Origin of the sequence: Stieleria maiorica, from assembly GCF_008035925.1 — a bacterium.
GTDB classification, from domain to species: Bacteria; Planctomycetota; Planctomycetia; order Pirellulales; family Pirellulaceae; genus Stieleria; species Stieleria maiorica.
This window is the reverse complement of record NZ_CP036264.1, coordinates 7,085,726-7,143,396: the sequence shown is the minus strand read 5'-3', so window position 1 is coordinate 7,143,396 and position 57,671 is coordinate 7,085,726. Positions and strand designations below refer to the sequence as shown.

At 60.5% G+C, this 57,671-nt stretch carries 33 protein-coding genes (2 of these 33 running past the window's edge); 16 read left to right on the top strand and 17 right to left on the bottom strand.

What is annotated here, in order from left to right; translation table 11 throughout:
• A protein-coding gene (locus Mal15_RS24295; RefSeq protein ID WP_233902995.1) for a trypsin-like peptidase domain-containing protein crosses the window boundary here: on the bottom strand, positions 1-1,231 show its 5' portion. 125 nt of this gene lie to the left of the window's left edge; 1,231 of the gene's 1,356 nt are visible here — the first part of the coding sequence; the start codon lies at positions 1,229-1,231; its stop codon lies beyond the left edge, outside the window.
• Between the two features lie 73 nt (positions 1,232-1,304).
• Here Mal15_RS24295 and Mal15_RS24290 point away from each other — a divergent pair, with 73 nt between their 5' ends.
• Both Mal15_RS24290 and cdd read left to right on the top strand, forming a co-directional pair.
• The gene (locus Mal15_RS24290; RefSeq protein WP_233902994.1) at positions 1,305-2,618 is read left to right on the top strand and encodes a thymidine phosphorylase; all 1,314 of its coding nucleotides are present in this window, start codon (positions 1,305-1,307) and stop codon (positions 2,616-2,618) included.
• A gap of 58 nt (positions 2,619-2,676) precedes the next feature.
• Complete coding sequence (gene cdd, locus Mal15_RS24285) at positions 2,677-3,090, top strand: cytidine deaminase (RefSeq protein WP_147870128.1); 414 nt, start codon at positions 2,677-2,679, stop codon at positions 3,088-3,090.
• A gap of 135 nt (positions 3,091-3,225) precedes the next feature.
• On the opposite strand, the gene Mal15_RS24280 is transcribed toward cdd, so the two are convergent.
• Positions 3,226-4,386 carry a DegT/DnrJ/EryC1/StrS family aminotransferase gene (locus Mal15_RS24280; protein WP_147870127.1) on the bottom strand — a complete coding sequence of 387 codons (1,161 nt, stop codon included), beginning with the start codon at positions 4,384-4,386 and terminating at the stop codon, positions 3,226-3,228.
• A gap of 258 nt (positions 4,387-4,644) precedes the next feature.
• Between Mal15_RS24280 and Mal15_RS24275 the strand changes: the two genes are divergently transcribed.
• Together Mal15_RS24275 and Mal15_RS24270 are read left to right on the top strand one after the other, a co-directional pair.
• Positions 4,645-5,253, top strand: coding sequence for an RNA polymerase sigma factor (locus Mal15_RS24275; protein WP_233902993.1), 609 nt, complete (start codon positions 4,645-4,647; stop codon positions 5,251-5,253).
• A gap of 67 nt (positions 5,254-5,320) precedes the next feature.
• A complete protein-coding gene (locus tag Mal15_RS24270; protein WP_147870126.1) occupies positions 5,321-8,023 on the top strand; it encodes a VWA domain-containing protein in 2,703 nt (900 codons plus the stop codon).
• 366 nt (positions 8,024-8,389) lie between these two features.
• Here the strand turns inward: Mal15_RS24270 and Mal15_RS24265 are convergent, their stop codons facing one another.
• The 7 genes from Mal15_RS24265 to Mal15_RS24235 form a co-directional block, all read right to left on the bottom strand.
• Positions 8,390-9,706: an anti-sigma factor family protein gene (locus tag Mal15_RS24265; RefSeq protein ID WP_147870125.1), complete on the bottom strand. Its 1,317-nt coding sequence runs from the start codon at positions 9,704-9,706 to the stop codon at positions 8,390-8,392.
• A gap of 606 nt (positions 9,707-10,312) precedes the next feature.
• A complete protein-coding gene (locus Mal15_RS24260; protein WP_147870124.1) occupies positions 10,313-11,149 on the bottom strand; it encodes a class I SAM-dependent methyltransferase in 837 nt (278 codons plus the stop codon).
• Positions 11,150-11,170: 21 nt separating this feature from the next.
• Positions 11,171-12,313 (bottom strand): helix-turn-helix domain-containing protein, encoded by a 1,143-nt coding sequence (locus Mal15_RS24255; RefSeq protein WP_147870123.1) that lies wholly within the window; start codon positions 12,311-12,313, stop codon positions 11,171-11,173.
• Positions 12,314-12,490: 177 nt separating this feature from the next.
• Positions 12,491-13,903, bottom strand: a complete 1,413-nt coding sequence (locus Mal15_RS24250) for an APC family permease (protein WP_147870122.1) — start codon at positions 13,901-13,903, stop codon at positions 12,491-12,493.
• 288 nt (positions 13,904-14,191) lie between these two features.
• Positions 14,192-15,667 carry a DUF1501 domain-containing protein gene (locus Mal15_RS24245; RefSeq protein WP_147870121.1) on the bottom strand — a complete coding sequence of 492 codons (1,476 nt, stop codon included), beginning with the start codon at positions 15,665-15,667 and terminating at the stop codon, positions 14,192-14,194.
• A 9-nt stretch (positions 15,668-15,676) separates the two neighbouring features.
• Entirely contained in the window at positions 15,677-19,249 is a 3,573-nt protein-coding gene (locus tag Mal15_RS24240; protein WP_147870120.1) for a PSD1 and planctomycete cytochrome C domain-containing protein, read from the bottom strand.
• A 154-nt stretch (positions 19,250-19,403) separates the two neighbouring features.
• On the bottom strand, positions 19,404-19,913 hold the full coding sequence (locus tag Mal15_RS24235) for a DUF1499 domain-containing protein (protein ID WP_233902992.1): 510 nt from the start codon (positions 19,911-19,913) through the stop codon (positions 19,404-19,406).
• 64 nt (positions 19,914-19,977) lie between these two features.
• Here Mal15_RS24235 and Mal15_RS24230 point away from each other — a divergent pair, with 64 nt between their 5' ends.
• The gene (locus tag Mal15_RS24230; RefSeq protein WP_147870119.1) at positions 19,978-21,282 is read left to right on the top strand and encodes a replication-associated recombination protein A; all 1,305 of its coding nucleotides are present in this window, start codon (positions 19,978-19,980) and stop codon (positions 21,280-21,282) included.
• 442 nt (positions 21,283-21,724) lie between these two features.
• Entirely contained in the window at positions 21,725-23,134 is a 1,410-nt protein-coding gene (locus Mal15_RS24225; protein ID WP_147870118.1) for an O-antigen ligase family protein, read from the top strand.
• A 112-nt stretch (positions 23,135-23,246) separates the two neighbouring features.
• On the opposite strand, the gene lepA is transcribed toward Mal15_RS24225, so the two are convergent.
• Both lepA and Mal15_RS24215 read right to left on the bottom strand, forming a co-directional pair.
• Positions 23,247-25,046: a translation elongation factor 4 gene (gene lepA, locus Mal15_RS24220; protein ID WP_147870117.1), complete on the bottom strand. Its 1,800-nt coding sequence runs from the start codon at positions 25,044-25,046 to the stop codon at positions 23,247-23,249.
• Positions 25,043-26,104, bottom strand: a complete 1,062-nt coding sequence (locus tag Mal15_RS24215) for an ROK family protein (RefSeq protein WP_147870116.1) — start codon at positions 26,102-26,104, stop codon at positions 25,043-25,045. Before Mal15_RS24215 ends, lepA begins: the two co-directional genes overlap by 4 nt.
• A 308-nt stretch (positions 26,105-26,412) precedes the next feature.
• Between Mal15_RS24215 and Mal15_RS24210 the strand changes: the two genes are divergently transcribed.
• Positions 26,413-27,756: a glycosyltransferase family 4 protein gene (locus Mal15_RS24210; protein WP_233902991.1), complete on the top strand. Its 1,344-nt coding sequence runs from the start codon at positions 26,413-26,415 to the stop codon at positions 27,754-27,756.
• Positions 27,757-27,843: 87 nt separating this feature from the next.
• On the opposite strand, the gene Mal15_RS24205 is transcribed toward Mal15_RS24210, so the two are convergent.
• From Mal15_RS24205 to Mal15_RS24190, 4 genes are all read right to left on the bottom strand, one after another.
• Positions 27,844-28,635 (bottom strand): class I SAM-dependent methyltransferase, encoded by a 792-nt coding sequence (locus Mal15_RS24205; protein WP_147870115.1) that lies wholly within the window; start codon positions 28,633-28,635, stop codon positions 27,844-27,846.
• 103 nt (positions 28,636-28,738) lie between these two features.
• Positions 28,739-29,896: a glycosyltransferase family 4 protein gene (locus Mal15_RS24200; protein WP_147870114.1), complete on the bottom strand. Its 1,158-nt coding sequence runs from the start codon at positions 29,894-29,896 to the stop codon at positions 28,739-28,741.
• Positions 29,897-30,379: 483 nt separating this feature from the next.
• Positions 30,380-31,876: a tetratricopeptide repeat protein gene (locus Mal15_RS24195; RefSeq protein ID WP_147870113.1), complete on the bottom strand. Its 1,497-nt coding sequence runs from the start codon at positions 31,874-31,876 to the stop codon at positions 30,380-30,382.
• A complete protein-coding gene (locus tag Mal15_RS24190; RefSeq protein ID WP_233902990.1) occupies positions 31,873-33,081 on the bottom strand; it encodes a cytochrome c3 family protein in 1,209 nt (402 codons plus the stop codon). The genes Mal15_RS24195 and Mal15_RS24190 overlap by 4 nt, the downstream gene beginning before the upstream one ends.
• A 445-nt stretch (positions 33,082-33,526) precedes the next feature.
• Between Mal15_RS24190 and Mal15_RS24185 the strand changes: the two genes are divergently transcribed.
• The 6 genes from Mal15_RS24185 to Mal15_RS24160 all read left to right on the top strand — a co-directional run bounded on the left by Mal15_RS24185 (position 33,527) and on the right by Mal15_RS24160 (position 45,879).
• Entirely contained in the window at positions 33,527-34,306 is a 780-nt protein-coding gene (locus Mal15_RS24185) for a hypothetical protein (RefSeq protein ID WP_147870112.1), read from the top strand.
• 172 nt (positions 34,307-34,478) lie between these two features.
• On the top strand, positions 34,479-34,664 hold the full coding sequence (locus tag Mal15_RS24180; protein ID WP_147870111.1) for a hypothetical protein: 186 nt from the start codon (positions 34,479-34,481) through the stop codon (positions 34,662-34,664).
• Positions 34,665-35,228: 564 nt separating this feature from the next.
• A complete protein-coding gene (locus Mal15_RS24175; protein ID WP_147870110.1) occupies positions 35,229-36,512 on the top strand; it encodes a DUF1559 domain-containing protein in 1,284 nt (427 codons plus the stop codon).
• A 150-nt stretch (positions 36,513-36,662) separates the two neighbouring features.
• On the top strand, positions 36,663-39,641 hold the full coding sequence (locus tag Mal15_RS24170; protein WP_147870109.1) for an FG-GAP-like repeat-containing protein: 2,979 nt from the start codon (positions 36,663-36,665) through the stop codon (positions 39,639-39,641).
• A 143-nt stretch (positions 39,642-39,784) separates the two neighbouring features.
• Positions 39,785-42,772 (top strand): FG-GAP-like repeat-containing protein, encoded by a 2,988-nt coding sequence (locus tag Mal15_RS24165; RefSeq protein ID WP_167547019.1) that lies wholly within the window; start codon positions 39,785-39,787, stop codon positions 42,770-42,772.
• Positions 42,769-45,879 carry an FG-GAP-like repeat-containing protein gene (locus Mal15_RS24160; RefSeq protein WP_147870107.1) on the top strand — a complete coding sequence of 1,037 codons (3,111 nt, stop codon included), beginning with the start codon at positions 42,769-42,771 and terminating at the stop codon, positions 45,877-45,879. The genes Mal15_RS24165 and Mal15_RS24160 overlap by 4 nt, the downstream gene beginning before the upstream one ends.
• Here Mal15_RS24160 and Mal15_RS24155 read toward each other — a convergent pair whose 3' ends face one another.
• A complete protein-coding gene (locus tag Mal15_RS24155; RefSeq protein WP_167547018.1) occupies positions 45,880-48,900 on the bottom strand; it encodes an FG-GAP-like repeat-containing protein in 3,021 nt (1,006 codons plus the stop codon). It abuts the gene before it with no gap.
• 263 nt (positions 48,901-49,163) lie between these two features.
• Here Mal15_RS24155 and Mal15_RS24150 point away from each other — a divergent pair, with 263 nt between their 5' ends.
• The 3 genes from Mal15_RS24150 (at position 49,164) to Mal15_RS24140 (ending at position 55,485) form a co-directional block, all read left to right on the top strand.
• A complete protein-coding gene (locus tag Mal15_RS24150) occupies positions 49,164-51,125 on the top strand; it encodes a tetratricopeptide repeat protein (protein ID WP_147870105.1) in 1,962 nt (653 codons plus the stop codon).
• A gap of 329 nt (positions 51,126-51,454) precedes the next feature.
• Positions 51,455-51,853, top strand: a complete 399-nt coding sequence (locus Mal15_RS24145) for a BlaI/MecI/CopY family transcriptional regulator (protein WP_147870104.1) — start codon at positions 51,455-51,457, stop codon at positions 51,851-51,853.
• Positions 51,850-55,485 carry a M56 family metallopeptidase gene (locus Mal15_RS24140; RefSeq protein WP_147870103.1) on the top strand — a complete coding sequence of 1,212 codons (3,636 nt, stop codon included), beginning with the start codon at positions 51,850-51,852 and terminating at the stop codon, positions 55,483-55,485. The genes Mal15_RS24145 and Mal15_RS24140 overlap by 4 nt, the downstream gene beginning before the upstream one ends.
• Before the next feature lie 1,367 nt (positions 55,486-56,852).
• On the opposite strand, the gene Mal15_RS24135 is transcribed toward Mal15_RS24140, so the two are convergent.
• Positions 56,853-57,671, bottom strand: partial view of an IS4 family transposase gene (locus Mal15_RS24135; protein WP_147870102.1) — the 3' portion only. The gene runs 534 nt beyond the window's last position; the window shows 819 of its 1,353 coding nt (coding positions 535-1,353); its start codon lies off the right edge, out of view — the gene reads right to left on this strand; the stop codon is at positions 56,853-56,855.

The following is a 57,671-nucleotide window of genomic DNA, read 5'->3' as shown; positions in this document are numbered from 1 at the left end:
GACCGATGGAATCGCGGACCTGTTCGCCGGCAAATTCTACAATCACGTCCTGTGGCTGGATCCCCGCCTGTTCGGCGACGGATCCTTTGATGATCTGATACACCAGGATACCAGAATACGGCTCCAAATTAAATTGTTTTGCGATTCGGGGTTTGAGTTCCACCAGGGTGGTCCCGATGGCCGCACGGCGGACTTTGGCGTGCCGATCCAGTTCGTCGGCGATCCAGCGGGCTTGGTTGATCGGGATCGCGAACCCGACGCCCTGATAAAAACCGCTTCGCGTGGCGATCGCGGTGCTGATCCCGACGACTTTCCCGTCCAGATCGATCAGCGCCCCGCCGGAATTGCCGGGATTGATCGCGGCATCGGTCTGCAGCATGCTGCTGCGGCGAATGCGATCCAAACGGCGGTTCTTTCCGCTGATAATCCCCGCGCTGACGGTCGCTTCCAATTTGAACGGGCTGCCGATCGCCAACACCCAATCCCCGATTTCCAGCTTGTCGCTGTCCCCGATCGCAATCGGGTCCAGTTTTTCGGAAAAATTCACTCGGACCATGGCCACGTCGCTGTCGGGATCCCCGCGGACCACTTCGGCATCGACGCGGGTTTCATCGGGCAATTGCACAACCACCCGCGTCGCCCCGGTAATGACGTGGTTGTTGGTGATGATCAAACCGTCCTCGGAAACGATCACCCCCGATCCCAATCCCGTCAGTTTTTCTTCGGCCGGAGGCGGCGTCGGGATTTCAGCCCGTTCTAACAGCGGCAACTCGTCCTCGGGCGTCTCCGTTTCGTCGGGATCACTGGGTCCGCCCGGACCGCCGTCTTGCCCATAGGCATACAACACGACGACCGAAGGCGTCGCACGCTTGGCGGCCATCCGAAACGCCAACGACAACGCCCGCGGGCCGGCTTGCAAGGCCGCAAGCACTTCGGAACTGACGACTTCGGGATCGGTTTCGGCCGGTTTCCCGTCGCCGCCGGTAGCAGCGTTCTCGGTTTCGGCATCCTGCTCGGCTGCCGTTTGCCCATCGGCGACCTGCTCGCCGCTGGCCTGCTGGGCGGACGTCTGCTGGGAATCCGCTTGTTCAAGCGGCGTCGCATCGAGCGGCTTCGGCTCGGGCTGGGACGGTGCCGCTTTGGATTCGGCGTCGTCCGCCAGACACGCGGTGACCATCATCGTGGTGAGCCCCGAGAAAACCAATGCGATCAAAATTCGGGAAAACAACATCACTCTTCCTAGAGGTCGACAGATACTGAAACACGTGGCACGATCATCGTAGACGCAATCCACTATAGCGACCTTGCACACCACGGTCATCCGCATGCTTTCGGCCAACCTGCTTGCCAAAAAACGAGACGGTGGCGCGCTCCGTGATGAAGAAATCCGTTTTTTGATCGACGGGTTTTGCAACGGCAGCGTGGCCGACTACCAGATGTCCGCGTTTGCCATGGCGGTGTGTTTGCAAGGGATGACGGACCAGGAAACGGCGACACTGACCCGGGCGATGCTCGACAGCGGCGACGTGCTGCCGCGTGACGTGTCGGGCCGAACGCCGCGTGTGGACAAACACAGCACGGGCGGCCTGGGCGACAAGGTCTCGCTGATCCTGGCACCGCTGTTGTCCGCCTGTGACGTTCACGTGCCGATGATCAGCGGTCGCGGCTTGGGGCTCAGCGGCGGCACGCTGGACAAGCTGGAGGCGATCCCCGGGTTCCGCACCGATCTGTCCGAAATCGAATCCGCTGCGGTCTTGCGGCAAACCGGTGCCTTTATCGTCAGTGCGACCGAGCGGATCGCTCCGGCCGACCGCCGACTGTACGCGCTGCGTGATGTGACCGGGACGGTCGAATCGATCCCGTTGATCACCGCCAGCATCCTTAGCAAGAAACTCGCTGCCAGCCTGGACGCCCTGGTGATGGACGTCAAAGTCGGCGGGGCGGCGTTCATGAAGACGCTCGATGACGCAAGGGCACTGGCGGATTCGATCCAGCGGGTCGGCAACGCCGCCGGGCTGCCCACCGCCGTGTTGATCTCCGACATGGACCAACCGCTCGGCAAGGCGGTCGGCAACGCGATCGAAGTCAACGAAGCGGTGGCGGTTTTAAAAGGCGTCCAGCGCTCGGATCTGGCGATCGGTACGGTCCGCGAGCTGACCTTGGAATTGTCCGCGACGCTACTGGTCAACGTCTCGGTCGCGGCAGATCGCCAGGACGCCTTGACGCGACTCAACCAAGCCCTGGACGACGGGTCGGCGATGGAACGTTTCTTGGCGATGGTCGCCGCCCAAGGTGGACGCTGGACGGGGGATTTGAACGTCGCCCCGGGGCACGCGATTGAAGCCGAGCACGATGGCTACGTCCAACATCTTGATTGCCACCGAATCGGTTCGACCGTCGTCTCGCTGGGCGGCGGGCGTCGCAAGCTGGGCGACGTCATCGACCCGGCCGTCGGCATCAGCATTGAGGTGCGAATCGGCGATCGCGTGCAGCGCGGCCAGCGTCTTCTGCAATTGCACTGCCACGACAACCAGCCGACGGAGTATGTTAAACGTCTGCGTGACGCCGTGGTGATCAGCGAGGCCCCCGTCCCGGCGCGGCCGTTGTTGTTTGAATGATCGCTCTTTGGACGTCCTGATTGCATTCCTTGTCGCACTGATTCCTTGTACTGACCTGATGACTGAGTTGAAAACCCGCGAGATCGACCAACTGGTGCGTGCTGCAGCCGAAGCCCGCGATCAAGCATACGCGCCACACAGTCATTTTTATGTCGGTGCGGCGTTGTGGATCCCCGGCGGAGAGATCGTCAGCGGATGCAACGTCGAAAACGCCAGTTATTCGTTGTCGATCTGTGCCGAACGCGTGGCCACGGCCGCGGCGGTTTCGCAAGGCCACCGCGCGTTCCAAGCGATCGCGATCGCCAGCGTCGGCGGGGTCAGCCCCTGTGGCGCCTGCCGCCAATTTCTGTCCGAATTCGCCAGCGACATGCAAGTCATCATGACCGATGTGCTGACCGGGGCGCGTCAGATCCGCAAACTTTCCCAGTTGCTGCCCGACGCGTTTGACGCGTCGAGCTTGCCGGTGACCTAGACGTCTGCAGCAGGGTTTTCGGGTAGCGGAACTCGCCAAGAGATTCGCACTGGCGCGGCGACGCCGCGCCGAAAGACCGAAAGCCTTGGCGGCGACCGCTACCGTCAGGACCCTCGTCCGAAATTCGGATGCCCCCTACGCCGCCGCCTTAGCGCCGGCCTGGTAGAACCCGCTGATGCAGTCGACGACTTGCTCCTGTTCGGCTTCGGTCAACGTCGGGAAAATCGGCAGGTTCAAGATTTCCGCGCTGGCGCGTTCGGTTTCCGGCAACGAGCTGCCGTCAACCTTCAAGTACTCGAAACACTGTTGCTTGTGCATCGGCACCGGATAGTAAATTTCGCTGCCCACGCCACGTTCGGCCAGGTAGGCCCGCAACGCATCGCGTCGCCCGCCGCCGACACGGATGCCGAATTGGTTCCAGACGTGGAACGCATTCGGATCGACGGTCGGCAACACGACTTGATCGGGTCCGACCAAGTCGCGGTCTTGCATCAACCCCATGTAGCGCGATGCGATCTTGCTGCGGGACGTGATGGCATCACCGAGGTGCCGCAACTTGACTCGCAGCACCGCGGCTTGAAAGGTGTCGATGCGACTGTTGATCCCGACCGCTTGATGGTAGTAACGAGGACGCATCCCGTGGCCGGCCAACAATCGCAAGCGGTCCGCCACGTCGGCGTCGCCGCTGGTCAGCATGCCGGCGTCGCCCATCGCGCCCAGGTTTTTCGTCGGATAAAAACTGAAGCACCCCACCAGTCCCCAGCTGCCGGCCGGGCGGGAGTGGTAGGCCGCGCCGATCGCTTGGGCGGCGTCTTCGACGACCGGGATGTCGTGCTCCGCCGCGATCTGACAGATCCGATCGATTTGTGCGCACTGGCCGAACAGGTGAACCGGAATGATCGCCTTGGTGTTTTTCGTGATCGCCTCGGCGACGCACTGGGGGTCCATATTGAAGGTGTCCGGGCAGATGTCGACGAACACGGGTGTCGCCCCCAGACGCGTGATGCAGCTGACCGAGGCGAAGAAGGTGAAACTGGGGACGATCACTTCGTCACCGGCTTTGATGTCCAACGCCATCAGCGATAGCAGCAACGCATCGCTGCCCGATGCACATCCCACCGCGTGATCGACTTGGCTGTACTGGGCGATTTCGGCTTCGAGTTCGTTGACGTCCGGGCCGAACAAAAATCGGCCGCTGTCGACGACCGCGGCGAGTGCTTCAACGAATTCGTCGCGGTGGGGCTTGTTGTCGCGATTGACATCCAGCAAAGGGACGGTGGTGTTTGGGCCAGCCATGGTCGAACCTTCCTTGTTCGTTTCGTTTTTAGGATTTCGCTATCAGGCACAGTCCCCATTGTCCGGTCGGACCACGTCGATCGCGATTGTTTTTTGAGCGGGGAACTCGGCGTTGGGTGATACCCGCGAACAATCCGTCAGGTCAATAGAAAACGGCTTCACAAAAACCTCAGAAAAAAATCGAATTGGTCGCCTAACAAAGTCGGCCCCCGCTCGTGTTGTCCCCTGTACCGCGTCCCTGTTTCGTCCAAGAAAGCCATGTCCGAACCTTCTGCAGCCGAAATGCTGGCCGACGGCCACGATTCAGGGACGATTTTTGACGCCGATGCGGCGGCCAAACCGCCGCCCCCGAACCGACCATCCTGGGCACCGGATGAATTGTCGCAGCTGATCAGCCAGTACGAGGGGCAATTGCTTGCATATGCCCGACGGATGCTCGGCGGCGACTGGCAGGCCGCCCAAGACGTGGTCCAGGAGACGTTTTTACGGCTGTGCCGCGAGGATCGCGAGAAAATCGCCGCTCGCGTCCAGCCCTGGTTGTTCGCCGTTTGCCGAAGCCGAGTGATCGACATGCAACGTACCAAACACGCCCACCCGATCGACGCCGCCGAAATCACGGTCCAAGACCCCCACCCGGACGCCCCCGCGGCCGCCCTGGCCGCCGAACAGGCCGACGCGACCGAGAGCCGGTTGGCGGTGCTGGTCGGTCGGCTTTCGAAGCGTCAACAAGAAGTCCTGCGTTTGCGGATGCAAGCCGGATTGAGCTACCGCGAGATCGCCGAGGTCACGGGGCTGACCGTCAGCAACGTCGGTTTTCATCTGCACGCGGCCGTCCGCTCCCTGAAAGACGCCGTCGCCACCACCTGAAAGTCGCCCACGCCCGACTTCGCCCTGAAATCCATCGCCAGCCAACTCGCCCCCGAGGCAACCTTCCATGTCTGATTCCAACCGACCCAACGATGCCAGCGGCCAACCGTCGCTGTGGGATGACGCCCGGATCACCGCTTATGTGATGGGAGAACTGTCCCCGCAGGACGCCGCTGCGTTCACGGAGGAAATGGCGGCCAATGAGGATCTTCGCGCGGCCGTCGACCAAGCCGGTCGTGTCACCGCCGAGCTGCAGACGCTGTTTGCCGAAGAACCCTCGGGCACCCTGGACGGTGATCGACGCGAACAAATCCTGGCGGCATCGGCGAGCAGTTCCCCGACTGGCGAACAACTCGCTGCCGGGCGTGCCATCCAGCTCCCTCTGTCAGACGACTCCCGATCACCGAAACGCTTGGTGCCTTGGTTATTGGCCGCCGCGGCAGCGGTGTTGCTGGTCGTGGCCATCGTGCCGGCCTTCAAGCAAGCTGAACTCGCCCAGCGTCTCGCCGAGCCAACAGCGTCCGAGCCAACAGCATCCGAGCCGCAGCCGTCGGAGGATTCACCGGTCCGCAAAGGTGACGCGAGCGACGATGACTCCCAGCTGAACGCCATCGCTGCGGCCTCCGACGGAATTCAAGAAGTGGCCGAAATGCAGCGACAACTCGGTCGTGTCAAACGCCAACTGACGGAATCCGATTCGATCGCTCAGGAAGCAGACCGCGGCGAGATGATGACCGAGACTGCCCCGACGATGGACGCACTGTCTGTGGCCCCAGGACGGGACGCTCCAGAAAGTTTTTCCGTTGCACCCAAGAGTCGATCGGCCGGCGTAAAGGCGGCGCGTGACGAAAGCGTTCGCATTACGGAATCATTGCGGGAAGCGGAATCATTGCGGGGATCCGATCCGGCCGCTGATCCGCATCCCTTCGCAGCCCCCGCGCCCGCAGCCCCCGCGCCGACCATCGCTCCACGCCCAGCGCCTGCGGGGATCACCGCCACCGGCCAATCGGCGCCCGCGACGGAACCGGTCGGGGCGGAACTCACAACGCCGATACTGTCCAAACCGGTTCTGACTCAGTCCGTCCGAAGTCGGCGGTTGCCAAGCCAGGTCAAAGCCCAAATGGCCCCCGCCGACTCGCCCGCGTCTGGCGCCGTCCCCGCCGACGCTTTTGGGGTCAACCTGGCGGAGGAGGCGGAGTCCGAAGGACGCGTCTCGCGACGACGCCAGCAACCATTCGGAGATGTCACCCTAAAACAAACCGAATCGAAACTCGCGGGATTGCCGTCGCCTCTGGGATTGCACAGGTTGTCACCGACCGATGGAGATCGCTTTGATCCGATCGTCGAAAACGAATTCAAACAGGTCCGCCAACATCCGCTCAGCACGTTTTCGATCGACGTCGACACCGCCAGCTACAGCAAAGTGCGACGCTCGTTGGTCGAAGGGCGGTTGCCGCGCCGAGACGCCGTGCGGATCGAAGAGCTGGTCAACTACTTTGACTACCGCTACGAAGTCCCCGGCATTGAATCGGAACATCCCTTTGCGACCAACGTCACGATCGCCGGCTGCCCCTGGAACAACGATCATCGGCTGGCGCGGGTCGCAATCCAGGGCAAGACCATCGATCGCGATTCACGCCCGCCGTGCAATCTGGTGTTCCTGCTGGACACCAGCGGATCGATGAACCAGCCGAATAAATTGCCGCTGGTGATCGAGGGCATGAAAATGCTGACCAAGCAGCTCGGCAAAGAGGATCGCGTGGCCATCGTCGTTTATGCCGGTTCGGCCGGGATGGTTCTCGACAGCACGCCGGCCGGGAAAAAGAAGAAGATCAACAAGGCGCTTTCACAACTGTCCGCCGGCGGCAGCACCAACGGGGGCGCCGGAATCCAATTGGCCTATGCGACCGCACGAGACCACTTCATCAAAAACGGTGTCAATCGAGTGATCTTGTGCACCGACGGCGATTTCAACGTCGGACTCAGCGGCACCGACGAACTGGTTCGGCTGATCCAAGAAGAAGCCTCCGACGGGATCTTCTTGACCGCCCTGGGATTCGGGATGGGAAACCATAACGACGCGATGATGGAGCAGATCAGTGGCAAAGGAAACGGAAATTACGCCTTCATCGACACCGCCAACGAAGCCCACAAGGTCCTGGTCCGTCAAACCGACGCCACGCTGGTGACGATCGCCAAGGACGTCAAGCTGCAGCTGGAATTTAACCCTCGCGTCGTTTCCAAGTACCGATTGATCGGCTACGAGAATCGCGTGATGGCCAAAGAGGACTTCAATGACGACAAGAAGGACGCCGGTGAAATCGGGGCCGGGCATCAGGTCACCGCGTTCTACGAATTGGTGATGGCCGGCGACGAGGACCACGCTGATGAAGCCGCCAGCGACGACGGCCGACGTCAAGTCGACCCGCTGAAGTACCAGAGATCACCCGAGTTGACCGAGGCTGCCGCGAGCGACGATGTGTTGACGCTGAAGCTGCGTTACAAACAACCCGACGGCGACACCAGCACGCTGATCCAACAGAGCGTTAAAGACAGCGAACAAGCCTTTGCGAAAACGGATTCGGATTTCCGATTCGCCGCCGCGGTCGCCGCCTTCGGCATGCAACTTCGTGAAAGCGAGTTCGCCGGCGACTGGACCCTCCGCAACGTTCTGGAAGTTGCCAGCGCCAACGTCGGCCCCGATGAGTTTCAGCTGCGATCGGAGTTCGTCGATTTGATATCGACCGCGCTGCGATTGAAGGGGCAGTGAGCAAAATCAATCCGCGATGGATGGCCGACTCCCAGCAGCCATCGGGCGACGAAACAGGCGTGACATCAACCGATTCGCGCAAGCGTTCGGGCCCCAGCGTCGTTCGGGCCCCAGCGTCGTTCGGGCCCCAGCGTCGATGGGGCCCCAGCGTCCATCAAGCCCGAAGGCTGGCGCCCAATGCCACCTACTCTATGAGCCGACGGCGCTAGCCGCGGGCCTCGGATTGCCCTTCGAGCCCCGTGAGGCCCGAGGCTAGCGCCTGCGGCTCAGGTTGTGATCGAAAGCGGTGCGTGTGGCAGGCGCCACGCCGGCATTGCGTTCCAAGGCAGAGCATGGGAACGAGGCATCGAGGCAAGATTCCCGATCCTAGCGAACGAGGAAAAGAATGTTCGCCATCTGGTCGGGTCCGTTGTCATCGAGCTGACCGCCACCGGGCGCCTGTGCGCTCAGCAGTTGAGCCTCCTGCTCGCCCTGGATGGGAATGAACGAACGATCGGCCAACTGGCTGACCCAAGCGTCAAACACATCGTCGGCATCGCTGACGATCGGGACGACTTGGCCCTGGTGACGGATCTTGGTGGGGTCGACCGTGCGGACCGATTCGATCGAACGCAACAAGGGTGCATCCAGTTGAACGCTGATCGCGGAGAACCCGACCGCTTCGATGCCATCGCGGTCGCTGACCAAACGCGTCACCAACCGGTCGAGTTTCTTGGCGGGTGATTCCAGCAGCAACGCCCGCGGCGCTTCGTCAATCGGTGCTTCGCTGCCCGGTTGGGGCACGACCGCGCGGGCAAGTGCCTCATCGACCCGGCGCTCGTCACTTTCCATGATCTGGATCTCGGCCAACGCCCGATCGAACGCGCCCGTCTGTCGGCCCGCTTCGGATTGCTTGATCTCCACAACCATCAACATGCTGAGCGGTTTCAAGGCGACGAACGACTGGGTGTCAGGCGTCGCCGGCATCGCGCCGGTATCGGGGCCGGTTGCTTCCGTCACCGGCAGATCGGTGACTGGCGCGTTGGAACTCGCATCGGCCAGCTGCTCTGTCGGCACGGGTTGCATCACGGGCGCCGCTTCAGGACGCACGTCTTCCAGCGGATCCGCCACCGGTGGCACCGGATCTTGGTCGGTGGCGACGTTTCCAATGATCGAATCCGACATCGCTTCTGGGGTCACCAGCGGGACAAGTAAATCCTCAGGATCCGGCACCGTGTCTTGCTCGGGTATCACTTGGGGAGCAGCGACCAATTCATTGTCCGATGGCCGGTTCGGCACGTCGCCGGAATACTGCCGCACGACCAAACCGATGAACAACACCGATGCCGCCAGACCGGCGACCATCGCGACCAGACGGGGTGTCGAAAACGAGCGGGCCGGTTGGGGCGCGACGAAGGCATCGTTTGCGGCCAGCCGCAGCGGGTGGTCGCTGCGCAACTCTTCCGCCTCGGCCCTCGCGATCGCGGCTTGGACGACAGTGTCGGCAAACCCATCGGGCAGTTTCGGCACCGCCAGCATCGCGTCGCGAAAGGACTTGCGTTGGCGTTCGATCGCCACTAGCCGCTCGCGGGCGGCAGGATCGTCGCGTAAGATCTGGTCGACCCGGGCGCGCTCGTCGCTGCTGAGCGCGTCATCCAGATGCGCCGAAAGCAGTTCGTCGAGTAATTCTTCTGGTAAAGCCATTGTTGAATCCGTGGCCGACAGGTTCCGATGTCATATCGGATCTACCGGGCTCAATGATACAGTGGATAGCGGTCGCCAAGTGGGGCAACAAACAGCGCCACGCCGGAGGATGAGTCAGCCGAACGCGAGGAGCGATTCGGCATTCACCCAAATCGGATGAGCACAAGGGGGAGAAAGTTCCAGAGATTCCCGCGTTTGACGCCCCTTTTCTCCCCAGATGTTGGGTTTTTCGTCGATTCGGCGGCCTAGCGGGATTTTTTTTGGGTCCGTTGCCGAAGAAATCGGACGCCCACGGGGGCCCCGATCAACCGTCCGGCGGACGGCCCCCCCAAGTCAACTGTCGCCGTGTTCTCCGAACTCGGCCTCTCCTAACTCGGCGTGCGCGAAGAAGCGACGCTTTGCCCCGCGCCGACCTCGGGGAGGACGGCGACGGTCCGGCCCAATTAAAACCTAACTGGACAGCGTCATTTAGCAAAATAAACATCGTGAATCGCCGGTCGAACGTAGCTACCTTCGCCAGAAGGTGGATCCCCGGGGTTTTCCACGCTCGCCCCGAGCATCGCTACGTCGAAGTTTTCCACGCTCTGGCGAGCGTAGCGACGTCGACTACTTGATCGCCACGATGTAGCAGATCCAACTCGGGTCGCTGTCGGCACAGCCACAGCGATACCAGCCGCCATCAAGCTCCGGGTCTTCTTCGTTCTCGCGTTCCCAGTAGACGTGGCTTTCGCGGAAACCCGCTTCGGCCAACATCTCGCGGACTTCGGGGATCGTCCAGAACCGCCAGTGGTATTCGAAGGCCCGTTTCAGCTTGCTGCCGTCGGGGAATTTGAACGAGATCGAAAAGCTGGCGTCGGCGGTGATCGGGTTGAACGATTCCTGTTTCCAGTGATAGTCGAATCCCTTCTTGCCCTTTTTGATCGTCCGCTTGTCGGTGTGCTCTTCGTTGAAGCATTCCCCGCCGCCCATCATGTCCATGACCATGATGCCTTGGTCGTTCAGGTGGGAGCGTGCGATCTTGAAGTACTCGACGACTTCGGGGCGGGTTTTGAAAATCCAGAAGGAAAAGTTCTGGGCGGCCAAGACGTCGGCGGCCGGGGTGTTGCCGTCACGGACGTCCTGCTGCAACAGCGTGACGCGTTTTTGCTGAGCCGGTTTCAGCTTGGCCAGATTGTGATCGCGTCCCCATTGCAGCGTTTCGTCGCACAGGTCCACGCCGAACGCGGTCCGGCGGGGGCTCGACGCGACCCACTTGCAACACACGGCAAAGGTTCCGCAAAAGTCTTCTCGCAGCGTCAGCGGTTTGCGTTTGTACGCTTCGCGATAGGCTTGTTCGAAAAACTCGACCTCATGTTCCGGGGTTTGAACCGATTGTTCGTACAGGTCGAACTTGTCCGCCGTCGCCGCCATGGAAAGCGACGACTTGGATTTCCGTTTTGCCATGTTGTGGATTCACACGTTGTGTTAACGCCGCGCCAGCCGACGGGCGATGGCCTTGGTCGGCAGCGGCATGATTTCGGCGGGACCGCTGGGGTTGAACAGCGCGTCGTCGCGGGTCTGTTCGTCTTCGGGTTGCTCATAGGTGACGAGGTAGGCACCGATGATGTCCCCGCCTTTTTCGTAAACCGGAGGCCAAAACTCTTCGCCGCGGATGGCAAGCGTTTTGGCCAGCAGCCGGGTGGCGCGACCGGAGAACCCGCTCAGCACCATGTCCAGACGACCGAGTGCTTCACGGTAAATGTAGAACACCATTGCGGTGTCCTTGTTTTTTCCGCCGGCAAATTCCCAGGTTCCGTCGTCTTTTTCGTAGTAGAACCCCGGTTCGGGCGCGTCTTCGTTCTTGCTCAGCCGCGTGCCCGCCGATGCGCTGTCGGGTTTGGGGTCGGAGTCTCGATAGCGCAGGAAGAACGGACAGGAGCGTGCCGAGACGTCATCGACATCGTCTTCGGTCACAAACGGCGTGCAGCCGAACACGTCGGAGAACAACAGTTCGACCACCGGGTTACTTTTGATGCTGCCGATGCAGATCATGCCGCGGTCACCGGTGGCGTCGACGAAGCCGTCGAACACTTCGTCGGCCCGTTGGCGAACGTCCGCCGGATCGACTTGGCCGGGACTCCAAACGAGCGTCTGCTGGAATCGATCGGGCATCGGAACCTCGCGTCCCGGCCCCTCGCCGCTTTCCTGGTCCTTGTGCTTGGCGACTCCGCCCAGGGTGGAAACTCCGCTCAGCACTTCGCCGACCAGCACCGAGTCGCTGGCGACGACCGAGGCGCCTTCGGGTGTGGCGTTGGAATCGGTCGCCCGCACGCCCACGATGATCTCAATTTCGCTCCGACGGGCGATCAGTTCCCAGAAATTCTCCGGATTGACGGCAAATAATGCGCCGGGCAATTGGTCCGCCGTCGCATGCCCCTGGTCGATCAGGTAATCACACAGACGCGACAGCGCGTCCAGCGGAATGTACTTCGCCTCGTTCTTCAATAGCGATGCGACTTGGTGGCGATCCAGGCCCGTGTGTTCAACGATTGACTTGATCGTCCCGGGCCGTTTGCGGCGATCGGGAGTGTGCCCCAAGAGTTCAGCCAAGCGAAATGCGTATCTCATAGTCGCGTCTATTTCGAGAGGTTTCCGTGAAAAGGTGGTCGGGCATGATGCGCGACGCGTGAAATCATTATGGGGGCTTTCTGGCCGCAGGTGGTCCGCTTTCACCTCCGATCGTCCGCCTCCAGGTCCGGCATGCCCAGACCAGTTTCCCGGTCGTGACCGACCGGGGCCTCAGTTTCACCGATCGCCGAAGGCCCGACTACCCCACACAAATCGGGATCCCAAGTACGCCGCGATTCCGATGCCCAGGGTGCCCAACCCCACCGCCGCTTGTAAGGGAACACGGATCGCCGTTAGCGCTGCAATTCCCAGGGTGCCAAGAACATAAATCGCGGGAACGAGCGGATAGCCCCGCACGCGAACCGGATTAACAGCATGGTTTCGGAACAAAAAGACCAACGAGCCACACAGGGCCGCACAGATCGACAGGGTAAATCCCAGGTAATCGAGCTGTTCGCGGAGCGTGCTGATGCCAATCACGACGACCGCCAGGATCGCCTGGATCCAAATGGTCGGCAGCGACTGGTGCAGCCCGCCCGCCAATTGTCCCTCGTCAGTTCGCCCGGCCAGCAGGCGCGGCAACAGCCGATCGGCGGCCATTTTCTGATAGACCCGCGGGCCGGTCTGCATCAACGCCAACACGGACGTGCCCAGCCCCGCCAGAATCGCCACGCGCACCAGTGGTCCGACCAGCATCCCCCAATCCGATCCGCGGGCCTGAATTTGTCGCCCGACCGCGTCGGCTGCCGAGGTCGCCACGTCGGGCCGTCCGGCCACCTCGGACGCCGGCGGTGCGTAGACGAACACGATGTTCAGCAGCACGTACAATCCCGCGACGCCGACCGTTCCCCACAACATCGCCCGCGGCACATTGCGCGTCGGTTGCTCGATCTCGTCGGTCAGATAAACCGCGGCGTTGAAACCGCTGTAGCTGAGCGAAATCCACGTCAACGCATTGGCGAACACCAACGCAAACGCCCAACCATTTTCCGCCGGCGGGGCCGCCGCATCGGTGGCATCCGCCGCGGTTATAGCGCTCTCGGACGGCGAATGAGCCAGCTCCGGCATCGTTCCCTGCCACGTCGAAACCGTGCCGAAAGCGATCAGCAGGAACAAACCGATCAGGACCAGTTTGGCGAGGACCACTCCGTTTTGAATCCGGGTCCCCCGCTTCAATCCCAGGCTATGGACCACCGCGGCGAGCACGACCAAGCCGATCGCGATCGATCGATCCGGCCATCCATCGAACAATTCCATGCCGGCGCCCCGGACGTAGGATTCGAATGTCGTCGCGGCAAAGGCCATCGCCCCGGTGAACCCGGCCAGTAGCGAAACCCAGCCAGCCATCATCCCGGCGGCCGGGTGAATCGCACGGGCCAGAAACAGGTACTCGCCTCCCGATTCGGTGAACTGCTGGGCGAGCGCCCCGTAACACAACGCCCCGCAAATCGCGATCACGCCGCCGATCACCCAGGCAGCGATCACAAGGTGCGGCTGGCCCAGGTCGCCGAGCGTGAAGCCGCTGGTCGTGTAGACACCCGCACCGATCATGCTGGCGGCGACCACCGCCGCCGCCGAGGGAGCGTTCATTTTCGGATGCGACAAAGCGGTCTCCACGTGCGACGGCCGGTTTCCACGTACGACAGCCCCTTCGGGCGGTCGCGGCAGGTTGTACGACGGCCCTTCCGGGCGGTCGCGGCAGGTTGTTAAAGCGTTATTCGTAAAAGGGTTTCGTCACTCGCCCTTCCGAGGTCGTGCGGTTTCTAAGTCTTTGATTCTAAGGGGTCTTTGCAAATATCTCTGGCCGCCCTGAACCACAGGGAGGTGGATCTCCCGCGTCTTCCACACTCGCATCGAGCGTCGCTACGAGTAAAGCCCCTACGCCAACACCTCGCGAACCACTTCGCCGCCCTCGACTCCCGTCAATCGCTGATCGAGTCCCTTGAAGGCGTAGGTGAATCGGTCCGAATCGATGCCCATCAAATGCAAGATCGTGGCATTCAGATCGCGGATGTGGACGGGGTTTTCGGTCACGTTGTAGCTAAATTCGTCGGTCGCCCCGTGGACCACGCCACCCTGAATTCCCGCCCCGGCCAACCACACGGTGAAGCACTTGGGGTGGTGGTCTCGACCGTAGTTGGTCTTCGACAGACTTCCTTGGCAATAAATCGTGCGACCGAATTCGCCGCCCCAGACGACCAACGTGTCGTCGATCATTCCGCGTTGACGGAGATCCTTCAACAGCGCCGAACAGGGCCGGTCAATATCTTTGCACTGATTCGGCAAGTCCTTGGGCAGGTTGCCGTGCTGGTCCCAGCCGCGATGAAAGATCTGGGTGAACCGCACGCCACGTTCGGCCATCCGCCGCGCCATCAAGCAACAATTGGCAAACGTGCCCGGTGTGGTCACATCGTCACCGTACATGTCCAGAATGTATTGCGGTTCGTCACTGATGTTGGCCAAGTCGGGCACACTGGTCTGCATCCGAAACGCCATCTCGTACTGCGCGATCCGGGCTTCGGTTTCCGGATCGCCGATCGAATCCGCGGTGATACGATTCAGCCGCGACAGCGAGTCGAGCATCTCGCGGCGGAGTTTCGAATCGATGCCCTTGGGATTGGAAAGGTACAAAACAGGATCGCCCGCGCTGCGGAGCGCGACGCCTTGGTACTTGCTGGGCAAGAACCCGCTGCCCCACAGCCGGTTGTAAAGCGCCTGGGCTTCCTTGCGTCCGGTCCACGACGCGGTCATCACCAGAAAGTCGGGCAGGTTTTCGTTTTCGGTTCCCAAGCCGTAACTGAGCCATGACCCCAAGCTGGCCTTGCCGGGCAATTGATCGCCGGTACAGATGTAGGTGATCGCGGGATCATGGTTGATCGCTTCGGTGTGCATCGATTTGATCAGCGCGATCTCGTCGACATGGCTGGCCGTGTGCGGCAGCAATTCGCTGACCATCGTCCCGTTGTCGCCGTGTGGCGCGAACGAATAGATGCTCGGCGCGATCGGAAACCGAGCCTGACCGCTGGTCATCGTCGTCAGCCGCTGGCCCTGACGGATCGAATCGGGCAGGTCTTTGTCGAACCAATCGGCCATCGTCGGCTTGTGGTCCCACAGATCCATCTGGCTGGGCGCACCGGACATGAACAAGTAAATCGCGCGTTTGGCTTGGGGCGGGTGGTGCGGCAGTCCCGGCAGACCGCCTTTTGCCGCCGTGTTGCGGTCGCCCGTGTTTGCCGGTGCGGCATCGGTCCGTCTGTCCAGCGACGCCAGCGCCGCCGCGCCCAGCCCCGCGGCGGACTGCGAAAACAGCGAACGTCGGTTCAAGCGGATCAATCGTTCATTCACATTCATCATTCGCGTTTCCTACTTATTGACCACTTGGTCCAAGTTCAAAAGGGTGCTGGCGATCATCATCCAGGCGGCATGTTCGCTCGGGGCGAGCGCGTCAATCTGGATGTCGTCGACCGACAACAGATCCTTCGCGGCGGCCGGATCGTCGGCATAGTGTTTCCGGACCTTGTCCAGCAGCGTGACAAGTTCGTCGACTTCTGTTTCGACCGGTCGGCGGGCGGTCACCGTTTCGAACAACCACGCCAGCTTGTCCGACGCATCGTCTGAATCACATTCATCGTGGGGCCGCACCGCCAAGTGTTTGGCCGCCTGCAGGTACTGATATTCGTTCATCAGCAGCAACGCTTGCAACGGCGTGTTGGTTCGCTCGCGCCGCGCCGTACAGGATTCGCGACTGGGGGCGTCAAAGGTCGACATCTGTGGCGGCGCGCTGGTGCGTTTCCAAAAGATATAGACGCTGCGGCGAAGTTGTTTTTCCAGTTCCGCGTCGGCTTTGAAGTTGGCCGTGTTGCTGCGGGTGTACCCCACCGCGTACCACAACCCGCTGGGCTGTGGCGGCTTGACACTCGGTCCGCCGGATTGCGGATTCAAGAGGCCAGCCAACGACAACGCTTGGTCACGCAACACTTCGGCATCCAGACGATGACGCGGCCCGCGAGCCAGGTACCGGTTCTCCGGATCGATCGCAAGATTCTTCGGATCGACCACGGCGTCACGTCGATAGGCGTCACTGGTCACCATCAACTTGATCAAACGTTTGACGTCCCAACCGTGCTGGATGAAATCGACGGCCAGCCAATCCAGCAATTCGGGATGGCTGGGCGGTTGCCCCTGGCTGCCGAAGTCTTCGCTGGATTTGACCAATCCGCTGCCGAAGATCGATTGCCAGAAACGATTCACGGCCACGCGGGCGGTCAACGGATGCTCCGGCGCAACCAGCCACCGGGCCAATCCCAGTCGGTCGCGCGGCAGATCGTCGGCCATCGGCGGCAAAAACTCCGGAACCTGCCGGTCGACCGTTTCACCCGGCTGGTCGTACTGTCCACGAATCAGGATCTTTGCCTCCCGCGGCTGATCCAATTCTTTCCAAACCAGCGTCGTCGCGATCTCGCCCTCCAGCTTTTCTTTCGCCGCTTCGGCGCCTTTGACCATGTCTTGCAGCACCGTCCAATCCGGGTGCGTGCATTGGACCTCGCGGTAATACGTGCGAAGCGATGCCGCTTGCTGGTCGGTGCGATCACTCGGCTGCTGCGCCGCCAGAGAGGCGATCGAGTCGGGTAACGGGATTGCCGGTGAACGGTAGGCGTAGGCGAACTGGGGATCGCGACCCAGCGAAACGGTTTTGATGTACAGGTCATTGTGCCCTTTCTTCAGCTCCAAGCTGTACGTCCGGCCGAGCGGATTGATCGGGCCGGTACGCTCGGAAAGGGCAACACGTTTGCCGTTTAGAAACACGACGTGGCTGTCGCTCGTTCCCAGCAACAGATCGATCGATTGTTTCTTGGGCGAGGTGAGCGATTGGTGAATCAGGTTCACCGCGACACTCTCTCCGGAGACAGGCAGCGAGTGGATCGCGACCGGAGTCCAGTCGTCTTGCTTTTCCCAGCTGTAGGTTTTGTCTTCGTACTTGAACGTCTCATCGGCCTTGAACGCGCCCTGCTGCGATCCGAAGCTGCGATAGATCCCCGGGTTGGAACTTTCCACCGGGAACGGACCGACCGCATGCAGGTCACCGATCGTGATTTGATCCTTGATCGGTGCCGCGGCGGGTGACTCGGAGAGCGAAAGACGGACGGCGTAGAGTTGGTGTTTGGCGAACTGCGACAGATACATCAATCGAACTCGAATCTGGTCGTGGCCGAGATCGATTCGCTCGTCCAGTCCGGCAACGGCGAAAGCTGCGTTCCTTCCGCCGGTTTGTTGATGTCCGGCGACCGCCCAGCCTTCGGCCGCCATCTGTTTCCCGTCGATCGCAAACGAGATCGCAAAGCTGCCGTCTTGCTGTTCGACATCGGCCACGGCCGAGCGGATCGGCAGCGATTCCCAGCCCTTTTCGGCGACCGGAGAACCAACGCGCGTTTCGACTTCGATCTCCGTCAGCACGGCATTGCCGTTGGGGGCGACTCCGGCTCGGTCGGTTTTGGGATCCGGCAACACTTCCAATTGCAAGGTTTGCCAACCACCGTCGGCCAACTCCTGCGGCAACGTGGCCGTGATGGTTTGCACTTCGCGATCGGCGATCGTCTCTCCGACGCGGACCGAGCCGTCGGATTCGATGATCAGATCGGTGCCGAACTTGGCATGAACGCCGCTCGGGGTCAGCAATTCGGTTCGATCGGAATCCTTCGAAGCCTCGCTGTCGTGTTGGGCGGCCAAGCCCGCTTCCCAATCCCGTTGGGCCTGGTCAACCGAATCGATCGGCCCACGCATTTCACGACGCAATTCGTGGATCTGTTCGTCCAGCGCCGCGAGCTCCGCCGACTGGTCTTGATTCGGCACACGGATGACCGGCGCGGGGTCCTTCTTGTTTTCGTCCAGCGCCCGGCCGTCCAGGCTGTTGAAGAACGCGAACAACGAGTAGTACTCTTGTTGTGAAATCGGATCGAACTTGTGATCGTGACAGACCGCACACTGTGTCGTCATGCCCAAAAAGACGGTTCCGAAGGCGTCGGTTCGATCGATCACGTTGCGGGCGAACACTTCGTCATAGATCGATCCGCCTTCGTTGGTCGTGACGTTCAATCGATTGAACCCGCTGGCGATCTTTTGGGACAGCGTCGCGTCGGGCAACAAGTCGCCGGCTAATTGCTCGGTGATGAACTGATCGAACGGCATGTTCTGGTTGAAGGCATCGATCACCCAATCACGATACGGCCACATCTCCCGATAGTTGTCCAAGTGCAATCCGTGGGTGTCGGCATAGCGGACCAAGTCCAACCAGTAGCGACCGAAGTGTTGACCGAAGGCCGGCGAGGCGAGTAGTTCATCGATCAGTCGATCAACATCCAGTTTGCCTTCGGCGAGCTGTTCGATCTGCTGGCGCGAAGGCGGCAATCCGGTCAGATCCAAGCACAGCCGTCGCAACAACGCGGCTTCATCGGCGACGCCGGCCAACGTCAGCCCTTTGTCGATCGCTTTGGTGTCGATGAAATGATCGATCGGGTGAGTTGCCGCTGGAGGCACATCCGCTTTGACGGGCGACTCGAACGCCCAGTGCCCGCGAAACTCCGCACCGGCGGCGACCCAGGCTTCCAACGTCTGCTTTTGCGATTCGCTGAGCGGTTTGTTGTACTCCGGCGGCGGCATCAGCATGTCGGCATCGTCGCTACGCAGCCGAGCGATCAATTCGCTGTCGTCGACCGCCCCGGCCTCAATCACCGAAGCGACACCATCCGCGGTGTCCAGCCGCAGATCCGCTTGACGCTCGTGCTGGTCCGGGCCGTGACAGGCGAAACAATGGTCGGAAAGGATCGGGCGAACGTCGCGGGCGAAATCCGGTGCGGGATCGGCCGGGGATTCACCCCACAACACAGATGATCCGACCAACATCAGGAACACGGTGGCGACAAAGATTCGAATCAGCATCGGCAGGACGCAAGGCGGGATGGGGGAGGGCCACTGGCACTTTGACGTAGCTACGCTCGCCAGAGCGTGGTAAACCCCGGGAATCCACCTTCTGGCGAAGGTAGCTACGCTGGCTCTCATTATAGACCATCGGCCCGGAATTGACTCCGCCTTCTCACCCCCCTCGCAGTGCCCTCGTCAGCTCAATCAGGTTGCGGGGGTTTTGGCCCAGATCGCCTTTTCCGACCCTCGACTGACTCGTTGCGTCGACCAAAACACTTTTCCGCTCGGGATTTGCGGAGAGCTCTACCTCGATGTCGTCGACGAATCGCATCAGCGGCGTCGTGCGGGTCAGCTTGATTCGCCGCTGCTGACGTTCGCCCTGGGCCTCCCCCGACGTTTCGGAGATCCAGGCCCACTTGGAATCTGTTTCCGTCCAGCGGCGGATTCGATCGACGACCTCCTGGACCGTGCCGTCAAGTTCCACCGGCCTTAGTCCCGGACGCTCGGCCGCAGGGTCCAACGAGGCCCGGTTCTGAGTCCAATCGCGACTCCAATCATCGACCCGCAGCAGCACCGCGGCGACGATCGCCGGTGTGATGCCCACCGCGATCGCCAGCGTGACCCATCCGATCATCTTGCTTTTTCCTTTGGGGGTTCCATCGGTGGCAGTTCGCTCGGACAATTCGCTTCACGCTCCCCCAAAAAAACTCGCACCGATTAAATTCGTTATGGCCGAGACGCCTTCGATGTTCCAGACCCAAGAAGACGACTTCTTGGACGACGCCAAACCACTGGCCGCACGGATGCGCCCCGCGACCCTGAAAGAGTACGTCGGCCAGCAACACATTCTAGGGGCGGGGAAACTGTTGCGTCGGATGGTCGACGCGGGGCGATTGGGATCGGTCATTTTGTCCGGGCCTCCAGGGACGGGAAAGACGACACTGGCGCATTTGCTGGCCAGCGAAACCGGCAGCCGATTTCGCCCCTTGAGCGCGGTCACCGGTGGTGTCAAGGACGTCCGCGAAGCGTTGGCGTGGGCGACCGACTTGGTGGCCACCGGCGAGCCACGGCCGGTGTTGTTCATCGACGAAATCCATCGTTTCAGCAAAAGCCAACAAGACGCCTTGTTGCCCGACGTCGAAGCCGGCATCGTGTCGTTGATCGGGGCCACCACCAGCAATCCCTATTTCGCCGTCAACGGGGCGCTGATCAGCCGCAGTCAGGTGTTTCAACTACAGACGCTCTCGCCGGCGGAGATCACGGAGTTGTTGCACCGGGCGCTCAGCGACCGCGACCGCGGCTTGGCCTCGACCGGGGCGACGGTCGATGAAGACGCGATCGCGTTGCTGGCAGAGGTTTGTGAAGGCGACGCGCGGCGGGCACTGACGGCGCTGGAGATCGCCGTGTCCAGTTCCGGTGACACTCCCCCACGCGTCACCCGAGACGCGGCGGCCGAATCGATCGGGACCCGCATCGCAGGCTACGACGGGACCGGCGACGACCACTACGACCTGATCAGTGCCATGATCAAAAGCATCCGCGGCAGTGACGCCGATGCGGCCATCTACTGGCTCGCACGCATGTTGGAAGGCGGCGAGGACCTGCGGTTTCTGTGTCGGCGTCTGGTGATTCTGGCCAGCGAAGACGTCGGCAACGCCGATCCGGCCGCCCTGCCGATGGCGGTCGCTTGCATGCAGGCCTGTGAATGGGTCGGGTTGCCCGAAAGCGAATTCATGTTGTCGCAGACGGTGGCTTATCTGGCGCTGGCACCCAAAAGCAATGCCGCGACCGTGGCGATCGGAACCGCACGCAAGGACGTGCGCGAGCAAAAGGTCGTTCCCGTTCCCCAACACCTACGTGATTCCCATTCCGCATCGGCCGAGCGCGAGGGACGCGGCGAAGGATACCTCTACAGCCATGACAGCCCCCATGGAATCGCAGCACAAGACTACTTGGGCGTAGACCGCAGTTATTACGAACCGGTCGATCGAGGGTTCGAACGCGAACTCCGCGAACGCAAGGCTTGGATCACCAAGCGGCTGAAGCCGTAGCGATTGACCGCCGTTTCGTTTTCGATTGGGCTGGATCGTCGCCGTCCTCTCCGAGGTCGGCGCGGGGCAAAGCGGCGCCTGGGCGATCCGCCGAGGTCCGAGACGCCGAGTTTGGAGAACACGGCGACTCTCCGAACGCATCGGCAAGTCGCGGTCGAACACTCGGGGTTGCCTGGCTCGCTTGCCTATCGGCGCTTGGAGTGGGGGCAACCGAAAGCCTTGGCGGCTTCCGCTACGGGGTGGGCGTTTCGTAACGGTCATTCGCATTGCGCCAGCTATAGGTTCTACAGCACCCTCGGCCGCGTCGGATTGCGGTCGAATTTCCGTCGGGCAGGAGGCATCTGGCACCTATGTTTTGGGACTTCGTTGTCCCTCGTTGCGCGCAACCGGTGGATCGGCCGGGACAGCCGAGCGTCAAACGCCCGCTTCACTCGTGTGTCCGATGAACTTACTGGCCCTCCTGTTCGCACTCGCCGCCCTCGTCTGGCTGGTCCCGATCGTCAAAGACGGGCGTCTGGCCGGCGTATTGACGTTGCTGTTTTTGACGGGAACCGTCTTCGGCCCCCCCTTCTTGGCCTTCGATGGGCCGATCCAGATCAGCCTGGACCGCATGCTATGGGCGTTCCTGATCGGGTTGGCCGCCATCCAGTGGCGACTCGGCAAACTGAAACTTTCGCCGGTCAACCGGATCGATGTCTGTTTGCTGGTGTTTGTCGTCTACCTGTTCCAACGTAGTCGAGGGGGAGATCTGAGCGAGACGTTGGTCGACCCGACCGCCCGTTGGCTGTTTTATATCTTCATGCCCACCGCCGTTTACTTCGTCGCCCGCGTCGCGCCCTTTCGCCGACGCGACCTGTGGTGGATGTTGCACGCGCTGATCGCCCTGGGCGTTTACCTTTCCTTCACCGCCGTTTGTGAAGTCAAGGGCTGGCACGCGTTTGTGTTTCCCAAGCACATCCTTGATCCCGATGTCTGGATGTTTCTGGGCCGCGGGCGAGGACCGTTGTTAAACCCCGCCGGCAATGGGTTCATCATCGGTGTGGCGATGGCCGCAGTCGCCGCCTGTTTCGTCGGCAGCAACCGTCGGCACAAAGCGATCTATGCCGCAATCGGCGTGATCCTGTTGGTCGGCGGGTATGCGACGCTGACGCGCAGTTGCTGGTTGGGGATTGCCGGCGCGGTCGCCATCGTCGGTTTGGTGCACAGTCCCCGCTGGGTCCGCGTGATCGGGCTGGCCGCCACCGTATTGCTGGCCGGCGCGATGACGATGGGGCTGAAGGAAGAATTGATGGCGTTCAAACGCGACAAAGCCCTCTCCGCCGCCGATGCCGCCAAGTCCGTCGAACTCCGGCCCCTGTTGGCGACCGTCGCCTGGGAAATGTTCAAAGACAGACCGCTGACCGGACATGGATACGGACAGTACTTTCAACGGCACGATGCGTACCACACGATTCGGGATTATGGGTTGCCGCTGGAACGCGTTCGGGCATACAGCCACCACAACGTCTTCCTGGCCTTCCTGGTCGATTCGGGATTGATCGGGCTGGGGCTGTTCCTGGCGGCGATCATCACGCTGGGCGGGTACGGATGGCGGATGGCGACCGATGGCACCTTACCACTGGATCGACGCCGGGTCGGATTGCTGACGATCGGGATCTTGGCGTGTTATTTCCCCAATGCCATGTTCCACAACATGACGATCATCCCGATGGTCCAGATCTTTCTGTTAGGGATCGGAGGCGTGGTTGTGGCGATCTACGAAAATGGGTTCGCCAAAGTCGAAGCTCAGGCCAAGCGGGCACTGGCTTACCGCGGCGACCGACGCGAAACGGTCGCCTCGGGCGTGAGTTGATTCGAGCCCACGGGTCCAGTAGCGGAAGCCGCGCAGGCTTTCGGCGTCGATGCGGCTTCGCCGTGAAGGACGAAACTCTTGGCGAGTTCCGCTACGGGTGGGTGACGCCGGATCAGCCGCCCTCGGCTTCGCTCAACACGGCCATGAACGCCTTTTGGCTGATTTCGACATTGCCGACGGCCTTCATGCGCTTCTTGCCTTCCTTCTGCTTTTGCAACAGCTTGCGTTTCCGCGTGATGTCGCCACCGTAACATTTGGCCGTCACGTTCTTTCGCATCGCCGGAACGGTTTCGCGAGCGATCACGCGACTGCCGACCGCGGCTTGGACCGCGACTTCGAACATGTGTCGGTCGATCTCGCTCTTGAGCTTCTTTGCGACCGCGCGTCCACGCCGATCGGCATCGGCCCGGTTGCAAACGATGCTCAACGCATCGACGCGATTACCGTTGACCAAAAAGTCCAATCGGCACAGGTCGGCCGCTTCGTAACCGACCATCTCATAGTCCAACGTGCCGTAGCCGCGGGTGCAGCTTTTAATCTTGTCGTGCAGGTCATAGACGACTTCGGCAAGCGGGATGTCATAAGTCAGCATCGCGCGTTGGGCGCCCAGGTACTCTTGCGCCTTCTGGATGCCGCGTCGTTCCTGACATAACTTCATCACCGCGCCGATGTAATCGGTCGGGACGATGATGTTGCAGCGGACGATCGGCTGACGAAACTCTTCGATGTCGCCCGGATCGGGAACGTCTTGGGGTTTGTGCACCGTGATCGTCTCGCCGCGTTTATTGATGATCTCATACGTCACGTTGGGTGCGGTTTGGACCAGGTCGATGTCCGATTCGTTTTCCAGCCGCTGTTGGACGATCTCCATGTGCAACAGCCCCAGGAATCCGCAGCGGAATCCGAATCCCAACGCATCGCTGGTCTCGGGCTCGAATTCAAAACTCGGGTCGTTGACGGCCAATCGCTCCAACGCGTCTCGCAGATCACTAAAGTTCTGTCCGTCGCTGGGGAACAGGCCGCAGTAAACCATTCGTTTGGGACGCGAGTATCCCGGCAGCGGCGCCGCGGCGTTGTCACCGGCGATGCTGACGGTGTCGCCGATATGCACATCGCCCAGACTTTTGATGTTGCAGATCAGATAGCCGACCTGGCCGGCCACCAGTTCGTCCCTGGCGACGCGTTGAGGCGCGAATTGCCCCAATTCAACCACCTCGTGCGTCGTTCCGGCACGCAGGAAGCGAATCTTTTGGCCCTTGCGGACGGTGCCTTGCATCACACGGACGTAGGTGATTGCACCGCGGTAGTCGTCGTAGTTGGAATCGAAGACCATCGCTTGCAACACGGCATCGGGGTCACCGGTCGGGGCGGGGATGCGATCGATGATGGCATCGACCAGGGCATCGACGCCTTGCCCGGTCTTGGCACTGACGCGAACACAGTCGTCCGGATCGGTCCCCAACGAGTGCATCATCTCCTCGGCCACTTCGTCCGGTCGCGCGTGCGTCAGGTCGATCTTGTTGATGACCGGAACGATGTGCAAGTCATGCTCCATCGCCGCGTAGGCGTTGGCGACCGTTTGTGCCTCGACGCCTTGGAAGGCGTCGACCAACAACAATGCACCTTCGCAACAGGCCAGCGACCGCGACACTTCGTACTGAAAGTCGACGTGGCCGGGCGTGTCGATCAGGTTCAATTCGTATTCCACGTTGCCGCGTTTAAAACGCATCACCACCGCGCGCGCCTTGATAGTGATGCCGCGTTGGCGCTCCAATTCCAAATCGTCCAGCAACTGCTCTTTCATCTGCCGCAAACTGACCGTGCCGGTTTCTTCCAGCAGTCGGTCGGCCAGCGTGCTTTTGCCGTGATCGATGTGCGCGATGATGCAGAAGTTTCGAATCTGTTTGATCATGATTGTTTCATTGCCTGTTTTCGCGCGTACCCGGCCAATCCCAGGTATCCCGCGTCGCCCCCCAAACTCGCAAAGGCGATGGAGGTGCCGTCAAATACGTTCTCAAATGTCCGGCTCTTGAACTCTTCGCGAATGACGGACAAAAACCGCTGTCCGATTTTGCACCCGCTGCCGCCGAAGTTCATCGCCCCGCCCAGGGTCACGACGCCCGGATCGAGGGCATGGACCAATGTCGTGATCCCGATCCCCAACCAGGTTGCGGTTTCGTCAATGATCTTCAGCGCCAACGCGTCACCTTCCGCGGCCGCTTCATAGACCTTTTTGGCCGTCAGTTCACTGTTGCTGCCGCCCAGCAAACCACTGAGCGAGCTTTCCGCCCCCTCGGTCAGTGCGTCGCGGGTGCGGTCGACCACGGCGCTGGCACTGGCATACGCCTCCAACTGGCCGCGGCCCCCGCCCCAGACACACAACCGTGCCGTCGGCGAGGGATCCACCAGAATGTGTCCGCATTCGCTGCCAAAACTGTTGACTCCGTTGACCAGTTCGCCGTCGACAATGATGCCTCCGCCGACCCCGGTGCCGAGTGTCAACAGGATCATCGATTGGGAACCGCGCCCGGTGCCGATCCAGAATTCTCCGAAGGCGGCCGCATTGGCGTCGTTCAGGAACGAAATCGGCCGCCCCAGCAGTTTGGTCAACGCGTCGACGATATTGAAGCCCCACCAGGACGGCAATTGCGGCGGTGCGACCAACAACCCACGCGGCAGATCCATCGGGCCGGGAGCCCCCAAGCCGATGTGCGGCACCTTTCCGATCACACCCAGACCGCTTTCTACCCCGCTGACGACGGCCGCGATCCGCTGCATCGCCGCCGGAGCCCCCTCACCCTCGCGGGTCGGGATCTTCTCGTAAGCGACCGTGTCACCCTGCTCATCAACCAATCCGAGTTTGATGCCGGTCCCGCCGATGTCGATTCCCCAATAGTAAGGCGCCGTCGATTGCTCGATGGGGTGGATCTGGGGCAAACCCCCGGAAGCCGGGGCAGAACGAAGACTCATAGTCAGGTATTTTCTTGCGAGGAACTTTTCCGGTGCAACACCCCGGAACGTCGAGTGGGCCGTGTCGGTGGCCTGTTGATTTCGTCGGCTTTCCGTGCCTAATGGCAAGCCCGCGGACGCTAAAGCCGGTTAGCGGTCATGGAAACCGCGGCGGGTGCGATGGGGCTGATAAAATCATCGGGGCGCGTCCGCGTCCGGTGCATCGCGATCGACAATTCACTGCGATCGCCTGTTCATCAAAATTGCCAGTTCATCAAGATTGCCAGGGCGGAGTATAGAAACGTGCCGCTAGAGTCACAACGAGCGTTTTGCCACAGATTTTCCCCTATTCCGACGGCCCCGAGTTGACGAAAGTTGTTTACCTGACTGCCGGTGCCGCCGGAATGTTCTGCGGCAGTTGCATGCATGACAACGCCATCGCCCGGGCGATGGCCGCCATCGGTGTTGATTGCGTCCTGCAACCGGTCTACACACCGATCCGGACGGACGAGGAGAGCGTTGCCGACTCGCGGGTCTTTCTCGGCGGCATCCACGTCTATTTGTTACAGCAGATGCCCTGGTTAAGGTTCCTGCCCCGCCCCCTTCGCGGCATGCTGGATTCCCCGCCGCTGATCCGCTGGGCGACCCGACGTGCCGGCGGCGTCGATCCGGCCAAGCTTGGTGAACTGTCGGTTTCCATGCTGCGCGGTGCCCGCGGGAACCAAGCCCAGGAATTCAAGCGTCTGACCGATTGGATCGCCGACGACTTGAAACCCGATGCCGTGATCTTGACGAACCTGTTGATCGGCGGCGGATTGCCAGGACTACGCGAGCGATTGCCTGATGCCGAGCTGATGGTGATGTTGCAGGGCGACGACATTTTCCTGGACCATCTGCCGCAAGCGGCCCGCAGTACGGCAATCGAACTTTGCACGGATCTGGTCCGGCACATCGACCACTTTTGCGTCCACAGCCAGTTTTACGCCCAGAAAATGGGGGCGTTGTTCGAGATCCCGGACGAAAAAATCGTCGTCACACCACTCTCGATCGATCTATCACCGTTTTCCGCCAACGATCGCCCGGCGCGCGCTGGCAACTCCGGGTTCCGACTCGGCTACCTGGCCCGCATCGCCCCCGAGAAAGGCTTGCATCGTTTGGTCGAAGCCTTTGAACGGATTGCCGCGGTCGACGCTGACATCACCCTGCACGCGGCCGGTTGGCTGGGCAACGGAAACGAACCGTACTTGCGTTCGGTCGAAAAGCGATTGCGAGACGCGGGGTTGGCCGATCGATTCACTTATCACGGCAGCCCCGATCTGGCCGGCAAGGTCCGCTTTCTCCAAGACATCGATCTGTTGAGCGTGCCGACCGAGTACGAAGACCCCAAGGGTTTGTTCGTGCTCGAATCGCTGGCGGTCGGGACCCCGGTGGTGATGCCCGACCATGGGGCATTCGGCGAACTGGTGCGTTCGACCGGCGGCGGCGTGTTGGTCCCGCCGAACAGCATCGATGCCCTGAGCGCCGCGATCGATGAACTCAAAGCCGATCCGGATCGGCGTCGCGAACTGGCCGAAGCGGGCCGACGCGGCGTCCAGCAAAAGCACTCCATCGCCGCCGCCGCCCAAGGGCTGGTCGATCTGATCGGGCGATCGAGAGAGCAACACGCCCGGTAGCGGAACTCGCCAAGAGTTTCGCCCCTGCGGCAAAGCCGCCTGCGGAATCGAAAGCCTTGGCGGCTTCCGCTACCTGCGGCGGCACCCCTACGCCGCTCGATGCAACGTCGCTGCGGCCGCCCGTTGAAAGTCGTCGCGCAGCAAGGACCGGCGACGCCGGAACGGATCCAACACACGGCTGGCCTTGTCTCGCAAGATCTGCTTGACCCAGAACGGATTGGTTTTCGTCTTGCTGAAAACATGCACCCCGCGATGCGAAATCAGTTGCCGACCATAGTGCGCCGCCACGGTCTGCAACGCCCGTTTTGACCACAGGCTGATGTGCTGGCCGCCGTCCAACACGTAGTACCACCACTGGCCCGGCTGCGGTGCGGGGTCGGGAACCGGTTCGGTGGAAACGAACCAATGGTCGGCGGTCGCATCAAGCACCTGCAACTCACGGTGCGGATTGTCGAAGTGCTCAAAGACCTCCAACGCCGTCAAAAAATCGAACCCGCCCGCCGACGGCTCGCCCTCCAACCCCGGCGCGAACAGGTTTTGACAATAAGGATCACGATGCAAAAAATGGTGCCCGCGGTCACGCATCATCCGCGTGAACATCCCGTACCCGCCGCCGTAATCCAAGCAGTAGAACGCTTGAGGGTACACGTATCGCAACAATCGGTCGACGACCCGCGAAAGGCGTTCGTTCCGCGCGATCAAGCCGACGTCCGACGGAATGATCGCGTGGTTGTACGCTTCTTCCAACCAATACGGTTCTTCGGTCTGAATGAACTGACAATCGCGACAGCGAAAGTATTCGATTTCGTACTTCCCCATGATCGTCGCACCGGCGAACGAGTCCGAGGTGTTGCGGCAAACCAAACAGTCCATTGTCATTGATCAGTTGAAAAAGGAGGAAAAGCGAAACTTCGCTCCACGCCGACCTCGGAGAGGACGGCGACTGTCCAGCCCAATCGAAAAAGAAGGCTGCGGTAGATTTCTAGGCGACACACAACCGATTGTCACTCGACCGATTGTCACTCGACGTCTTTGTTTGTTCGGCGACCGCCCGATAGACCGCGGCGGTGCGTTTTGCGGTGGATTGCCATTGAAACGACGCGGCACGGCGACGTCCCGCTTGAATGATCGCCTGCTTGTTCGGCAACGTGTCGGTCAACGCGGAACGGAGCATCTGGGCGACCATCTCCACATCGTCCGGATCGAAGTAGTAGCCGCAATCACCGGCCACTTCACGCATCACCGGCAGGTCGGAAACCATCACCGGCGTTCCCGCCGCCATCGCTTCCAACGACGGCAATCCGAACCCCTCGGCTTTGGACGGAAACACAAACGCTCGGGCGCGTTCATAGAGCGTGCGCAACAGCGCGTCCGACGCGTTGGGCATCAAGATCGCCGAACCGTCGTCGCGCCATTGCAATTGGGTCGCTTCACGCCGTTTCATCGGCGGTCCGACCATCACCAGCTTCGCCTCCTGGGGGAGTGCACCGCCGAGCCGATTCCATGCCTTCCAAACGACCTGGAAGTTTTTGTAACTATTGCGGCGACCGACGAACAGAACGTAGGGCTTGTCCGTCAACGCTGCGGGCAACGCTGCGGGCGTGACATCCGAAAGCGACGTCCCCAACGGAATCACGGACGCCTTGCCGCGACAGTCCGGGAAACGCTCACACAGTTCGTCGTGGGTCGATTGAGAGATACAGATCAGGTGATCGGCCGTTCGAATCGCGGCGTGTTTGAGTGCGATGTGCTTGCCGGAGGGGTCGAGCGACGGAACGGCTTCGTGAACGAAATCCAGCACCGTTGCGATCAGCGGCCGGTTGCCCCGCCGGATCGATCGGCGACACAATCCGCTGTAATACGTCCAGTGCTCGATCTCCGCATCCACCGCGTCGAACTGCTGGCCGATCCGGCGCTGCATCCGCTCGCGCGTCAGCTTTCTCAGCCACGACACCGGCGGGTCGGTTTGCACCCCACGATAGCTGAGTCGGGGATTGGAAAACTCCGGAGCTTCAGCGGCCGGGCCGACGACCGTCGGTTGGCAATCTTGCGGCAAATGACGGATCAGTTCCGTGAAATAGCGGGCCACACCGCCGCAACGCAAAATCTGGAAGATCGCGCCCTCGTACAAGACTCTCATTTTGGATGCTGCCCGCAAACTCTTCGCCCAATGGAACCGCAATCACGTGCGTGTACCAAAAACCAGCCGCCGACCGAAAGAGGGTTTCATGCCTTGCAGCCCCGGCTCCGCCGGGGCAATGCGAAATCTGGATTTTGCGGTGGTTCAGAATTCAAGCGAAATCATTCCGCGATGGATGGTCGAATCACAGCAGCCATCGGACGACGATACACGAGTGAGATCAGCCGATTCGCGCAAGCGTTCGGGCCCCAGCGAGTATGGAATCCCGTAGGCTGGCGCCCGATGCCAGCTACTTGATCAGCCGACGGCTCAATTTGTGATCGAAAGTAAGGCCCGAGGCTAGCGCCGACGGCTCAAGTTGTGATCGAAAGGAGGTGGCATTGGGCTGGCGGCAAACGGCTGATCCCATGAGGGTGTAGCGGAATCGAAAACGCGAAAGAATCGAACGATTCCGCGCAGCCCAGGCGGGGCCTGGGGACGGGACTATGGGGTGCTCGGCGGCTCACCCAACCGGTCCAATTCGACGCCACAAACCACGAACTCCTCCGTCGCAGCGGGTCGACCGGACCGCTGACGCTGCATTCGGTCGCGATTGATCGCTGCGATTTCACGCGATGCATCCTGGTCGGACAGCTCGCCGCGCGATCGCCGCAGTGCCGCATCGACGGTTCGCCACGCCAACGCTTCGAAGGGCCGATTCAGTTTCTCCAACAGATCCGCCAAACGGCGCGCGTCCTCCGGGTCGACGTCGGAACCGACGCCCAACTTCTGACCAATCGCGTACGTTTGGGCGATCAATTCTGATCGCCCCCGCGCCTCGTCGGCCCAGGTTTTAAATCCCAACACTTCCAGCGACCGACTCATCCTCCGATAGGCCGCATCGTCGGTCGGGTCGATCATCACGGCCTTGCAAAAACACTCAACCGCATCGCGATGGCGGCCTCGGCCGGCGTGATGGCTGGCGATGGCAAACCAGTAATCGGCCGCGTCGCCGACCGGCTGCGGAATCGAATCCGCCCACCGGGCCAGTGCGTTGCCGTCTTGACGTTGAGCGTGGATGCGCCCGATCAAGGCATCGATGTTGGGATCATCCGATGCGGCCCGCGTCAGCGTTTGCAACGCGTCCTCCCATCGGCCGTGACTGATTTCTGATCTCGCCTGACCGAGCGGTCCGATCGGATCAAGCGGTTCGCTCGCGGCGTCTTCGGGAAACGGCCAGGACAGTCGCAATAACGATCGGAGATTGGATGGTTCCACCACACCGCGCCGGCACAACTGACGCAGGTAGCCGGCCGCTTCAACTCGTCGCCCCTGTCGCAACAGCAATTGTGCGAGCATCCGTTCTGCCATGCTGGCGTTTGGGACTTCCTCCAAAATCACCCGGTATCGTCGTTCGGCTTCGTCCCACTGGCCTTGATGGGTCAACCAATCGGCGGTTTGCCCGAAGATCGGCAAACGAGCATCGGGCATTTGCTCCAACAAGTCGTCCAACATTTTGATCGCTTCGGCAAAACGATTGCGTTCGGCCAGCACACGAGCCATCAGGAATCGTGTTTGCGGATCATCCGGGGCGACGGCCATCGCCTTGCGAGCCAGACGAAATGCTCGGTCATCGTCTCCCGCGTCCAACGCCGTGATTGCCGCATCGTGAAGTTCGCCGGGTGACGACGGCAGGTCCTCGGCCGCCGGCTGCACCACCGACGGTGAAGGGTTCGGTGGCGCGGTCGCCAGATTCTCCGTCACGTGATCGCCTTGCCCCGCAACACCAGCCGAATCCGACGAGTCGGAAACTCCCTCCGGCCGCGCGTCCGATGTCGCCGGCAGTGCAGAAGCAGGCAGTGCAGAAGCAGGCAGTGCAGACGCAGGCAGTGCGGTCGTTGACTCGCGTTCGGGCTTGTCACCGGCTTTGTCGCACCCCGCGCCCAGCAGCGCGGTGACAAAGACCAGTCCTGCGATCGTGTTCAATAATGAAGTCTTCACTTGTCGTCGCGAACGCGGATCCAATGGTCGTGAAAGCCGTCGCCGAGCCCATCCAGCTTGAGCGCAGGCATGTGGCACGCGATGCAACCGGTGGTGGGGGAAACCGGACAGACGGTATGCTTGCGACTCGTCTCGGTCGACGGTGTCGTTTCGTCATGACAGGCGATGCAGTTTTGCTCGTGCTCCGTTTCCGTCGTCTCGTCAATCGACTGATGGGGGTTGTGGCACGTGGTGCATTTCAAGCTCCCGCCGGATTGCACGAAACATTCGCTGCGAAGCAGTCCCACGGGCTGAAACCGCGCCAACAGATCCGGGTATTCCCGCAACTGTTTTCGTGTGATGTCTCGTGGCATGCGATGACAATCGCCGCACAGTTGCAACTCCGATTCGGCATCCCAATCGACACGCCCGACCGAAAACGGAGGCGGTGTCTTCATCGTTCGCGCTTGACGGACGTGTTCGCTTGCCGACCCATGGCATTTCTCGCAGTTCACGTTGGGGGTCAGACCGACGATTTGTTGGCCGACGATCTCCCCGGTCGTGACGTGACAATAAACACAGCGGTGCATGATGCGGCCTTCGTGCCGGTGGCCAAACAGCTCGGCGGCCGTTTGCGGAGGGCCATCGTGCTGACCGGGCGTTTTTCCCAATTGGCCCTCTGATGCCATCCAGGACACCCGATGCTCCAACGCCACCGTGTCCCGATCCGACCGGGGCGTGTCCTGATCCGACTGGAGATCGGGCAACAGCGAGATCAACGTCATGGATCGATGCCCGAGGGCGTACTCCAGACGAAACGGTCGGTCACCGAACTTGTCCGGAATGCGTACAAACAAGCCTTGATCGTCGACGTGATAGGTGTACGTTCCGAACGGTTCACCGGCGTCATAGGACTTACCGGCAAATCGACGCGCGACTTCGGGATCTTTGGTGCTGCGAAAGGTCGTCGCATGCCCGTGGTGACTGTGCAGACGATGGTTTTCCCGGTGACACTCCAAACAAGTCTGGCGACCGACATAGGTGGGGCCCGCGGCCTGGATCGTCGGTGCCGTGTCCGATGACTTGTCCGACTGCAACCGCGGTGAGACCATGCCGCGGAACCGCTCCCTGTCGGGCGTCCCCAGATCGAGCAAACCCAGATCGAGCAAACCCAGACCGAGCGCGACCAGGATGAGGGCTGCGGCAGCGATGGGGATTCGTTTCAAAACGGACTCCGATCAATTCGGTCGCGAACGGGGGTGAGGAACGACTGGCGTGGGCATCAGCGTTGGTGCACAGGCTTTAGCCACCCACTGTCGTCGTGTTCTCCGAACTCGACGCGGGCGCGTAAAAGCGAAGCTTTGCCGCACGCCGACCTCGGAGAGGACGGCGACTGTCCAGCCCAATCGAAAACGATGCGGCGGCAGGCTACTAGTGTCCGACATTTCAACCGGCCCGGCAACAAACGACGACAATTCCCGGTGAGGTTTCGATCGAATCGGTTGCGACGGTTGCACCGGCGGCGGAGATGTCGGCGACCGCTGAAAGCCCTTGACAATGCCGCTCCTCGTAGGATCACAACGAAGAGTTTTTCGCAGCGCTGCGGCCGTTTTGGCAATTCGACCAAACGTTCCTTCAATTTGCCGGCAGTCTTTGCACGGGTTTCCTGTCATGCAACTCAACGAATTTTCGCGTCGACGCTTCGCCTTTTGGGCCGGTTTCGCGTTGCTCCCGCTCGCCGATCGGATCGCCGCCAACGGGCTCGACGACTTGGCTGCGGTGGCAACGTCGATTGCCGGCAGCGACGGCGTCGATCCGTTGCCCAGCGACGTCGTCTCATCGCGCTCCGCCGCCGAGCGCGCGACTGCCGAACACTGGTCGGTGGTCCGCAATGCGTCGTGGCGCTGGTACGAACGTGAAAGCTTGATCGACGGGAACTACTGGAAAACCACCGGAGTCACCACGCCGATCCATCGCGAAACTGGAAAACCGCACGTCGGACCAACGGGCTATCTGGACGAGCGGCTCGTTCCCGACGTGATGCTGGCCCCGGCAGACCGCAAACGCCTCGGACGCCCGATCCTGACCGTCGATTCGTGGCAAGATCGACAAATCGCGATCAAACTCGGCTCCCGCGCATTGGCGATTGAACCCCAAGACGCCGAGACGATGCCGGTGGAATTCGGCGATCGCAGCCAAGCCGATGCCGGGCGTTCCAGTGGAGAACGACGAAGTCGGCACGGACGACCGCCGAGCGATTGGCTGCTCAGCTTAAACGCCGACGAAATCAGAATCTGGCTCGCAAAAGTCGAGATCCAGGAGGCCATGGTCAGTGGCATGACCTTCTGGACCCACCTGACCCGCGACCATTCGTTCGATCCCGACAAGATCGGCGGATTGACCGAAGCTGAACTGGCCGAACTGCATGGTGCGGCCCACGAAGGGTTTTAGCATCCTTCCTGCCCATTTTTCGCGCCGATAGATTCCTTTACGGGCGGATTGCGCCGCAATACACTGTCTTGTGCTTGATCCCATCGGTCGGCGCACCCTCGTTGGTTGCCCCGGTCGACCAAGCGACATGCACTTCTTTGGTCGTCTATTACGTTTTTTCCTGGGTAATCAAATGAAAAAGCTTCTAATTCTCACCGCCCTCCTCGGGATTTCCGTTCCTTCCTTCGTCGGTTGTGGTGGCAGCGCTCCGACCGTCGTGGAACCGGTCGAGGAAGACGACGGAGCGATGTCGGCGTCGCAACAAGCCGAGTACGAAAAGCAGATGAGAGAGCAGATGTCCAAGAAAGGCGGCAACTGACGTCGCTTTCCCCGCTATGCCAGCACGACGCGTCAGCGAGTGGCGGGCGTTGGCAACTCATTCACCTCGGGCCGCTCGCTCACGCTTCCCGCTGGCATGGCGTTGCCAGCACGACGCGTCAGCGAGTGGCGGGCGTTGGCAGCTCATTCACCTCGGGCCGCTCGCTCACCGGCCCGTTGATTTAATCAGCCGTTTGGCGCGAGCCTACGGGCGCCAGTGCGTTTTCTTGGGATAGGAAGCCCGTACGCTCGCGCGAAACGGCTGATCCCGCGTGTGATCGGACTAAATCAACGGGCCGTCACGCTTCCCGCTGGCGGGACTGCCCCAATGCGGCAGAAAGAATCTCAAGAACGCGCCAAGGGATCATAATCCACCACTCTTCCGAGCTACCTCCCCACAATTTGGGGCTGTTTTTTCCCGATTTAGGGTGAACTGACGCGTATTTCTTTAGTCGAAAAGGACGATCTACGGGTACATTAACGCGTTGTAATGGGGTTCGTTTTCCCGTATTCCCACTCTTATCGCCCGTTGCATCTTTCCCTTTCTCGTCATCGGAGTAATTAGATGGTTCGAAGAAGATCGCTGACGAGCGGTTTCACGCTGGTGGAACTGCTGGTCGTCATTGCCATTATTGGTATTCTCGTGGGCTTGCTGCTTCCAGCAGTCCAAGCGGCTCGCGAAGCCGCACGACGGATGAGCTGCAGTAACAATTTCAAACAGATTGGACTGGCACTGCAGAATTATCACTCGGCTTACAAGCAAAACCCTGTCAACAACGGTGGGACGGGGCTGGGACACAACCCCGGCGGAACACGCGTCGGGTCTTGGTGGGAAGGATCGGTGACCACCAACAACGAAGAGCTGAGTGCGATGGTCGGCCTGACGCCGTTCATGGAGCAGCAAGGTGTTTGGGACCAGATCCAAAACAGCGGTTCGGCGACGACCGATGGTTCGGTCCCCAACACTCCGTCCGGACGGTGGTCCCCGATGGGTCCCAACCCGCGTCACGACCGCAATGACCAAACCGACCGGTTCATCCCTTGGGCAACCGAGATTCCCACGCTTCGCTGCCCCAGCGACCCCGGGACTGGGCGTCCGGGACGCGGTCGCACGAACTACGCCGCGTGCGTCGGTGACGCGTTCAGCCAAATCTGGGACAACGGCCCCAAAGAAGGCAACTTGGCACCTCCGCCGGATGATTGGCGTCCGATCGGCTTCGCCGCCTCGGATCGCGGTTATTTCTCCCGCAAGCGTCCGACCAAATTCCGTGACATCCTGGACGGCCTGTCCAATACGATCGCGATGGCAGAAATCATGACCGACTTGGGTGACCGCGACAAACGAAGTGCCCTGTCGATCACCAACGGAAATTGGTTGGTCGAAAAAAATCCGTTGTACTGCGTCGAAGAGAATCAGTTGCTGCCCGACGAGCCGATGTTCTGGTGTGATGACGCCACGTTGTGCACCATCCCACCCAACATTGCCGAAAACACCAACGGCCGTGGCATGAACTGGGCTTGGGCATCGATGGGCATGACGATGGTCAACACCATCCGACCGCCGAACTCGGAAGTCTGCTTTAACGGTTGGCACGACAACGTCGGTTCGGCGCCACCGAGTAGCCGCCACCAGGGCGGTGCACACATCCTGATGGGCGACGGCGCGGTCATTTTCATGACCGACTCGGTCGAGTCCGGGGACCAGAATTCCCCGACCAACGGTGCGTGGGATTCACCGCGCGCTCCAGGTGCCTACTACAAAGTCGGCAAAAAGAGTGTATATGGTTTGTGGGGATCGCTGGGCAGCCGAGCCGGCAAGGAAACCATCGAAGAACAGTTGAACCAGTAGTTTCGTAGAACGATTCTGCTGAACCAGACACCTCGTCCGTGCAGTCCGCGGGCGAGGTTTTTTCATCCAAGAACGTCATCGCCTCGTCACGCCGGCGCGCGTCCGGCTGATGCGACTCACACTCCCCGACTGACCCAGACCGAATTCTTGATGGCGTCCAAACGCAATCTCGCTTCATCGTTCGCCGTCACGGCAACCCTTCTGGTCCTGGGATGTCAGCCCGCGTCACAATCCGATCGGATGCGTGATTCGGAGGCGGCGCTGGTGGAGCTGGATGACGCGACCAAAATTCAGATGGAATTGGACCAGGCCAAAGCACTCTCCCAACGGGGTAATCACGACACCGCCGCCAAGTCACTCTACTCGCTGATGATCCGTCACCCGGACAATGACGACGCGATCTTGTTGACGGCCCAGGTCGAGGCGGCCCGCGGCGATCTGGAAACCGCTCTCGAAGTCATCCGATCGGTCAACGCCGATTCAAAGGTCTGGCCGGCGGCGATCGATCTGCACGCACAACTGTTGGCAAAACGTGGACGCCACGGATTGGCTGCCGACCTGCTGCTCGATGCCCTGGTGAAACAACAGGACAGGCTGAAGTGGCGGCACGAAGCCTGGCGATTACTGAACTTCGTCGGCCGCCGACAGGAGGCTTGCGACCAGGCCATGGCGTTGTGCCGTCTGGGGCTGGCCACCGAACCGGAACTGCTTTCTCTGATCGGTCGTCGTCTGGCGTTTCCCTCACCGGACCTGATCAAAGACAAGGGGGCCACGCCCCAGCAAATCGAGAAACAGTTCGCACCCGGCTTGGGCAAAGCCCGTTGGTTCTACAGCGTCCAGCAATATGACCGTGCGTTGGAGCAACTGGAACGGCAACGACGCGATGGATTTGCCAGCGTCGCCGATGAAGCGTTTTACGGGCGTCTGTTGGCAGAAAGCCAGCACTGGGAAGCGTTTCAATCCTGGCACTCACAGCGGTCATTACAAATCGAACGGCACAGCGATTACTGGTCCGCGTTGGGGACGTTTTACATCGACGCACGCGATCACGAGTCCGCAGTCAGGGCGCTGCTGGAGTCGATCGTTCGCGATCCGACCGACCGCGAGAGTTACCAGCGGCTTGCCAAAGTGCTCGCCGCGATCGATCGCCCCGAAGACAGTGAGCAGTTTCGAAATCGTGGGATCGAAATCGCACAGACCGAGCGATTGGCGAAAGAGGTCCTTGAGTCCCCGACCGATGTTGAAAAACGAGAGCAGTTGGCCCGCTACTTGATGGAGTTGGGGCGGCCGTTCGAAACGCTCGCTTGGACGTCGACCATGTTGCCTCGCAATGCCCTGGCCCCTCGACAAATGGTCTCGCGACAGCGTGTCCAGCTCCTGCAAGATCCCTCCGCGGCAACGATGACCACCGAAATCGCCTTGCTGGGGCTTGCGCCTTCGCAATTCCGCCTGCAACCGCTCGACGAACAACGCCTGGGCAACCGCGGGGTCAGCACTGCGGAGACGACCGTCCCGCCGCGGGCCGTCGCGACCACGCCGCGATTGGTCAATCGCGCCGACGAGCTGAATCTGGCGTTCCAGTGGTACAAGGACGTGGAGATCGACCTGACGACCATCCCCATTCACGAATCACTCGGTGGTGGCATCGCCGTGCTGGATTACGACCTGGACGGTTGGCCCGACGTCTACTTGGCCCAAGGTTCTGGCGACCCGCCGACGGATCGTTGCACGCGTTCCAATGAACTTTATCGCCACTTGAATTCGACCTTCCAAACGAAAACCGTCCCAGCGAATGCCGAAGACCATCACTATTCTTCCGGATTGGCCGCCGGCGACGTCAACCAAGACGGATTCCCCGATCTGTTGCTCGGCAGTCTGGGACACAACCGGTTGCTGATCAACAACGGTGACGGCACCTTCCAAGAGCAAACCGAACGCCTGGGCGAGTTCCCCGATCGTTTCACCGCGTCGGTCGCGATCGCGGATATCAACGGCGACCGACTGCCGGATTTGTTTGAATCCAATTACATCGAAATGGAAGGCGGCTTTGCTCTGCCTAAAACGGGGCCGGATGGAAAATTGATTTCGCCGACGCCCTTGGCCCATTATCCCGACGCCGACCGCTGGTTCGAAAACCTGGGGGACGGAACGTTTCGCCTGCACGAGATCACACGGTCGATCGCCAAACCGGGCACATCACTCGGGCTGGTCGTCACCGATTTCCAGTCCGACGGCAAAAACGAAGTGTTCGTCGGCATCGATGTTCGCCCCAACCATTTGTTGGTCCAAGACGGCAACAACTCGTTTCTTAACCTGGCCGACACCAACGGATTGGCCAACGGGCTGAGCGGAGTCGCCAACGGGTGCATGGGGATTGCGACCGGCGACTTCAATCGCGACGGAAGACTGGATCTGCAAATCGCCAACTACTCACTCGAACCGGCCAACCTGTATCTGCAAAACGCCTCCGGTGATTTCACCGATCACAGCATGCGTTACGGTTTGGCCGCGGTAACCAATCCCTTCGTCGGATTCGGCACCAAGGCCGCCGACTTTGATCGTAACGGGTTCCTGGATTTCATCGTGACCAATGGACATATTTTCGACATGCGAGACCAAGGCGAACCCTACCAGATGGCGCCGCAATTGCTGATGTCCGATGGCCGAAGTTTAGAGTTGGTCGATGTGGAGGACGAATCGGGTTACTGGGACAAAACCTACCTCGGACGGACGATCGCCACGCTCGACTATGACCGCGACGGCGCGACGGATTTCCTGGTCGGGCATCTCGATCAACCGCTGGCGTTGCTGCATGATGAAACCCGCGCCGACGGCCGATGGGTTCAAGTCGAACTGATCGGGACGACTAGCGAACGGGACGCCATCGGCGCCCGACTGTCGTTAACCGTCGACCGTACTCCGTACATCGAATGGGTGACCGCCGGAGACGGATACTTCTGCAGCGACGAACCGGTCTGCAGCTTTGCATTCCCACCGCGCCAAGGCGACGCGGACATTCACTTGCAGGTCCAGTGGCCTTCGGGACGGGTACAAGACTTCGCCGCCCTCACGCCGGGACATCGTTACCTGGTCGTCGAAGGGCAAACGCAGCCAGAGCTTCGATGGTGAACCGGCCAAACGTAGCCACCTTCGCCAGAAGGTGGATCCCGCATGTTCCCTGTGCTCGGGCGGGCGTCGCGACATCATCGTGGCGCCGTCGAATCATTCACCTCATTCCACCCCGCAAGCGTCCATCCGTTCGCTGGTCGGCGTTGCTGCTGCTGAGCGTTCTGTTGTTGGGATGCAACGGGGCGCCTGAATCCGACCGGGATTCCGATCAACCATCGGCGACCACAAAAGCACCGGCCGTTCCATCGGCTGCGGCGGCCGAACCTATCACGGCCCCGTCACGGGCGGATCAACTGGACCAAGCCGATCGCCTGATCGAATTGAAAGAACTCGACCAGGCCGTTGCGGTCCTCAAAAAACTGTTGATCGGTGACCCCGATGACGTGGACGTCATCTATCGGTTGGCGATCGTTAATGCCAACGCCGGCGATCTGCCGGCGGCCATCGAATTCCTGGACTCGATCCCGATCGATCATCCCGAGGCCGGTTTACCGGCGCTCGGCCAATCGGCGGATTGGTCGCTGCAAATCGGACGCTACGCCGACGCCGAACAAAAGTATGTGCGTCTGTTGCAACTGGTCCCCGACGCCGGCCGGGCACATCGCCAACTGGCGTACTTGTTCAATCGCCAAGGGCGTCGCCATGAAGCCGCCGAACATGTCCGTCAACTGTGCATACTGGGAGACTTTCGCCAGGACGAGCTGCATTCGTTGATCGTCTTGAGCGATGCGATGGTCTCCGACCCCGCGACGGCCGATGACGATTCGGTCGACTATCAACCGATCGGCCGCTCCGGCCAAGCAAGGGTGTTGTTTACCGAACAACGATTTGCCGAGGCGGCCGAGTTGCTGCGCGATGTCGTCACCGCAGATGCCGCGCCGCCATCCATCGTGGCACTCTATGGCCGATCACTCGCCGAAGCACAAGACGACGAAGCCTTTCGCCGCTGGATCAGCCGAACCGATGATTCGGTCCGCCAGTTTGCTGAGTATTGGGCCGCATTGGCAGCCTACCTGGCCGGCCAGCAACAACCCCGACCCGCCATTCGCGCCGCGTTGGAAGCACTGGATCGTGACCCGACGGACTTCCTAACGATCAATCGCTTGCTGTACATGCTGAAGATTCTTGGGGACAAGCAGAACTATGCGAAATGGGAACAGCGCTGGAAATCATTGCACCAGATCCTGACTGCAAACAACTCCATTTCCGGCGCCCAATCACCCAACGTCGACGCGATCGACGAACTCGCATCGCAATTGTTCGCGATCGATCGCAAGCTGGAAGCGGTCGCCTGGAAATCCCTGGAAGCGTACTACCGCGGCCTGCCTGCCGAGGCGATGCGATACTGGAATACCCAGCGGCAAAATCTGGTCGCCAGCGGTGGCGGATTTCCGGATCATCACGCCCGCTTGTGTGGGATGGCCCCCGACGGCTATCCGCTTCCCGACATCAAAGCCGCGGAAATCTCCGCGTCAAGTCGACCGCAAACGCAACCGCAGCATGACAGCCCGTCGCTGCCCGCGACATTTGTCAACATCGCGCAAAAGATCGGCCTGAACCATACCTACGCCGTCGCCCCGGAACCTCAAGACTCGGGGTTTGCGATGTACCAGCAAGCCGGCGGCGGCATCGCCGTGCTGGACTACGACCTCGACGGCTGGGCGGACGTCTACGGTGCCCAAGGCGCCGCCGGTCCTCCGGATTTTGTCGCCACCGATTCCGACATGCTGTATCGAACGGTCGACCAGCGTTCCGTCGACGTCACCGCCAATGCCTCGCTGACCGAAGACCGCTACACAATCGGCTGTACGGCCGGCGACTGGAATCAAGACGGCTTTGCCGACATCGTCGTCACGAACATCGGCCCCAACGTTCTGTTGATCAACAACGGCGATGGGACCTTTACGGCCCAAAACCTTCCCGACAGCGACGATCCACACCGGATGCCGGCCTCGGTCGCCATTGCCGACCTGAACGGTGATCAGCTACCCGACATGTTTGAACTCAATTACATCCAAGACTCCCAAATCGGAAAACTGCCCGAACGCGATCCCGGCGGTAACGTGATCGATGCCGTCGGTCCCGGTGACTTTCAATCAGCGATCGATCGCATCGGCACCGGGGATGGCCGCGGAGGTGTGCGATTTCAACCGATCAGTCCACAGGCGAGCGATGCACACAAGGGACTGGGCGTCGTGATTGCGGATTTCGACGGACGTCCTGGTAACGACGTGTTCGTCGGCAACGATAAATCGCCCAATCAAATGTGGGTCCGCGATGCCGGCACCAACAGTTGGTCGGATGTTGCCGTCGTCAACGGGAGCGCTTACTCATCGGGAGGTGCCGCGACGGCCAGCATGGGGATCGCTGCGAGCGATTTCGACTTTGACGGATCTCTGGATCTACACATCACCAACTTTCAAAACGAAAGTGCCTGCCTGTATCTCAACCGCGGCGGAACATTCCGCGATCGCGCCATCGAATATGGGCTGGGCGTCCCCAGTCGGTCGGTCCTCGGTTTCGGTTCCCAGCCCTTGGACTATAACAACGACTCGATGCCCGATCTGGTGGTCAGCAACGGGCATATCGATCGATACAATTCGATGACCGGACCGTTCAAGCAACGGCCCCAATTGTTCGCCAATCTGGGTGGACGTTTCCGACAAGTGGAGGTCATCGATCCGTCCGGCTATTGGGCCGCCGGACACCTCGGTCGCGCCGTCGCGATGCTCGATTTTAATCGTGACGGAAGAAACGACTTGGTGATCTCCCACGTCGGTGAGCCCACCGCCGTACTTCTAAACGAGACACCGACACACCACCATTGGTTGCAGCTGCAGCTGATCGGCGTGCAAAGCGAACGGGATGCGATCGGGGCAAAAATCACCATTCATTTCGCTGACCGGCAATCGACTCGGTGGGTCGTCGGCGGCGACGGGTATCTGGCCAAGAACGAACAGATCGTATCGTTCGGCCTGGGCGACGCCACCGCGGTGGATCAAATCGACGTCCTGTGGCCCAGCGGACTCCGCCAACGTTTTGGCCGTCAATCGGCAAACAGGCGTCTGTTGATCGTTGAAAACCAGCCGGAAACGTATCGGCCAGAAAAAGAGACGGGCGTGGTCCAGTGAGCAGACGAACGATCAAATCGCTGATGCTCGTCGCACTGACGTCGCTGGTGGTCAGCGGGTGCGACCGCGCCGAGACTCCGTCGCAGACCCGCAAAACCGAGCCACAGGCTCACCCGCCGAATCCCGCCGATCCATCCTCGACGACGTCGCCGTCCATCGCCCCCGCACCGACGCAGTCACACTCGGGCGTCGAACCGGATCGCGACGCCGCGATTGCGACGGCCGAACGTCTGGAACAACAGGGCGACATCGCGGGTGCCGAGTCGGCGCTGCGACGGTTGATGTTGATCAACCCGCAAGACTTCGAAATCCTGTTCCGCATGGCGAACCTTGCTGCCCGCCGCGGTGATTTGGAACGCGCCGTTGATCTGTTGACTGCCGTCCCCGCCGACGATCCCGAAGCCGGACTGCCCGCACTGGGACAATCGGCCGATTGGTCCTTTCAATTGGAACGCTATGCCGATGCAGAACGGCGTTACCTGCAAATCCTGAAACTGGTTCCACAGGCCGCCCAGGCGCATCGCAAATTGGCGTACCTCTACAACCGCCAGGGGCGTCGCCATGAAGCGTCCGAGCATGTCCGCCAGCTCTGTCAACTCGGTAACGTTCGACAGGACGAATTGCACTCGCTGATTCAACCCGGTGATGCGATGTACGACCCGCCGATCGAAACATCGGACGGTTCGACGCCATCGGAGTCGGCCGACGCACACGCGTACTATCCGATCGGCGTTTCCGGAGACGCGAGAAAGCTGTTCATGGACGAAAAGTTCCAGCAGGCCGTCGACGTCTTGCACGATTCGGTCGACGCGAACCAACAACCGCCATCCATCGTCGCACTTTACGGCCGCGCCGCCGCCGAAGCACAGGATGACGCGAAATTTCACTGGTGGCTCGGCAAAGTCGATTCGGAAACCCAACGATACGCCGAGTACTGGGCCGCGATCGGAACCTTTTTCTGGACGCAGCGCCAGCCACAGCAAGCGGTCCGTGCGCTGCTGGAAGCCCTGGACCGAGATCCGACGGACTTTCGATCGATCGCGCGATTGCGTGCGGCATTGACCGCGCTCGGACGCGACGATGAAGCAGATAAGTGGTCCCAGCGGTGGAAAACGCTGCGTGACATCTCCCAAGAAAACAACCGCATCGCCGACGCGGCGACGCCCGATGTCGCGTCCATGATCAAACTGGCCAGCTTGCTCGATTCACTCGATCGCAAGCTGGAAAGCGTGCTCTGGAAATCTTTGGCTGCCCATTACCAACGGGCCCCCCGGAACGTCGTGCAAGTGCTTCAAGGCGAACTGCAACGGCTCGTCCGCTCCGATCAAGGGTTTCCCAATTCAACCGCGCGTCTGTGCGCGATGCGAATCAATGAATTTCCCTTGCCAACCATCAAAATTGCCACCGACGACGGCTCGCCACCGTCTCCCAAGACGCTGTCTTCCCAAACGCCCTCTCCGGAATCCCTCTCGTCCATCGATGATCCCTCCGCCCACGGGTCCGAACCCGCAACGCTGGAAAACGTCGCTGACCAAGTCGGATTGACGCACACGTTCCACGTCGCCAGCACCCGACAGGACCGCGGGTTTTCGGTGTACCAATCCGTCGGCGGTGCGGTTGCCGTGATCGATTATGATTTGGACGGCCACGCGGATTTATACCTGACCCAAGGCGGCGCCGATCCGCCGGATTATCAGGGTGTCGAAAGCAACCTCTTGTATCGCCAGGTGGCAGGAAAACTCGTCGACGTCACCACGCCTGCCGGAACAGAACAAAACCGCTATTCGACGGGAGTCACGGTCGGCGATTGGAACCAGGACGGGTTCCCGGATCTGGTGGTGGCCAACGTCGGCGAAAACTGGTTGTACCTCAATCGCGGCGACGGGACCTTTCGACCGATGGCGTTCGATGACCGCGATGACAAAACGGTATTGACCACGTCGTTGGCGATGGCCGATTTATCCGGTGACGCGGTGCCGGACGTGTTTGAATTGAACTATCTGCATGACCCGGCGTTTGACAAACGTCCGGCGGTCAACGCGCGCGGCGAGGTGGTCGGCTATCTGAAACCGGCCGAGTTCAATGCCGGCGTGGACCGATTGATTGTCAACGACGGCACGGGACGAGCGTCAATGCGCGTGATCAGTGACGCCGAATCCGCCGCGGCATCCGGCCTTGGCGTCGTCGTCGGCGATTTTGACGATTCCTACCCCGGCAACGAGGTCTTTGTCGGCAACGACACCGATCCCAATCAGCTTTGGGTCCGCGCGGACAAGACGAATCCGCTTTCGCGGACCGACGTCGCGATGTCACACGGCTGTGCGTTTGGGTTCGACGGCGTGCCGACCGCTTCGATGGGCGTGGCCGCGGGGGATTTCGATGGCAACGGGGCGTTGGACTTTCACGTCACCAACTTCCAAGACGAAAATTCCAGCCTGTTCCTCAACCACGACGGCATGTTCCAGGACCGCAACGTCGGGTTCGGACTCGCCAGGGCGAGTAAATCCGTGCTCGGATTTGGGACGCAAGCGATCGATTACAACAATGATGGATCGTTGGACTTGGTCGTGACGAACGGTCATATCGAACAATCCGCCGTCATCGCCGCCCCCTTTGAACAGCCCCCGCAACTGTTCCGCAATCAGGGCAGCGGTTTCGAGATTCAGGACGTCGTTGATCCGTCGGGTTACTGGCACGCCCGACACGTCGGCAGGGGACTGGCACGTCTGGATTTCAATCGTGACGGAAAAATGGATATCGCCATTTCACATCTCGGCGAAACGTCGGCCCTGTTGATCAATCGCACGCCGACCCCCAACCACTGGATCCAAATTCAATTGGTCGGCAGGGAGAGCGAACGCGATGCGATCGGCGCCCGAGTGGTCATCGAATCCGGCGGGCGACAATGGACCCAGTGGGTGGTCGGCGGCGACGGTTTCTTTTGCCGAAATGAAGCCGTGGTCGCCTTCGGTCTCGGAAACCAACGGCAAATCGACCGACTCTCGATCCGATGGCCGAGTGGAAAGAGAAGCCAAATCACGGCTTTACCCGCCGATCATCGCTGGCTGATCGTCGAAGGCGACGCCGACGCGTTCACCCTTTGGTGATCAACGCGACCCGGTATCGTCATACCGAAACATCGGGAACGCTTCACCCATGCCCTGGGTGATCAAATACTGGCCGTTGGCCGTCAGCGTGCCGATCCGGTCCACCGAACCGTCTTGCCAAGTGACCGACAGATCCGTCACTTCATTGGCCGCTCCAATCCCCGCGATCAATGTTTTTTCGTTGCTGCAAAAGTACCCGTCACCGGCCAGCGACCAAAGGGTTCGCGGACGACCGTTGCTGCGGAAACGGATCACCGCCCCCACGGCATCGCGACTGCTGTCGGTGGCCACCAACTGAAACGCGACTCGGTTGTTTCGATCGTCGCTTTCATTCATTAGCAAACGGACCTGCTCGTGCGTGTGGGTGATCACCACGTCGTTGCGTCCGTCTCGATTCACATCGGTTGTCCAGAGTGCTCTGCCGACATGCGGCGTGCGAAAGTATTCGCCCCAGGGATCGTCCTGGACCAACGCAAAACGGCCTGTGCCATCCCGCCGAAACAGTTGCAACGGCTGTTCATACGGCGGAACGTCTGGGCCAGAAAACTCGCCGATGTGCCCGTTGGTCACCAGGATCTCGTCGATCCCATCACTGTCCAGGTCGACTGCTTGGGTGCCGAAACCGACGACCGAGAGTGTCGGTTCCGTCAACCCCAGTCTCCCCGTCTGGTCTTTCCACATCCCCGGCGAGATCTGTTCATAGTAGACGTTGTATTCACGTGCGAATCCGCTGACGTAGAAATCGAGGTCGCCGTCCATGTCAAAGTCGCTGCTGGCGACTCCCATCGACGCCTGGGCGCGCGTGACCGCGTCCACGGCGACTCCCCGCGCCGACGCGGATTCGACCAATTTCATCGGGCCGCCGGACTCGCGTTGATAGAACTGATTGCGTGACATGTCGTTGGCCACAAAGATCCCCAACTGTTGGCCATCCAGAGCCCCGGCGACGATCCCCAATCCGCGTCCGGGAGCCGAAGGATCGACCCAAGTGTCGGTCACGTCTTCGAACTCCCCCTTCGCCGTCCCCATCAAAAACTGATCGTGCTCGGCCGGGAATTTTAACGGATGACAGGGGCCCAGCACGCCTTCTTCATTGGGGCAGGCCTTGTCCAAGTTTTCGACCGTCTTGCAATAATTGGTCACCAACAGATCGGTGATCGAATCACCGTTGATGTCGACCATCACCGCGGACGTCGACCATGCCGCCGCCGAACGGTCATGAAGCCGATCGGTGCAATCGGTGAAGCTTCCATCACCGTTGTTTCGCAGCAATCGGTTCTTTCCCAGGTTTGCAAAGAACAGGTCTCGAAAACCATCTTCATTAAAATCGCCGATCGCCACGCCTTGTCCAAACCCGCGATCGGCCACGCCGGCAAACGGCCCGACGTGAACCATTCGATTTCCAAGGTTCCGCATCAATTCGTTGGGCATGGAGTCGTTCTGCAGCATCGTGCCGCCGGCGTTCATGATCATCAGATCAGGAAAACCGTCCAAGTCGTAATCGATCGCTCCGCCGCCCACGCCCGTGGAACGAATCAATGCCGCCAGACGCGCGTTGGTCGGATTGTTCCCTTGGCCGACCGAGGTGAGCCCCCAACGATCCGATCGCTCGGACAACCGCAAATGATCGTCGATTGCGATGGCCGGAACGACGTCCGATCGCAATTCCACATCGGGAACTTCCTCCAGCGTCGGTTTGGGCAGGAACGACAAATCAAGACGCGCCGATGCGATGTCACCAGAAATCCATTCCAGATCGGGTGCGAGACGGCTGACAATCGATTCCCGAAGATCTGCCAATCGATCGCTCGGATCTTCTGAAAGCGTCGTCGCGATGGCCGACCAAGCTTCCGCTTCCCAGATGCGACCGACTTGCAACAACGCAGCCGCCACATCCGCCGCTTGGCTCTGGCTGACCATTCCCCCGCCGGTGAATTCATTGTAACTTTCGCGAAGATTGAGCACGGCGTCGGCATGCCCAGACACGATCGCCAGCTGTTCCTGGGACACGGCGTCACGAAACTCGGATTCACCGGCACCGAGACGATGAATGGCAAGTCGCAGTTGATCCCACGCCAGGCTGCTGCTCGGGTCGCGTCGCGTCGCCTCCCAATACGCGCGGACCGCCGACGCCGTGTTTCCGTTTTTCATCGCCAAATCGCCAATCGTCAACCAGTATCCGGCGAACTCGGGGCTTTGCGTGGGGGCGGCTTCGATCCAACGCGGCAGATCGTTCCAACGCTCGGCCATCACCAGCCCTTGCCCATACATCGCATGCGCCGGCGCGAACTCGGGGTGATGCCGCAAGATGTCCTCCAGCACCTTGTTCGCCTGGAGTGCATCATGGCGATACAGATACAGAAACGCGTCGGAAAGACGCACACGACGGTCCGCGGGGTTGCGTTGCAACAATCGCGACGCGGTGTTCTCCGAAAGCCGCCGCGACGATCGTTCGGTGGTCGCCAACAGCAACGAAAGATCAAACGCCCGGTTCTTGATCAATACTTTTAGATGCGGGCCGATCCGATCGGTCCGCTGAACCTCGGCCAGAAATCCGACCAGCATGCGGCGTTGCGAATGCTCCTGCGGATGCACCGCCAAGGACCGTTCCAGCAATTCGATCGCGGAGTAAATCTCACCGACTTCGATCAGTGCTTGCACCGCAAGGGTGACCCGGGACGCGGGCCGGAACTCGCCCAGCTGGGCAGCCTCCACCAACAGATTCGCCGCATCGCGTTTCCGGTCGCAATACGCGTTGACTTTGGCGACCAGCGTGACCAAGTCCGGGTTGTCGGGATCGGCAATCATCGCCTGTGTCGCGTAGCGATCGGCCCGTTGCCAATCGCCCGCGCGCATCGCCGCTTCCATCAGGGTGCGCGCGTCTTGTGCCTCGGCCGTCGCGGGTTGCGTTCGTCCGGCGTCGTCTTCGTCGGGCGTTCCGCACCCGCCCAGTAATGTGGCGTACAGCAATGCGGTAGACAGCAACGGGGGGATCCAGGACGGACGGGGAGCCAATTTCACGCTTGGAACTTCAGAAGGAGATTCAACCGGATTGCCGGGGTGCATGGAGACGAACGATTCCGTCGCAAGCCGACGGCCATTGCGGCAATTCGGTTCTGCCGCCCGATCGTCATAGTGTAACGCGAGCGACTTATTGCTGTATAAATGATGGCGAGGTTTAGCCCCAATCCTTTCTCCCAACCCCGCTGAATCGACGCGATTGTCTGGCCCCGTCGGGTCACCAGGATCCGTCGGCTCACAGCGAAACCAATCCAAGAGACCTCGTGACAGAACGTCGCCCCGCTTTTTGCACGACCGCGACAACCGCGTCCACGCTGTGTCTGGCAATCTGTCTTCTGGCGGTTTCCGGTTGCGATTCCCACTCCGACACGCCGACGGAAGGCGAGGATCAAATCCGCCGGGGACAGACCGTTCGGGCGGGTGATGATTCCACCGCTCCGTTGGACGACACACTTATCGGAACGGTGAAATCGCGACCGGGGACGCCTGCCGGATCGCAGGCCTGTGTGGAGTGTCACCAGGACCGCTACGAAACCTACATGCAGACGGCCCACAGTCGGTCGCTCCGCCCCGTCGATCTTGAAGCAATCCGCACGGATGTGGCGATGGATCACCAGCGGAGCAAACGCTCGTACGAGATCATCAACCGCTCGGGAGAATTATGGCATCGCGAGTGGCTGCACTTTCGCGCCCAAGACGCCCCAAACCAAGACTCCGATCCGAAACTTCGCACCGCGGAGATGCCGGTCGAGTTTGTGATGGGAAGCGGTACCTTTGCCGAGGCGTACGTGCTGCGCGACGGCGGCTACTTGCTTCAATCGCCCGTCACCTGGTACACCGCCGATCAAGCCTATGCGATGGCTCCCGGGTACGACGAACAGGTCCATCGTGGTTGCAATCGCGTCGTTGAAACACACTGCCTGTTCTGTCACGTCGGAAACCTCTCACGGGAACAGCCCCAGCACCCCAAAATCACTGAACTCGCCATCGGATGCCGGCGCTGCCATGGCCCCGGTGAACGTCACGTCCAATACCATCGGTCGCATGCGGAGTCTCCGGACGCGGAAGCGCCCCCCGACGACGCTCGATTGATCGACCCGACGGCGCTTTCAAGGTCAAAGTTGGAATCGATCTGTGCACAGTGCCACCTCAACGGTGACGTCGTCGTGGAAACATTCGGCAACGACATTTGGGACTTCGTTCCTGGCAACGAGTTTGCAGAAACCCGACTGGTCTATCATGCCGAGGATGGCAGGGCCGACGATCCGTTTGCACAACATTTTGATCAGATGTGGCAAAGCATCTGCTACCAAGAATCCGAAACGTTGACCTGCGCGACCTGCCATGATCCCCACCACGCGGAACCGGCAACCGACCGCGCCACGCTGCACCGTGACCATTGCAATCGCTGTCACAACCACCAAGCATGCGGAGTTCCTCTCGACCAGCGAAAAGCTGAAAACGACAATCAATGCGTCCTGTGCCACATGCCATCAAGGCCCAGTGATGCAGTCCATTCAGCGACGACCAATCACCGGATCGCCGTCTATTCGTCATCGCCGCCCAACGAAGCCCCGCCGGCAAACGCCCCGGTCACCCTGCGGCGGGTTCAGCCGCTGCCCCCAGGAATCTCGCCGGAACAAGCCGCAACCGCAGACCGACTGGCTGAAGCGTACTGGTTGCTGGAAAACAACGGCGATACCACAAAGACACGTGGACTCGATGCGGGCTCCATCGAAGCGTCGCTTCTGGAATCGTCCGATGCTTCGGCGCCCCATGTGCTGTCCGCGCTCGCCCGACTTGCCGACCTGCAATCTGAATCTGCAGCGGACGCTTCGCAGGCGATCAGGCATTCCGAACGCGGCCAGAGCTATGCCGATCGTGCATTGGCCGATCCATCGATCGGGCACCGGGCGCGTGTCGGTGCGCTAGAAGTCTTGGCGAATCACCAGTACCGCGCGGCCGAGTACGAGGCTGCCGTCGAAACGTACCAGCGATTGGTGACGCTGCGGCGGTCGGCCGTCGATCACTACAACCTCGGGCTTGCGCTCGGCAAGATACGCCGATTCGGACCGGCCGAACAAGCCTTCCGCGAAGCAACTCGCATCGACCCCTCCTATCCGCTTCCCTACCAGTCACTGTCCGTCCTGTACCGCGGCATCAACCCGCAATTGTCCGCACAAATGGAACGCCTTTCGCGCAGCCTGATTCAAAACGCCCGCTGACCCTGGCACGCTCTGTCCGCTGCGCGGTCACACCATTGTAGAACCGTTGTCCCCAACTGTTCCCTCTCAGCCGCCTGCGGCTGACCCCGGACACCCTCTGCCCGCTGCGCGGTCACCAGACAACAGTTGAGACAACAGTTCGACACTGGATTGTAGAACCGTTGTCCCCAACGGTTCCCCCCTCAGCCGCCCGCGGCTGACCCCGGCACCCATCATCCCGTTTCCCCCGCGGCCCGCACGAGCACTTCTTCTCACGTTTTCCTTGACTTCGTTCACGCCGCCCCCTACCATCTTCTAAAGAATTAAATCTTGGCAGTGGGGAGGAACCGATGGCACGTCCAGAGTCGGAGTACCCGACAGAGCTTGAGCTTGAGATCTTGAAGGTCCTGTGGGACGAGTCCCCGCTTCCTGTGCGGGACGTTCGCGCGCGGTTGGAATCCGACGCGGGCCGCACGCTCGCCCACAGCAGCGTGATCACCATGCTGAACATCATGCATCGCAAGGGCTTTCTGAAACGCCAAAAAGACGGCAAAGCCTTTCTGTTTTCGCCGAAGGTCGAAAAGGAACGCATCAGCGGAGGCATGGTTTCGGACCTGCTTTCGCGACTGTTCGAAGGCTCGCCGACCGCGATGGTTTTGAACCTGCTGGAGACCGGCGAGATCGATCGCGACGAGCTGGATGAGATTCGACGGATGGTCAATCGCAAACGTAGGGAGCGGGAACAATGAACGCTTGGAACTTTGTGTCGGCTGAGTTGAGCTGGCAGATTTGCGTGACGCTACTGCATTCGCTGTGGCAGATTCCGTTGATCGCGCTGTTCATTTGGCTGGCCTGTCGATGGGGTCGGAGCACGGTCGAGCGGAAATACTTGCTGCATGTCGCGGGGGTGTTCTTGAGCATTGCTGTCGTGCCGTTGACGTTTGTTTTGATTGCAAACGGCCGTCCAGCGGACAACCAGATCACAGCCGCGGACGTTGGCCCCGCGATCGTAAGAACGGGAACTTTCCCTTCTGTTGGCTCACCAGAAAACAAGACGTTGCCAGAGGTCGCCGCCGAGTCGTCAAGCAGTGATGCAGTCGCCGGAACCGGCTCGACGGAGACAGATTCGGACGCGCATGCCAATGCCGTGGTCAATGACCTTCACAAAGGTAACGACCATCGCATCAGCAACGCGATTGGGCAAAACCTGTGGCGAGGGGCTCCTTCATGGATTGTCGGGCTCTATCTTCTTGGCGTGATGACGATGCTAATCCGACTCGGTCGCGACATGATCCGAGCCGAACGAATTCGTCTGCAAAGTCGTGTGGTAACCGATGGGCCTCTGTTAGCGTCGATCCGCCTGTTGGCAGAACGATGGTCGCTTCACGTCTTACCCCGACTCGCGACGACCGAACAATTCGTCGTCCCTCAGGTGCTGGGTTTACTAAAACCGACCATCTTGATGCCCGCGTCGGCAATGACGGGGCTTTCATCGCAACAGCTTGAAATGATTTTGGCGCATGAGTTCGCCCACCTGCAACGGCAGGACATGTGGGTCAACTTGTTGCAGCGTGTTGCCGAGTCACTGCTCTTTTTTAATCCGGCGCTATGGATGATCAGTCGGCGAACCAGCTTGCTGCGTGAGTATTGTTGCGACGAGATCGCCTGCCAGGTTGCCGATGAGGGGGACACATCGAGCGACAGCGGAACACGGTGGCGCTACGCGGAAGCGTTATTGCTGGTTGCCGAAGCATCCTGTCCAACAGAATCAGCGAATCTGGCAACCGTCGCAGCCGACGGGCGGGCACCCTCGGACCTTCGCCGGCGGATCGCAAGTTTGCTGGGCCAACCACTGCGTGAACCGTTGCAACTTCCGCGTCGCGGGTTTGCGATCGCCATCGCGTCGGTCCCACTGGTATGGGCTTCGCTGCTCTGGCAGGCCAACGCGCAGGTCACAACGCAGGAATCTGATTCGGACCGGACGGCTGCTACGTCGGAAAACGATCTCACCGATACCGACCGTGCGGATGCCGACCGCGCCGTGGCCACCGCGCGAGCCCGGACGTTCGGATTGCAAAACACCAATCGAATTGCGTTCCGGCAATCCGCTCGCCAAATCAACGTCCCGGGGATGCAGCCGTATCCCAAGCGAGACATGGCGAGCCTGTGGAAAGCGCGTGGCAGCCAGTTGGCCGATCAGCAACCGAATCAGATCCGTACCGAATCGCAAATCGCATGGGACGGCGACCGACTGCTGCTGGGCAGCCTGAGTATCATCCGGCCCGACCAGTCCTGGCGTCAAACGCACTTCTGGGACGGCCGAGACGGTTGGATCGGTGAAATCCAGTCCACCAAGCCGAAGAAAACAAAAAACGTCTATCGCTACGCCTCCCTCGAACAACTGACCGAACACGTCCATCCGTTCAGCTACCCGCACTGGGCCGCCTCCGGGGACCGCCTGCCTTGGCCAGGGCAAGCGGTGTTGATTGCAGAACACAGTGTCGCTCCATCGCAAACACATTACCGCCACGCGGGGACCGAGACGATTGACGGCGAACTGTGCGATGTCTACGTCGGACCGGAACGCAGCGAACAGGTATGGATCGCAGCGCAGACCAAGCTTGTCAAAGCGGTCAGCCGCCACTACCTGTCGGGCATTTCTGAGGAACTGCGATGGAAAATCGCCTCCGACGCGTCCGGAAAAACGATCGGAAGCCAGGAAGAGTACGATCGATATCGTCAAGGATTGTCGACCGAGGAACAAAGTGCGCTGGGTGCACGTTGGGCCGCCGCCGCGTGGGACCAGATGTATCCGGGAAACCTCACCGTCTTTTCAGACTATCAAGAAATTGCACCCGGTGTCCGCTGGCCCATGACGGTGGATCGCGTCGTGGTGCATCCCAGTGGCCAGGGTCAAGAAACATTCAAATACTACCTTTCTAAAATCGCGGTCGACATGATCGATGACTTCGACATGGACGAACTCGCAGCCGATGCATTGCCCGATCCGGGCGTCAAAGTCACTGATCGAACCGGCAAGGCACCGTTCGAGTACATCTGGTCGGATCAACTGACGCAAGCCGCGATCGAACAAAAGCGAAAAGAGGCCTCTGACAAGAAAGCTGCCGAAATCGAACAAAAGCGCCAGATCAACGCGACGCCGATCAACACCATCGGCGATGCCATCGAGATCCTCACCGACGGTCCCAAAATTGAACCGACGATGGTCTGGGCGCGGGCGATCAAATTCTTGACCGAGCATCCCGACGAAGCGTTGCCGGCGTTGATTAAGACGCTCGACGAAGAGCAGCGGGATCACCCCATCAGCAAGTTGGCATTTGCGTTGCGCGCGGTCGGCGATCCCCGTGCCGTTCCCGCTTTGATCCGGGCCTTCCCGCGCACGCTCCTTCCCGGCCGCAGCGACTTTGGCCTCCTGCTGGAAGAGGACGACGAACTTCGGCGGTTCATGCAACAACACGATCTCGGTAAAGGCAGCGGTGGAAAAACCTTCAACTACGGTCGAGCCTTTCGAGAGGTGGTCGGCGCGTTACATAAACTGACGAATCAAAATTTCAATGAAATGGAGTTGAATTGGATCAGGCTGGAAGGATCAAAAGTACAACGGCGCGTCGCACAGCAACAGTTTGATCGTGTCGCTCAAAAGTGGGCAAATTGGTGGGAAGCCGACTGGAAAGATTTTGTCGATGACCCCGCCTTTTCGAAAGTGAATTTGATTTCATCGACCGAGTTGGAAGTCACGCCGACGAAGCCCCACGAACCACTTTCCGGTCCGAACGCCGATCTCGTCAGCGGCGGTTTCGGTGGCATCATCCAGTCCGTCCACAACTCCGGCAAGCAATGTTTCTTCGACCTCGACACCGGCCGGCTGGCAGACTGGCCTAGCGAACTCGCACCACTCGGCAAGACTCAATTGGGTTCCACCGAACTCCGCGACTGGGCGCGTCGCGAAGGGTTTGATGTTGTGGGCATCACGTTGACGCCCGACGGTGAAACCGAACCGCTGTATTGCTTGATGCCATTGGGATTGCAAGCCTGGAAGATCACCGAGGACGACCACCGAAAACTGACCGCGATGGCGCAAGGGAAGGCTCCTTATCCGCTGTCCGATCCGGTCGAATTGCTGGTGCCGCGCCGCATCATCCCCAAACCACGAGATTCACAACACAGCGGTGATTCGTTCTTATTCGTGACACGCGAAGGGACGACCGGTGTCATTCGATTGACTGCTCAGGTCACCAACACCGAGGACCGAAGCGGTTACGCATCAAGCGATGACTTTCTGTTCGAAAACTCCGGCTTTCATCGCGGTGTGAAGTACGCCTACCAAACCATCTCCGAATTGTCGGACGAACAACCGTAGTGCGGTCCGCCGCACGTCCACCCCATTGTAGAACCGTTGTCCCCAACTGTTCCCCTCAGCCGCCCGCGGCTGACCCCCGACACCCTCTGCCCGCTCCGCGGTCACCAGAGAACAGTTGAGACAACAGTTCGACACTGGATTGTAGAACCGTTGTCCCCAACTGTTCCCCCTCAGCCGCCCGCGGCTGACCCCGGCATCCTCTGCCCGCTCCGCGGTCACCAGAGAACAGTTGAGACAACGGTTCGACACTGGATTGTAGAACCGTTGTCCCCAACTGTTCCCCCTCAGCCGCCCGCGGCTGACCCCGGCACCCTCTGCCCGCTCCGCGGTCACCAGAGAACCGTTGAGACAACAGTTCTACACTGGATTGTAGAACCGTTGTCCCCAACTGTTCCCCCTCAGCCGCCTGCGGCTGACCCCGGCATCCTCTGCCCGCTCCGCGGTCACCAGAGAACCGTTGAGACAACAGTTCGACACTGGATTGTAGAACCGTTGTCCCCAACTGTTCCCCCTCAGCCGCCCGCGGCTGACCCCGGCACCCTCTGCCCGCTCCGCGGTCACCAGAGAACAGTTGAGACAACAGTTCTACACTGGATTGTAGAACCGTTGTCCCCAACTGTTCCCCCTCAGCCGCCCGCGGCTGACCCCGGCACCCTCTGCCCGCTCCGCGGTCACCAGAGAACCGTTGAGACAACAGTTCTACACTGGATTGTAGAACCGTTGTCCCCAACTGTTCCCCCTCAGCCGCCTGCGGCTGACCCCGGCATCCTCTGCCCGCTCCGCGGTCACCAGAGAACCGTTGAGACAACAGTTCGACACTGGATTGTAGAACCGTTGTCCCCAACTGTTCCCCCTCAGCCGCCCGCGGCTGACCCCGGCACCCTCTGCCCGCTCCGCGGTCACCAGAGAACAGTTGAGACAACAGTTCTACACTGGATTGTAGAACCGTTGTCCCCAACTGTTCCCCCTCAGCCGCCCGCGGCTGACCCCGGCACCCTCTGCCCGCTCCGCGGTCACCAGAGAACCGTTGAGACAACAGTTCTACACTGGATTGTAGAACCGTTGTCCCCAACTGTTCCCCCTCAGCCGCCTGCGGCTGACCCCCGACACCCTCTGCCCGCTCCGCGGTCACCAGAGAACCGTTGAGACAACGGTTCTACATTGATGGCCAACGCAACAAAGGGGCCTGACCCAATACTGTTCGGCACTCTGCTTGCTCCGCACCTTGAGCGGACAGAGTTTGAGTAATCGATGACGGTTCGGGTTGCAGTCGCAAGCAGTGGCTGGCAAGCGGAGCGATTATCGTTTTGGTGACCGCGCAGCATCAATCGCAGGCAACATCAATTGCGATGCTCCCGAATCGAGTTTTATTGGTTGGTTGCAGTCGCGTCGTAGTGCCGCTTGAGTTTCTCTAAATGAGCGATCAATTCCTCTTCGCTCGCCAGACCCATGAAGTAGTAGCTGATCATCTCAAACGTACGCTTGGTTGGCTTGCGCCCCGTCCAGATGTTGATCAGCAGGCAGGCGATCAATGCACAATAGCACTGAATCTCAATTCCATTCTGGCTGTGGAATATCAATTGGCTACAGCCCATCAACTGCTTGAAGAATCGAAAAAAGATCTCGATGATCCAGCGTTGAGAATAGATCAATGCGATGATTTCGGCGGGAACATCCAGCATGTTCGTCACGATTCGTAAGATGCCATCGCTGCTCGGTCCCGTCGAAGTCCCGTGGTACTTTCCACGGCTGGTATGGGCGCTGCAACGAACGCAGATCAACCGAACAGGATGCCCTGGCCGTTCTCGGTTTCCGCCCTGGTGTCTGCCAAGATCTACAATCTCATCGCTTAAGACTCCTGCGGCGACGGCATTTTCGGAAAGCACTCGCTGCTCCAGGACATCGTAAACACTGTTGTCGCGAACGCGGCACACATAGCTGCTTTTGGCTTGGACGATCTTGTTGAACAGCGAGAACTTTGCATAACCGCGATCCATGACATACAAACGATCTCGCTGGATCGTCTGCTCGAGCACCGATCGTTCGTCGTGCTGGCCACCTGCGTCGGGCGTCACGTCGATTCGCGTCGGGACGTACCGATCCACCTCGAAGTGCGTATGCAATCGCCACTTGACCAAGTGACTGTTGCTTTGCCCTTTGAAGATCGATGCATCGATCAAGCGAGG

What these genes read in the sequence shown, in the direction of transcription:
- Mal15_RS24215 (WP_147870116.1), bottom strand. Translation starts at nt 26,104, where the DNA reads ATGAGTCTTCGTTCTGCCCCGGCTTCCGGGGGTTTGCCCCAGATCCAC.
- Mal15_RS24250 (WP_147870122.1), bottom strand. Translation starts at nt 13,903, where the DNA reads ATGAACGCTCCCTCGGCGGCGGCGGTGGTCGCCGCCAGCATGATCGGT.
- Mal15_RS24230 (WP_147870119.1), top strand. Translation starts at nt 19,978, where the DNA reads ATGTTCCAGACCCAAGAAGACGACTTCTTGGACGACGCCAAACCACTG.
- Mal15_RS24140 (WP_147870103.1), top strand. Translation starts at nt 51,850, where the DNA reads ATGAACGCTTGGAACTTTGTGTCGGCTGAGTTGAGCTGGCAGATTTGC.
- cdd (WP_147870128.1), top strand. Translation starts at nt 2,677, where the DNA reads ATGACTGAGTTGAAAACCCGCGAGATCGACCAACTGGTGCGTGCTGCA.
- Mal15_RS24205 (WP_147870115.1), bottom strand. Translation starts at nt 28,635, where the DNA reads ATGACAATGGACTGTTTGGTTTGCCGCAACACCTCGGACTCGTTCGCC.
- Mal15_RS24180 (WP_147870111.1), top strand. Translation starts at nt 34,479, where the DNA reads ATGAAAAAGCTTCTAATTCTCACCGCCCTCCTCGGGATTTCCGTTCCT.
- Mal15_RS24185 (WP_147870112.1), top strand. Translation starts at nt 33,527, where the DNA reads ATGCAACTCAACGAATTTTCGCGTCGACGCTTCGCCTTTTGGGCCGGT.
- lepA (WP_147870117.1), bottom strand. Translation starts at nt 25,046, where the DNA reads ATGATCAAACAGATTCGAAACTTCTGCATCATCGCGCACATCGATCAC.
- Mal15_RS24280 (WP_147870127.1), bottom strand. Translation starts at nt 4,386, where the DNA reads ATGGCTGGCCCAAACACCACCGTCCCTTTGCTGGATGTCAATCGCGAC.
- Mal15_RS24175 (WP_147870110.1), top strand. Translation starts at nt 35,229, where the DNA reads ATGGTTCGAAGAAGATCGCTGACGAGCGGTTTCACGCTGGTGGAACTG.
- Mal15_RS24245 (WP_147870121.1), bottom strand. Translation starts at nt 15,667, where the DNA reads ATGATGAATGTGAATGAACGATTGATCCGCTTGAACCGACGTTCGCTG.
- Mal15_RS24240 (WP_147870120.1), bottom strand. Translation starts at nt 19,249, where the DNA reads ATGCTGATTCGAATCTTTGTCGCCACCGTGTTCCTGATGTTGGTCGGA.
- Mal15_RS24200 (WP_147870114.1), bottom strand. Translation starts at nt 29,896, where the DNA reads ATGAGAGTCTTGTACGAGGGCGCGATCTTCCAGATTTTGCGTTGCGGC.
- Mal15_RS24275 (WP_233902993.1), top strand. Translation starts at nt 4,645, where the DNA reads ATGTCCGAACCTTCTGCAGCCGAAATGCTGGCCGACGGCCACGATTCA.
- Mal15_RS24265 (WP_147870125.1), bottom strand. Translation starts at nt 9,706, where the DNA reads ATGGCTTTACCAGAAGAATTACTCGACGAACTGCTTTCGGCGCATCTG.
- Mal15_RS24260 (WP_147870124.1), bottom strand. Translation starts at nt 11,149, where the DNA reads ATGGCAAAACGGAAATCCAAGTCGTCGCTTTCCATGGCGGCGACGGCG.
- Mal15_RS24225 (WP_147870118.1), top strand. Translation starts at nt 21,725, where the DNA reads ATGAACTTACTGGCCCTCCTGTTCGCACTCGCCGCCCTCGTCTGGCTG.
- Mal15_RS24145 (WP_147870104.1), top strand. Translation starts at nt 51,455, where the DNA reads ATGGCACGTCCAGAGTCGGAGTACCCGACAGAGCTTGAGCTTGAGATC.
- Mal15_RS24255 (WP_147870123.1), bottom strand. Translation starts at nt 12,313, where the DNA reads ATGAGATACGCATTTCGCTTGGCTGAACTCTTGGGGCACACTCCCGAT.
- Mal15_RS24270 (WP_147870126.1), top strand. Translation starts at nt 5,321, where the DNA reads ATGTCTGATTCCAACCGACCCAACGATGCCAGCGGCCAACCGTCGCTG.
- Mal15_RS24170 (WP_147870109.1), top strand. Translation starts at nt 36,663, where the DNA reads ATGGCGTCCAAACGCAATCTCGCTTCATCGTTCGCCGTCACGGCAACC.